This is a genomic window from Blautia fusiformis (assembly GCF_020686995.1).
Classification (GTDB): domain Bacteria; phylum Bacillota; class Clostridia; order Lachnospirales; family Lachnospiraceae; genus Blautia_A; species Blautia_A fusiformis.
Genome location: NZ_JAJEPT010000023.1, coordinates 1 through 45,497, shown reverse-complemented (window position 1 = coordinate 45,497; position 45,497 = coordinate 1). Strand labels below are relative to the sequence as shown.

General features: G+C 44.3%; 41 protein-coding genes and 2 tRNA genes. 35 read left to right on the top strand and 8 right to left on the bottom strand.

Annotated features, from left to right (window positions below):
- From LKD46_RS15430 to LKD46_RS15420, 3 genes are all read left to right on the top strand, one after another.
- Window positions 1–70, top strand: a tRNA-Asn gene (locus tag LKD46_RS15430).
- 208 nt (window positions 71–278) lie between these two features.
- Window positions 279–848, top strand: a complete 570-nt coding sequence (locus tag LKD46_RS15425; protein WP_022426119.1) for an NUDIX hydrolase — start codon at window positions 279–281, stop codon at window positions 846–848.
- A 6-nt stretch (window positions 849–854) separates the two neighbouring features.
- A complete protein-coding gene (locus tag LKD46_RS15420; RefSeq protein ID WP_015526817.1) occupies window positions 855–1,415 on the top strand; it encodes a flavin reductase family protein in 561 nt (186 codons plus the stop codon).
- Window positions 1,416–1,507: 92 nt separating this feature from the next.
- On the opposite strand, the gene LKD46_RS15415 is transcribed toward LKD46_RS15420, so the two are convergent.
- Window positions 1,508–2,329 carry a Cof-type HAD-IIB family hydrolase gene (locus LKD46_RS15415; protein ID WP_015526816.1) on the bottom strand — a complete coding sequence of 274 codons (822 nt, stop codon included), beginning with the start codon at window positions 2,327–2,329 and terminating at the stop codon, window positions 1,508–1,510.
- A gap of 77 nt (window positions 2,330–2,406) precedes the next feature.
- On the opposite strand from LKD46_RS15415, the gene LKD46_RS15410 reads away from it, so the two are divergent.
- The 4 genes from LKD46_RS15410 (at window position 2,407) to LKD46_RS15395 (ending at window position 5,219) form a co-directional block, all read left to right on the top strand.
- The gene (locus tag LKD46_RS15410; protein ID WP_092070922.1) at window positions 2,407–2,685 is read left to right on the top strand and encodes a DeoR/GlpR family DNA-binding transcription regulator; all 279 of its coding nucleotides are present in this window, start codon (window positions 2,407–2,409) and stop codon (window positions 2,683–2,685) included.
- 191 nt (window positions 2,686–2,876) lie between these two features.
- Window positions 2,877–3,020: a maltose acetyltransferase domain-containing protein gene (locus tag LKD46_RS15405; protein WP_110103615.1), complete on the top strand. Its 144-nt coding sequence runs from the start codon at window positions 2,877–2,879 to the stop codon at window positions 3,018–3,020.
- A 109-nt stretch (window positions 3,021–3,129) separates the two neighbouring features.
- The gene (gene hydF, locus LKD46_RS15400; RefSeq protein ID WP_110103616.1) at window positions 3,130–4,428 is read left to right on the top strand and encodes a [FeFe] hydrogenase H-cluster maturation GTPase HydF; all 1,299 of its coding nucleotides are present in this window, start codon (window positions 3,130–3,132) and stop codon (window positions 4,426–4,428) included.
- A gap of 98 nt (window positions 4,429–4,526) precedes the next feature.
- Window positions 4,527–5,219: a hypothetical protein gene (locus tag LKD46_RS15395; protein ID WP_021652967.1), complete on the top strand. Its 693-nt coding sequence runs from the start codon at window positions 4,527–4,529 to the stop codon at window positions 5,217–5,219.
- A 199-nt stretch (window positions 5,220–5,418) separates the two neighbouring features.
- Here LKD46_RS15395 and LKD46_RS15390 read toward each other — a convergent pair whose 3' ends face one another.
- Both LKD46_RS15390 and LKD46_RS15385 read right to left on the bottom strand, forming a co-directional pair.
- Window positions 5,419–7,182 carry an ABC transporter ATP-binding protein gene (locus tag LKD46_RS15390; RefSeq protein ID WP_110103617.1) on the bottom strand — a complete coding sequence of 588 codons (1,764 nt, stop codon included), beginning with the start codon at window positions 7,180–7,182 and terminating at the stop codon, window positions 5,419–5,421.
- Window positions 7,179–8,945: an ABC transporter ATP-binding protein gene (locus tag LKD46_RS15385; protein WP_110103618.1), complete on the bottom strand. Its 1,767-nt coding sequence runs from the start codon at window positions 8,943–8,945 to the stop codon at window positions 7,179–7,181. Before LKD46_RS15385 ends, LKD46_RS15390 begins: the two co-directional genes overlap by 4 nt.
- 320 nt (window positions 8,946–9,265) lie before the next feature.
- Here LKD46_RS15385 and LKD46_RS15380 point away from each other — a divergent pair, with 320 nt between their 5' ends.
- Window positions 9,266–10,141: a LysR family transcriptional regulator gene (locus LKD46_RS15380; RefSeq protein ID WP_110103619.1), complete on the top strand. Its 876-nt coding sequence runs from the start codon at window positions 9,266–9,268 to the stop codon at window positions 10,139–10,141.
- Between the two features lie 32 nt (window positions 10,142–10,173).
- Here LKD46_RS15380 and LKD46_RS15375 read toward each other — a convergent pair whose 3' ends face one another.
- The gene (locus LKD46_RS15375) at window positions 10,174–12,333 is read right to left on the bottom strand and encodes a SulP family inorganic anion transporter (protein ID WP_110103620.1); all 2,160 of its coding nucleotides are present in this window, start codon (window positions 12,331–12,333) and stop codon (window positions 10,174–10,176) included.
- 205 nt (window positions 12,334–12,538) lie between these two features.
- Between LKD46_RS15375 and mnmA the strand changes: the two genes are divergently transcribed.
- Window positions 12,539–13,627, top strand: coding sequence for a tRNA 2-thiouridine(34) synthase MnmA (mnmA, locus tag LKD46_RS15370; RefSeq protein ID WP_110103621.1), 1,089 nt, complete (start codon window positions 12,539–12,541; stop codon window positions 13,625–13,627).
- 261 nt (window positions 13,628–13,888) lie between these two features.
- The gene (locus LKD46_RS15365) at window positions 13,889–15,196 is read left to right on the top strand and encodes an O-acetylhomoserine aminocarboxypropyltransferase/cysteine synthase family protein (protein ID WP_059086385.1); all 1,308 of its coding nucleotides are present in this window, start codon (window positions 13,889–13,891) and stop codon (window positions 15,194–15,196) included.
- A 177-nt stretch (window positions 15,197–15,373) separates the two neighbouring features.
- Here LKD46_RS15365 and LKD46_RS15360 read toward each other — a convergent pair whose 3' ends face one another.
- On the bottom strand, window positions 15,374–16,231 hold the full coding sequence (locus tag LKD46_RS15360; protein ID WP_110103622.1) for a polysaccharide deacetylase family protein: 858 nt from the start codon (window positions 16,229–16,231) through the stop codon (window positions 15,374–15,376).
- Window positions 16,232–16,863: 632 nt separating this feature from the next.
- Between LKD46_RS15360 and eno the strand changes: the two genes are divergently transcribed.
- The 22 genes from eno to LKD46_RS15250 all read left to right on the top strand — a co-directional run bounded on the left by eno (window position 16,864) and on the right by LKD46_RS15250 (window position 40,009).
- Window positions 16,864–18,213 carry a phosphopyruvate hydratase gene (gene eno, locus LKD46_RS15355; RefSeq protein WP_110103623.1) on the top strand — a complete coding sequence of 450 codons (1,350 nt, stop codon included), beginning with the start codon at window positions 16,864–16,866 and terminating at the stop codon, window positions 18,211–18,213.
- 70 nt (window positions 18,214–18,283) lie between these two features.
- On the top strand, window positions 18,284–18,517 hold the full coding sequence (gene secG, locus LKD46_RS15350; protein ID WP_021652956.1) for a preprotein translocase subunit SecG: 234 nt from the start codon (window positions 18,284–18,286) through the stop codon (window positions 18,515–18,517).
- Window positions 18,518–18,672: 155 nt separating this feature from the next.
- The gene (gene rnr, locus LKD46_RS15345; protein ID WP_227574326.1) at window positions 18,673–20,964 is read left to right on the top strand and encodes a ribonuclease R; all 2,292 of its coding nucleotides are present in this window, start codon (window positions 18,673–18,675) and stop codon (window positions 20,962–20,964) included.
- A gap of 11 nt (window positions 20,965–20,975) precedes the next feature.
- The gene (gene smpB / locus LKD46_RS15340) at window positions 20,976–21,446 is read left to right on the top strand and encodes an SsrA-binding protein SmpB (RefSeq protein WP_021652954.1); all 471 of its coding nucleotides are present in this window, start codon (window positions 20,976–20,978) and stop codon (window positions 21,444–21,446) included.
- A gap of 54 nt (window positions 21,447–21,500) precedes the next feature.
- Window positions 21,501–21,992, top strand: a complete 492-nt coding sequence (locus LKD46_RS15335) for an acyl-CoA thioesterase (protein WP_021652953.1) — start codon at window positions 21,501–21,503, stop codon at window positions 21,990–21,992.
- 150 nt (window positions 21,993–22,142) lie between these two features.
- Window positions 22,143–23,168 (top strand): hypothetical protein, encoded by a 1,026-nt coding sequence (locus tag LKD46_RS15330; protein ID WP_110103625.1) that lies wholly within the window; start codon window positions 22,143–22,145, stop codon window positions 23,166–23,168.
- Window positions 23,169–23,182: 14 nt separating this feature from the next.
- The gene (gene pyrH / locus LKD46_RS15325) at window positions 23,183–23,878 is read left to right on the top strand and encodes a UMP kinase (RefSeq protein ID WP_021976283.1); all 696 of its coding nucleotides are present in this window, start codon (window positions 23,183–23,185) and stop codon (window positions 23,876–23,878) included.
- Window positions 23,879–23,922: 44 nt separating this feature from the next.
- The gene (gene frr, locus LKD46_RS15320; RefSeq protein WP_015526785.1) at window positions 23,923–24,474 is read left to right on the top strand and encodes a ribosome recycling factor; all 552 of its coding nucleotides are present in this window, start codon (window positions 23,923–23,925) and stop codon (window positions 24,472–24,474) included.
- A gap of 66 nt (window positions 24,475–24,540) precedes the next feature.
- A complete protein-coding gene (locus tag LKD46_RS15315; RefSeq protein ID WP_015526784.1) occupies window positions 24,541–25,248 on the top strand; it encodes an undecaprenyl pyrophosphate synthase in 708 nt (235 codons plus the stop codon).
- 3 nt (window positions 25,249–25,251) lie between these two features.
- A complete protein-coding gene (locus LKD46_RS15310) occupies window positions 25,252–26,046 on the top strand; it encodes a phosphatidate cytidylyltransferase (RefSeq protein WP_015526783.1) in 795 nt (264 codons plus the stop codon).
- An 11-nt stretch (window positions 26,047–26,057) separates the two neighbouring features.
- Complete coding sequence (gene dxr, locus LKD46_RS15305) at window positions 26,058–27,200, top strand: 1-deoxy-D-xylulose-5-phosphate reductoisomerase (protein ID WP_015526782.1); 1,143 nt, start codon at window positions 26,058–26,060, stop codon at window positions 27,198–27,200.
- Window positions 27,201–27,210: 10 nt separating this feature from the next.
- Window positions 27,211–28,488: an RIP metalloprotease RseP gene (gene rseP / locus LKD46_RS15300; RefSeq protein ID WP_286188030.1), complete on the top strand. Its 1,278-nt coding sequence runs from the start codon at window positions 27,211–27,213 to the stop codon at window positions 28,486–28,488.
- 241 nt (window positions 28,489–28,729) lie between these two features.
- On the top strand, window positions 28,730–29,719 hold the full coding sequence (locus tag LKD46_RS15295) for a LacI family DNA-binding transcriptional regulator (RefSeq protein ID WP_021652946.1): 990 nt from the start codon (window positions 28,730–28,732) through the stop codon (window positions 29,717–29,719).
- A 1-nt stretch (window position 29,720) separates the two neighbouring features.
- On the top strand, window positions 29,721–30,560 hold the full coding sequence (locus LKD46_RS15290) for a carbohydrate ABC transporter permease (protein WP_021652945.1): 840 nt from the start codon (window positions 29,721–29,723) through the stop codon (window positions 30,558–30,560).
- A gap of 40 nt (window positions 30,561–30,600) precedes the next feature.
- Window positions 30,601–31,863, top strand: coding sequence for an ABC transporter substrate-binding protein (locus LKD46_RS15285; protein WP_021652944.1), 1,263 nt, complete (start codon window positions 30,601–30,603; stop codon window positions 31,861–31,863).
- A gap of 90 nt (window positions 31,864–31,953) precedes the next feature.
- Window positions 31,954–32,826: a carbohydrate ABC transporter permease gene (locus LKD46_RS15280; protein WP_110103627.1), complete on the top strand. Its 873-nt coding sequence runs from the start codon at window positions 31,954–31,956 to the stop codon at window positions 32,824–32,826.
- A gap of 26 nt (window positions 32,827–32,852) precedes the next feature.
- The gene (locus tag LKD46_RS15275; protein WP_021652942.1) at window positions 32,853–34,220 is read left to right on the top strand and encodes a family 4 glycosyl hydrolase; all 1,368 of its coding nucleotides are present in this window, start codon (window positions 32,853–32,855) and stop codon (window positions 34,218–34,220) included.
- 1 nt (window position 34,221) lies between these two features.
- Window positions 34,222–35,133, top strand: coding sequence for a carbohydrate kinase family protein (locus LKD46_RS15270; RefSeq protein ID WP_021652941.1), 912 nt, complete (start codon window positions 34,222–34,224; stop codon window positions 35,131–35,133).
- Window positions 35,134–35,271: 138 nt separating this feature from the next.
- Window positions 35,272–36,546 (top strand): peptidoglycan-binding protein, encoded by a 1,275-nt coding sequence (locus LKD46_RS15265; RefSeq protein ID WP_044962381.1) that lies wholly within the window; start codon window positions 35,272–35,274, stop codon window positions 36,544–36,546.
- Between the two features lie 224 nt (window positions 36,547–36,770).
- Complete coding sequence (locus LKD46_RS15260) at window positions 36,771–37,829, top strand: FUSC family protein (protein WP_044962378.1); 1,059 nt, start codon at window positions 36,771–36,773, stop codon at window positions 37,827–37,829.
- Window positions 37,830–37,913: 84 nt separating this feature from the next.
- Window positions 37,914–39,182 carry a M18 family aminopeptidase gene (locus LKD46_RS15255; protein WP_021652938.1) on the top strand — a complete coding sequence of 423 codons (1,269 nt, stop codon included), beginning with the start codon at window positions 37,914–37,916 and terminating at the stop codon, window positions 39,180–39,182.
- A 17-nt stretch (window positions 39,183–39,199) separates the two neighbouring features.
- Window positions 39,200–40,009 carry a Cof-type HAD-IIB family hydrolase gene (locus LKD46_RS15250; protein WP_227574325.1) on the top strand — a complete coding sequence of 270 codons (810 nt, stop codon included), beginning with the start codon at window positions 39,200–39,202 and terminating at the stop codon, window positions 40,007–40,009.
- A gap of 181 nt (window positions 40,010–40,190) precedes the next feature.
- Here LKD46_RS15250 and LKD46_RS15245 read toward each other — a convergent pair whose 3' ends face one another.
- On the bottom strand, window positions 40,191–41,135 hold the full coding sequence (locus tag LKD46_RS15245) for an AEC family transporter (RefSeq protein ID WP_227574324.1): 945 nt from the start codon (window positions 41,133–41,135) through the stop codon (window positions 40,191–40,193).
- A gap of 153 nt (window positions 41,136–41,288) precedes the next feature.
- Between LKD46_RS15245 and LKD46_RS15240 the strand changes: the two genes are divergently transcribed.
- The 3 genes from LKD46_RS15240 (at window position 41,289) to ilvC (ending at window position 44,108) form a co-directional block, all read left to right on the top strand.
- Window positions 41,289–42,329 carry a tyrosine-protein phosphatase gene (locus LKD46_RS15240; protein WP_227574323.1) on the top strand — a complete coding sequence of 347 codons (1,041 nt, stop codon included), beginning with the start codon at window positions 41,289–41,291 and terminating at the stop codon, window positions 42,327–42,329.
- Window positions 42,330–42,493: 164 nt separating this feature from the next.
- The gene (gene ilvN / locus LKD46_RS15235) at window positions 42,494–42,991 is read left to right on the top strand and encodes an acetolactate synthase small subunit (RefSeq protein ID WP_015526774.1); all 498 of its coding nucleotides are present in this window, start codon (window positions 42,494–42,496) and stop codon (window positions 42,989–42,991) included.
- A gap of 97 nt (window positions 42,992–43,088) precedes the next feature.
- Window positions 43,089–44,108 (top strand): ketol-acid reductoisomerase, encoded by a 1,020-nt coding sequence (ilvC, locus tag LKD46_RS15230; protein WP_118515940.1) that lies wholly within the window; start codon window positions 43,089–43,091, stop codon window positions 44,106–44,108.
- Between the two features lie 159 nt (window positions 44,109–44,267).
- On the opposite strand, the gene LKD46_RS15225 is transcribed toward ilvC, so the two are convergent.
- Together LKD46_RS15225 and LKD46_RS15220 are read right to left on the bottom strand one after the other, a co-directional pair.
- Window positions 44,268–45,164 carry a LysR family transcriptional regulator gene (locus LKD46_RS15225; protein WP_118625543.1) on the bottom strand — a complete coding sequence of 299 codons (897 nt, stop codon included), beginning with the start codon at window positions 45,162–45,164 and terminating at the stop codon, window positions 44,268–44,270.
- A gap of 105 nt (window positions 45,165–45,269) precedes the next feature.
- Window positions 45,270–45,343 (bottom strand) — tRNA-Pro (locus LKD46_RS15220).
- Between the last annotated feature and the right edge of the window lie 154 nt (window positions 45,344–45,497).

Genomic DNA, 45,497 nt, shown 5'->3' with positions numbered 1-45,497 from the left:
TCCTTAGCTCAGTCGGTAGAGCATGCGGCTGTTAACCGCAGTGTCGTTGGTTCGAGTCCAACAGGGGGAGTTTTTTTATGCCTGTAAACAAGGAATTGTTTACAGGCACTTTTTATATGTTTGTATAAATATCCGTTATATATATCGTAATATTTGACCGAATCAAGTAATCCCCTATAGAATGTTTTCTGATAACAGACTGGAAACTATTTCGAAATCATGCTAGAATGAAATTGGTTTGGTTAAGAAAGAATAATTTATGAGAAAGAAGCAGAAAAATGGAATTATTTGATATCATAGATGAAAACGGAAATCCCACTGGAAAGATCGTAGAACGGAGTATTGCTCACGCAGAAGGAATCCCTCATCGTACTGCTCATATCTGGATCATCCGTCGGAGGAATGAAAAAACAGAGATCCTTCTTCAGAAAAGATCCAGAAACAAGGACTCCTTTCCTGGAAAATTTGATACTTCATCTGCAGGTCACATACAGGCGGGAGATGAACCAATGGAATCGGCATTACGGGAACTGAAAGAAGAACTGGGAATCCATGCGGAATCAGCTGATCTGCAGTTTGCAGGAAAATTCCCCATATCTTTTGCCAGAGAATTTCATGGAAAAATATTCCGGGATGAAGAAATCGCTTTTGTTTATATCTACGATCACCCGGTAGAGATCAATCATCTTACACTTCAAAAGGAAGAAGTAGAAGAGGTACAGTGGTTTGATCTGGAAGAAACGTATCAGCAATGCAGTCAGCACAGAGATAAATTCTGTGTTCCGCTGGGAGGTCTGCAGCTTGTACGTCAATTTATAAAAAGTAACGGCAATACAATAAAGGAGTGAAAGATCATGAGAAAAGATTTCGGAGCAAAGCCTTACACTTATCCACAGCCGGTATTAATGATCGCTACATATGGTGAGGATGGAAAACCGGATGTTATGAATGCAGCCTGGGGAGGAATCAGCGATGATAAGGAAATTTCCATCTGTGTCAGTGAAAATCATAAAACAACTGAAAACATCCTGAAAAAAGGCGCTTTTACAGTAAGTATGGCAGATGTGGAGCATATGACAGCCTGCGACTATGTAGGAATTGTTTCCGGAAACAAAGAGCCGGATAAATTTGTAAAAGCCGGATTTACAGCAGAAAAATCTGAAAAAGTAGATGCACCTATTATCAAAGAGCTTCCAATCTGTATAGAATGTAAGCTGAAAAGCTATGACAAAGACACCTGCCGGCTGATCGGTGAGATCGTAAATGTCAGCGTGGATGAGAGCGTTCTGGATGAAAATGGAAACGTAGATGTTGCAAAAGCAGCACCGATCACTTTTGATCCGTTCAACAATGCATATATCCGTCTTGGCGAAAAAGTCGGCGATGCTTTTAAAGCCGGAACGGCACTGAAATAAATAATATCTACTGAAATACAGAAAGTCTCTTTCACAGGTACAGATAAAAAATTATCTTCTGGAAGAGACTTTCTATTTGTTATAAATATTCTTTAATTCAGAACTCCCAATTCTTTAAAGGCCTGAAAAATCCCGTCCTGATCATTACTCTTTGTTACAAAAGAGAAATGTTTTTGCAGCTCAGAAGGTGCATTTCCCATCAAAACTCCACATCCTACTGCCTCCAGCATTTCCAGATCATTATAATTATCTCCGAATGCAATAGTACTGGTAAGAGGGATTTTTCGAAGATCACAAAGATATTTTACAGCTTCCGCTTTGTTTATGCCGCCAGCCATGATCTCCAGAAGAGAATCGGAAGATCTTGCAATAGATAATTCCGGAAAATATTTGCGAAGAAGTGTTTCTGACGGTGACATATATTCAGAATCGCACATACACAGGATTTTATCTACCATAAGCGTATCTGAGAGAGACTGAAGGGATCCCTCTATAGAGGTAGTTTCCACAACCGTTTCTTCATGGATCACATGAGGGTCTGTCCGGTCTTTTACGATCCAGTCTTCTGAGGTAAAAACATTCCAGGTCACGTGAGGACATTTTTTTTCGATCACATCAATGATTTTGGAAGCGTCAGAAATGCTTATTCCTTTTTCGTAAAGGATATTTTGATCTTCATCCAGGATTAGTGCACCACTGAATGCAATGGTACAACAATGGAAATCATTTTTTTTAATAATAGGACGGATGCCGGAAGGGCTTCGTGCTGAAGAAATAGTAAATAGAACGCCCTGATCTGTCAAAGTATGAATGGCGGAACTAGTCAGCGGAGATACCACATGTTCTGAGGTTAGTAAAGTGCCGTCAATATCGCTGAAAACAGCCTGTGGCTTAAATGAAGATAATGGTTTCATATTCGAGATCCTTTCTGTAAAAGATGAGTATAGGTGTTTCTGTATATAAAATAGCACATAAATAACAAAATAAAAATATATCCAGATTTCATTATGACAAAGCTTTTTTTGGAGCCAGTGCAGTAGATGCCTCTTTTGGAGCATCGGCCACTAGAGAGATCGAAGCAGCTGTGAAACGCTGCGTGTATGCCAATGCAGAGGAAAGCTATCTTCTGGCGGACCATACCAAGTTTGGCAAAAAAAATCTCATAAAATATAATGATGTCAGTGAGTACCAGTTGATCTTTACCGACGAAGAATTGGAAACGGAGCAGAAAAATAAAGTGATCCGACAGGGTGGAAGATTTTGTGAATAGCAAAAATACAGAAATCTGTTGACAGAAGATAAATCTGCAGATTATATATAAATATAACAGATTCACGAAAAAACCTCGGATTATTCAGAAAATTCATGCTTGTAGGTGAATATAGGATATGATAACATAAAAAATATCATTTTTGTAAAAACGCAAAAAAGGAGGTGCTGACATGCGCTCAATGAGAAAAAATGCATATAGGAGAGCTATATCTTCCTAATGATGATGAGATCATCCAGGATCAGATCAAAAAGCTGGATCGACTTTATGATTTCAATATGACACGTCCCACACAGTTGGATAAAAGAAATGCTGAAAGAGATACTACACTATGATATAAGAGTGGAAGGAATGTCCGGCTTTTGAAAAATCAAAAAGAAGCAGGTTGATAGGAACAGGAATGGATGAGGACCTGTCTGATGCTGAAAGAAAAGAGGATAAATTATGGGAATGAATGAAACACCGTCAGCAGACCGTGTACATATCGGTTTTTTTGGCAGAAGAAATGCAGGAAAATCCAGTATCGTAAATAAGGTGACAGGCCAGGAGCTGGCTGTGGTATCCGATGTAAAGGGAACTACTACAGATCCGGTAAGTAAGGCCATGGAACTACTCCCTATGGGCCCGGTGGTGATCATAGATACACCAGGTATTGATGATGAAGGACATCTTGGAGAACTTCGCGTCCGCAAGGCGAAACAGGTGCTGAACAGAGTGGATGTAGCAGTTCTTGTAGTAGATGCCACTGTGGGAAAAACCAGTGTGGATGAAGAATTGATCCATATTTTTAAAGAGAAGGAGATTCCATATCTGGTTGTTTATAACAAGGCAGATCTGCTGAAAACAAAAGATGGGAACCGGCTTTCTTCAGATAATAACTTAAACCGGAATACCCATGGTGCGGTCAAAGAGAGCAATGTCAGCCAGAAACAGGATCATGAAAACCAGAACACAGAGCAATCTATTTATGCCAGCGCCGCCACCGGTCAGAATATCTACGAATTGAAAGAAAAGATCGCTTCTCTGGCAGTAACGGATGAACTGAAATTGCGTCTGGTAGGGGATCTCCTTGAACCATCAGATTTTGCGATTCTTGTAGTTCCCATAGATAAAGCTGCACCAAAAGGGCGTCTGATCCTTCCGCAGCAGCAGACGATCCGTGATGTGCTGGAAGCCGGAGCAGCAGCCATCGTGATCAAAGAGGATGAGCTTTCCAATACACTGGAAACCCTGGGGAAAAAACCAAAGCTTGTGATCACAGACAGCCAGGTCTTTGCCAGAGTCAGTGAAGAAACTCCAGAAGACATCTGGCTTACTTCATTCTCTATTCTGTTTGCCAGATTTAAAGGAAATCTAAAGACAGCGGCAGCTGGGGCAGCAGCACTGGACCGGCTGAAAGACGGTGACAAGATCCTGATCTCAGAGGGATGTACCCACCACAGGCAGTGTGATGATATCGGAACAGTCAAGCTTCCACGCTGGATCCGTAATTATACGGGGAAAGAGCTGGAATTTGAGTATTCCTCCGGAAGAGATTTCCCGGAGGATGTGACGAAGTACAGTCTGATCGTGCATTGTGGCGGATGTATGCTTAATGAGAGAGAAATGCGTTACCGTCAGAAATGTGCATTGGATCAGGAGATTCCTATCACCAATTACGGAATTGCCATTGCCTACATGCAGGGAATCCTGAAACGTTGTGTGGAAATGTTCCCGGATGTGAGGAAAGAACTGGAACAGTAATTTTTTTCAGGTGTTTACATTTTTTCCGAAAAATGATATAGTAGCGATTGTTCATTTTATAAATTTGCAAAAGGTGACGATAAGGAGTTGCAGATACAATGATCGATCAGACACTTTCACAGGCCCTGCAGAAAGAAATTCCAATACTTACAGCTCAGATCCGAAGTCTCTATGCAGAATTCGATAAAAAATTTCATCTTAACGGAGCAAAGATCCCTATAACTTTTGGCATGGAGCCGGATCTGCTGGGATCTTATACAAGAGGCAGCTGCCACGAAAAAGAGCATTTCCATTTTTCTCTGCTGTTTATTGGCTATGCGGTAAAAAATCCTCTGAAAAAAGAAGACCGACTGGATCTTTACAAACATGAATATGCCCACTATATGCAGTATAATTTTCACATTCCCTCAGAGTATCAGTGGCAGCACGGAACCCACGGAAGCGCCTGGAAATACTGCTGTTCCCTGACTGGTGCGGCACCAACGCCATATTATAAGGCAGGGGAAGCTCTGATGAAACACAACTATGAGAAAAAACTCCGAAGCCCGATCCATGACCGTACTGTAACGGTGCGGGATACTTACAGAAGAGAGCAGCAGCACAGGAATACTCAGAACAGTATTGTACGCTATGAGATCGGAGAGGATGTCAGTCATCCGAAATTCGGAACCGGAAATATTGAGCATGTAGAGCAGCTTCCGGGTTCTGTAAGGCTTCACATCCGTTTTGGAGAAGAACTGAAAGTGATCGATCAGAAATGGCTTCTTCGGACAAAATATAAAAAGAGCTGAATATAGTTTTATAAAAATAGACATCATCCTGGATATCAAAATAGATATCATATGGAGATGTTTATTTTTTTTATATCATTGATACAGTATAAAAAAATTCTCCGGTACAGAAAATCTGTGTTCCGGAGAATTTTAAGTCAGGCGGATATTTGCGATCCGCATTTAGCCAGTTGCCTGATTCGGTTAAAATCAGCTTATATTACTCAGAAACCTTCACAAACTGGCTGTTATAAAGCTTCTGATAGAATCCGCCTTTTGCCATAAGCTCTTCATGGCCTCCCTGCTCGATGATGCTTCCGTCTTTCATGACAAGAATCTCATCTGCATTGCGGATGGTAGAAAGACGGTGTGCAACGATAAAGCTTGTTCGCCCCTGCATCATCCGGTCAAATGCCTCCTGGATCAGCATTTCTGTTCGGGTATCAATACTGGAGGTTGCCTCGTCAAGGATCAGCATTGGCGGCAGACACAGCATGACACGGGTGATGCAGAGAAGCTGCTTTTGTCCTTGACTTAAGCTGTCTTCATAAAGAATGGTATCCAGGCCATTTGGAAGACGGCGGATAAATTCCCAGCTGTGGGACATTTTAGCTGCCTGGATCACGTCCTCATCAGAAGAATCCGGCTTTCCGATACAGATGTTGTCACGGACAGTTCCATGCTTGATCCAGGTATCCTGGAGAACCATGCCATAGCTTCCGCGGAGGGCATGTCTGGAAACATCGGTGATGGGGGTTCCGTCCACGGAAATACTTCCACCGGTGACGTCATAGAACCGCATCAGCAAGTTGATAAAAGTTGTCTTGCCACAACCGGTAGGGCCTACGATGGCAATACGTCTGCCTGGTTCTGTATGAAGATTAAAGTTTTTAATGAGAGGTTTGTCCGCTTCGTAGCGGAAGGAAACATTCTGGATATCCACTGCACCTTTTACATCGACAAGAGTTCCGGACGGATCCGGGCTTTCTGGCTCTTCCTCCAGAAGATCAAAGATCCTGGTAGCGCATGCCAGAGCGTTCTGAAGCTCTGTGATCACGGAGCTGATATCGTTGAAGGGCTTCATATACTGGTTTGCATAAGCCAGCAGTACGGAAAGTCCACCGACAGTCAGATGACCGCCCGGGATCAGAAAGGCACCTGCAAGAGCTACACCTGCGTAAATGATGTTGTTGACACATCGTGTGGACGGGTTGGTGAGGCTGCTGTAAAAAACAGCCTTCTGGCTGGCATCACGGAGTTCTTCATTGATCGCAGCAAAACGTTCGGAAGAACGATTTTCGTAACCAAAGGCCTGAACCACTTTCTGATTTCCGATCATTTCCTCGATCAGTGCAGTCTGACGTCCACGGGCATCACTCTGCGCACGGAACATCTGGAAGGAATGGGAGGAGATGAATTTCGCCACAAAAAAGCTTACAGGTGTCAGGACAATGATCATCAGAGTGATCCACACATTTTTGGAGAACATGAAGAGCAGGGTTCCGATGATGGTGATGACACCGGAAAACAGCTGTGTAAATCCAAGGAGCATACCATCGGAAAGAATATCCGTATCTGCGATGACACGGCTGATGATATCACCGGTGCTGTGTCCGTCCAGGTAGGACAGAGGAAGCTTCTGGATATGGCGGATGGATCTTGCACGGATATCCTGTACTGTGCGGTAGGTCATACGGTTGTTGATGACACTCATGATCCAGGTGGCAATGCCGGAAAATACGATCATGACAAGAATACGGGAAAGATAGAATCCCATTCTTGTAAAATTAACTTCGTGGGCAGCAACGACCTCATCAATGGCATAACCAAAAAGTACGGGGACATACAGCTGCAAAATTACAGTGACTGCTGCCAGGATCACACTTAATACGAGAAGAAAACGGTATTTTCCAATGAAACGTAGTACCTTGAAAAAGGTTGCCATGCTGTTTTTGTTTTTGGCGGTTGTATCTGTTTTACTCATGACAGGACCTCCTTTCCAGTCGCTTTTTCATATTTGGTACGCTCTTCCGGGAACTGTGAGAAAAAGATCTCACGGTAGGTTTTACAAGTAGAGATCAGCTCCTGATGGGTTCCTTTTCCGGCAAGCTGACCGTCATCCAGTACCAGGATCAGATCGGCCTGGCGGATGCTGGCGGCTCTCTGGGATACCAGGAAGGTGGTGGTGTTTCCACCAAGCTGGTGAAGGGATTTCCGAAGTGCCGCATCTGTGGCAAAGTCAAGAGCACTGGCACTGTCATCCAGGATCAGGATCTCTGGTTTTTTCACAAGGGCGCGGGCAATGGTAAGTCTCTGACGCTGGCCACCGGAAAGATTCCGGCCGTTCTGTTCCAGACGGAAATCCAGCTGACCGTCCTTTTTCTCTACGATTTCACGAGCCTGAGCGGTGGTAAGTGCTTCCCACATTTCTTCGTCCGTGGCATCTTCCCGTCCCCAGCTTAAGTTATCGCGGATGGTTCCCTGGAAAAGTGCTGCTTTTTGAGGAACTACGCCGATTTTTTCCCTGAGTTCCTGCCTGGAATAGGTCTGTATATTCTGACCATCGAGGGTAATGACTCCGGAGGTTGCGTCGTAGAAACGGGCGATCAGATCCACAAGAGTGGATTTACCGCTTCCGGTACCGCCGATGATTCCGATCGTAGAGCCTTTTTTTGCGGAAAAAGTGATATCAGAAAGGCTAGGTGCGCCAGTTCCTGCATAGGAGAAACTCACATGGTCAAAGGCAACTGCATAGTCACTGTTTTCCGCAGTCGGTAAGGAAGCTTTGTCCGGGTAAGTCATGGTGGAATCGACTTTCAGGATTCCGGCAACGCGATCCGCACAGGCCATGGATTTGTTCAGGGTGATGATCAGGGACGCAAGCTTGATCAGTTCTACGATCATCTGTGCCATATAGTTGTAAAGAGCAACTATTTCACCCTGCTGCATGTTTCCGAGGTTTACCTGTACACCTGCAGTCCGGATCAGGATTACTGTTGCGATATTGATCAGTACATAAGTTGCAGGATTTAAAAGTGCAGAGATTTTTCCGACAAATTCGTTCAGTCTGGTAAGTGCAAGATTGCTTTCGTCAAACTCCGCAACGGCATCAGCTTCACGGCAAAATGCACGGATCACACGGACACCGGTCAGGTTTTCTCTGGTAAGACGGGTGACGGAATCCAGACGTCCCTGTACTTTTTTGAAAAGCGGGATACTTAAAAACATGATCACAAAGACAACCAGGAACAGTACCGGAATGGCAACTGCGAAGATCAGTGCACAGCGCACATTGATGGTAAAAGCCATTACCATAGAGCCTAGAACAATAAACGGGCTTCGAAGAAGAAGACGGAGTCCCATGTTTACTCCGTTCTGTACCTGATTGACATCGTCTGTAAGACGGGTGATCAGCGTGTCAGTGCCAAGGGTGTCCAGCTCCGTATAGGAAAGCTTCTGGATATGGTCAAATACAGCCTGACGCACTTCTGTGGCAAAGCCTACGCTGGCTTTTGCAGCAAAAAACTGTGCAGTAATGCTGACTGCAAGTCCTGCAGCAGCCATCAGTATCAGGATAAAAAACTTCTGAACGATATAGCCGTGGTCATTATTTGCAATTCCCACATCGATGATCTGGGCGATGACGACAGGCACCAGCAGATCAAATACAACTTCCAGAAACTTGAAAAAAGGAGCCAGAACGCTTTCTTTTTTGTAGTTTTGAAGATATTTTGCAAGTGTTCGCATTTCTTTTTCTTCCTCCGTTTCCTTATTTTTCTATAATAAACCTCTGTTATTATACTCCTATGGAGATAATACGTATAATATTGTTTTTAATGTATGATAATATAATTTTGCTATTGCCTGGGACGGAAATCTGTGGGATGATAGAAGTATGGTTTTTCGGATAATTGCGTGGGAAAGATATTCATAGTATTTACAAAGTATTGCAGATATAGTATTTCTTAACCGAATTAAGAAAGTACTCTGTGGGACAGCGAAAAGCAATAAGCAGTAGATGGGTTTTGCCTGTGTTATATATCAGATAAAGAAAGAAGGATTTATATATGGAAATCAGACAGCTGGAATATTTTCATGAGATCGCAGCAACAGGAAGCATCAATGAAGCCGCAAGGAGACTGAACATGTCCCAGCCGCCGCTGAGCTATCAGATCAAGCAGCTGGAAGCAGAGCTGAAGGTGAAGCTTTTTGAGCGGACCAGGGCAGGCGTGACACTGACAGAAGCCGGAAAGCTTCTTTATGACAGGACAGAGAACATTTTGAGCTACGTTCGTTCCACAGAACTGGAAGTATCCAAAGCAGGGAAAAAACAGGTTTTACGTATCGGGATCACGCCAACCACAGTGACCACCATTATGCCTTATATTTCCAGATTTTCCAGGGAAAATTGTGATGTAAACTTTGAGGTAAGGGATGCGATCACCTTTACACTTCTGAATTATCTGATGGATGGGATCATTGATGTTTCGGTAGTGCGTACACCTATCAAGCTGGAAGGTTTAAATTATCTGGAACTGGATGAGGAACCCATGATCGCGGTCCTTCCTCCGGAGATCCCGGAAAATGAGACAAAAAAAGAGGGCATCAGCCTTAAAGAGCTGACCGGACGCCCTCTCATTATTTACCGGCGGTACGAAGAATTTCTGATGAAAGCTTTTGGAGAAAAAAATCTTCAGCCGGATATTTTCTGTGTCTGCGATGATCCCAGAGACGCCATGCTCTGGGTGCAGGAAGGTCTTGCAACCGCCGTTTTTCCAAGATCCATGGAAGATCTCTGTACAGATCTTCCGATCCGGATCATTGAAGAAGAGAAGCTGAAGACCAGGATCCTTCTTGCCTGGAAAAAGGATCGCAGGCCTTCTGCCGTGATGCAGGATTTTATCAATATCTGTGAGAAATATGCAGGAAACCCTGCAATCTGATCATGGACCTGGAAAGGGGATGTACGCAGAAATCAGTCTTTGAGATGCTCTTCCTTCCAGTGCTTCCATTTCTGAACAGCTTCCGGATTCTGCTTTTCCAGCCGTTCTTCCAGCTTTTTCCGGCGCTGTTCCAGCCGTTCTAGGACTTCCGGATGCTCGGCAAGGATTTTTTCTTTCAGCTTGCCACGGCGCTTTTCCAGAAGATGAAGGATCAGTTTCCGGTCGGAAGTTAATTCCTCAGGCAGCTCATCCATATGTAATTCAATTCTTCGAAGCAGTTCATCCTCATCCAGAACACCCAGCCCATGCCAGTTATCCAGAAGCTCTTCCAGACCTTCTTCGGAGAGACGTTGGATATCCGGGATCTGATGCAGCTGTTCAATAATGTGATGGACAGATTCTTCGATCTCTTTTACTGCATCATCACCAAAAGCCCAGGCGAACTCTTCCAGGGTATTTTCTTCCTCTGCCGGAAGAAAAGCGATACTGCGGCGCAGAAGCTTTGTCTCGTCTTCCTTTGGAACATCCAGTTCATAAGGGGCTTCGATCCCTGCGTCATGCAGAGCAGCAAGAATGGTACGGCGGACCATACCGTCCTTGATCATATGACCGATGCCGAACTGACGCAGCTGGTCATTGATCTGGGTGGAATGCTCTGTGAGGTAAAAACGGATCCCACGTTTTTTCAGGCTTGCGGAGATGGCATCCAGACGGTCTGCTGCTGTGACATCAATGCTGTTGATAGCACTGGCATCTACGATCACTACCCTGGTGTCTTTTCGGATGCTGTTCTCAATATCTTCCTGAAAAATCTTTATATTTGCAAAAAACAGGTTTTCACTGAAACGGTAGATCACAACGCCCTTAATAGGGTAGGCGAAACGGTTTTTGGACAGATCAAAATAAGCATCTCTTCCAGGGATCATACCACGGAAGGAGCGCGGCGGGTTGGTGGCCTTCAGGATCACAGCTACGAAAGAGAGCAGGATACCAATGATAACCCCATAAATGGTTCCAAGACAGAGCACACTGAAACCGGCAGCCATGAAGATGTAGAATTCTGTACGGCTTACTTTGAAAAGACGTACAGCCAGATGGGTTTCCACCACATCCATCAGAGCAGAGATCACAATGGCTGTCAGTACAGGAACCGGAAGATATCCGATAAAACCGGTGCCGAAAAGAAGGATCAGAGCCATGGTGATCCCGGCAGTGATGGAAACCGCCTGAGATTTTCCACCGTACTGTTCATTGAGGGAGGTGCGGGAGATACTGCCGTTTACCGGGCAGCAGCCTACTGCGGCGGCAGCAATATTTCCGGCGGCACAGGCCAGGATTTCCTGACGGTCGTTCAGCTTATAATCATTGCGGAACGCAAAGGTATTCTCTGCAAGAAGAGTTTCTGCCATAATGACAACAGCAACCATAAGACCGCGGCCTGCCGCCTGGGTCAGATCAACATTTCCGAAATCCGGGATCACCAGGGAGGGAAGTCCACGTTCTACAGACTGCAGGAGGACTACGCCTTTTTCGTCCACATGAAAAACAACGGTGGAAAGAACACCCAGAGCCATAATAACGATAGCCATGGGGAATTTCGGCGCCAGCTTTTTAAATGTGCGGATCAGCACCAGAGCACCAAGCCCCATGAAGAGGGAAAGCCAGCTGATATTTTTGGCAGCAGCAAAGATATGCTCTGCCAGTTCCAGGAGCTCTCCGGATCCTGCAGGACTTCCCATAAGTTTCGGGATCTGCATCAGGATGATGGTAACTGCGATACCGCTGATAAAACCGCCCATAACAGGTGTGGAGATAAAGTCCACGATCTTATCTGCGTGAAGCAGAAAGAAGATAAACAGCCACAGACCTGCAAAAAGTGCGATGGCAGGAACATAATCCATGGCAGCTTCTGACTCTGCAGCAATGCCAAGAGTAGACAGTGCACCACCTACAATGGCAGCAGGTGCCGCATCAACTCCAAAGATAAACTGTCTTGAAGTGGAAAATAGAGCAAACAAAAGGATCGGCAGAACAGAACCGTACAGTCCGTATACCGCCGGGATCCCGGAAATCTGGGCATATCCCATGGAGATAGGGATGGAAACAGCTGCTATGATGATGCCGGAGAAAATATCTTTGGGAAGGTATTCCTTCCGATATCCTCGCAGCGTGGAAAACAGGGAAAGCTTCATATAGTCACATCCTTTTCTGAAAAATATTTTCTATTATATACCAAAGAGAGCCTGCAGGAAAGAAGCAAAGCAAAGGTTCCGGGTGAAAAATCGTGGACAAAGAATAACTGCCATATTATAATAAATGCGAAATTGCAGTAACCGTAAGAGAATACAGGCTGCAAAGCTGAGAAATCATCAATCATCAGGAAAGGTTAAGATATAAATGAAAAAAGCGATCATAGCAATGAGCGGCGGTGTAGACAGCTCCGTGGCAGCTCTTTTGACAAAGGAATCCGGTGACGAGTGCATCGGCGCTACCATGAAACTTTACAACAACGAAGATATCGGTGTCCACAGGGAAAAGACCTGCTGTTCCCTGGACGATGTTGAGGATGCCAGAAGCGTAGCCTATCAGATGGATATGCCTTACTACGTGTTTAATTTTACCGCAGATTTCCATACAGAGGTTATGGACAGGTTTGTAGATGCCTACGAAAACGGCTGCACCCCTAATCCATGTATCGACTGTAACCGATATCTGAAATTTGATAAAATGTTTCACCGCATGCAGGAGATCGGCTACGATTATATTGTAACCGGACATTATGCAAGAGTGGAGTACGATGAGAAACGGGACCGCTACCTTCTGAAAAAAGCAGCGGACGATACAAAGGATCAGTCATACGTTCTCTATATGCTGACCCAGGAACAGCTGGCACATGTAAAGCTTCCGCTTGGAGGTCTCCGGAAGGACCAGGTTCGTGTCATTGCCGAAAAACATGGCTTTATCAATGCCAGAAAGCATGACAGTCAGGATATCTGCTTTGTGCCGGACGGCGACTATGCGAAATTTATTGAGAAGTACACAGGCAAAAAAACACCGGAGGGTGATTTTGTAGATAAAGAGGGAAACTATATCGGACGCCATAAGGGGATCATCCATTACACGATCGGCCAGCGCCGCGGCCTTGGCATTCCGGCGGCCAGCCGTCTTTATGTCTGTGAGATCTCTCCGAAGACCAATACGGTAGTTCTCGGGGACAACGCAGATCTTTTCAGTAGTGAACTGGAGGCAGACAGTGTAAATCTGATCTCTGTGGACTGCTTAGCTGAGCCGAAAAGAGTGACTGCCAAGATCCGTTACCGTCACAAAGAGCAGCCTGCCACTGCATGGCAGACACCGGATGGCATCCTTCATGTGAAATTTGATGAACCGCAGAGAGCTATCACAAAAGGTCAGGCTGTGGTGATGTATGACGGAGATGAGGTTGTAGGCGGTGGCGTTATAAATAAAATCTATAGCCAGTCATAAATAAAGGTGAGAACCTAAATAGATAAACCCCATTGACATACTAGGAAAAGGGTGATATGATTGCATCATCAAAAAACGGAGCACACAAAACAAGGTGAGCAACGTGATGATTAGGAGGAAATCATGAAGGTTTTACAGAAGTCAACAAGGGTGTTTATCGAAGAAAAGCGAATGTGTTGTTGTCGCTGATAAGCAGATGATTATAAGATAAGCAATTACTATTTTACCGAATATAAGAATAAAAGAAAAGAGGACAAACACATGAGCAAAATTACAAGAGATCAGAGAAAATTCAAATTTGAGACATTACAGCTTCACGTAGGACAGGAACAGCCGGATCCGGTTACAGATGCAAGAGCAGTACCAATCTACCAGACATCTTCCTATGTATTCCGCAACTGCGATCATGCAGCAGCACGTTTCGGACTTGCAGATGCCGGTAACATTTACGGACGTCTTACAAACCCGACAGAGGACGTATTTGAGAAGAGGATCGCAGCACTTGAGGGTGGCTCCGCAGCACTTGCAGTAGCATCCGGTGCAGCAGCTATCACATACACGATCGAGAACCTTGCACAGCAGGGAGATCACATTGTAGCAGCCAAAAATATTTACGGCGGTACAACAAACCTTCTGGAGCATACGCTTCCGGCATACGGAATCACAACAACATTTGTTGATGTATTCAATCTCGAGGAAGTGGAGAATGCGATCCGGGAGAACACAAAAGCTGTTTATATTGAGACTCTTGGAAATCCAAATTCTGATGTTGTAGATATTGAGGCTCTTGCAAAAATCGCTCACAAACATAAAATTCCGCTTGTTGTAGATAATACATTTGCAACACCATACCTCGTAAGACCAATTGAGTACGGCGCAGATATCGTTGTTCATTCCGCAACAAAATTCATCGGTGGCCACGGAACTACTATCGGTGGTGTGATCGTAGAGAGTGGTAAGTTCGACTGGGAGGCATCCGGCAAATTTGCATCTCTTACAGAGCCAAACCCAAGCTATCATGGCGTAAGCTTCACAAAAGCATGCGGACCGGCTGCATTTGTTACAAAGATCCGTGCGATCCTTCTTCGTGACACAGGAGCAACAATTTCTCCGGTGAGCTCCTTTATTTTCCTTCAGGGACTTGAGACACTGTCTCTCCGTGTAGAGCGTCATGTTGAGAACGCACTGAAGGTTGTACAGTATCTGAATGATCATCCGCAGGTAGAGAAGGTTCATCATCCGTCTGTATCCACAGATCCAAGCCAGCAGGAGCTTTATAAGAAATATTTCCCTAACGGCGGCGGTTCCATCTTTACATTCGAGATCAAGGGAGATGCACAGAAGGCAAAAGATTTCATTGATAACCTTGAGCTGTTCTCACTTCTTGCAAACGTTGCAGATGTGAAATCCCTTGTTATCCATCCGGCTACTACAACACACAGCCAGTGCACAGAGGAAGAGCTTCTTGATCAGGGAATCAAGCCAAATACGATCCGTCTTTCCATCGGAACTGAGAATATCGATGATATCATCCAGGATCTTGATGAGGCATTCAAGGCTGTCCAGTAAATAAGACAATTAAATAAGAAGAACACTTTCTGAAATCAATAGCACAGAAAAATCTGCTCCGGAACATATGAGAACATAGTCCCGGGGCAGATTTTTTGTGTGCTTATCTGGAGAATTCAAAAGTGGGAAGATCCGTGTCGATGGCACTGAGGATGCATGGATCATGTGCGATTTTTTTCAGGCGGATTCCGATGCCACAAGTTCTTCTAATGTTCCGAAGGTATATCCCATCTCTTCCCATTTTGTCAGTAGCTCATCCAGAATGGAAGCATTGGTGGAAGAGGTGCTATGCAGCAGCACGATGGCACCCGGATGGATCCGTCCCAGAAGCTTTTCAAAAGCTTCTTTTTTCGAAGGCTGCTTATCCTGATACCAGTCCACATAAGCCAGACTCCAGAAAAAGGTGTGGTATCCCATCTCTTTTGCCATCTCTAAATTTTCCACGCTGTAAATGCCCTGGGGCGGGCGATAAAATTTTGTCATTTCTTTTCCGGTGGTTTCCTTATAAAGAACCTCCACATCTTCAAGCTGCTTTTGAAAGGCTTCCTTTGTGGAGATGCCGGACATATCCGGGTGTGTCATGGTGTGGTTGCCTATGGTATGGCCTGCATCTACGATCTCACGGATCAGTTCCGGTTTTTCACGGATCAGAGTCCCCACAACAAAAAATGTGGCATGTACCTGATGCTTATGTAAGGCATTCAGAATGGCAGGCATATTTCCATTGTCATAGCCTGCGTCAAAGGTAAGATAGATTTTTTTCTCATCGCTATCGGCTGCATACCAGGCATTGTATTTTTTTAATTCTTCCATAGAAGCATTTCCTGTGGGCCGTTTGCCTTCTTCCTGAAAACCGAGCCCCCAGTTTTCATTTTGGAATGTCATAGAAGCAGAAGAGGTCTGGCTGTTTTTGGTAGAATTCGGATCGGATCGTGGGTCGGAAGTAAAATGAGAATAGATCTTTCCTACAAGACTGCCAAGAGCAAAAGCCATGACAAAGAAAAAAATAAGACGGTAGATGTGTTTTTGTTTCATGGGAACCTCAGAGAAAATGGAGTTATTAATATGTTTATGAACACGAAGCAGAAGATATGAAAGCAGAAGATCATGAGATCATGTCTGTGAGACAGAGGTCAAAATAAGCAAAAAATAAGAGTCATCAGCGATTGATTTCTTCTGCCGATGACTCTTTTAATTTTCATTATCCAATGGAATATACCTCTCATTTCTTAGATTTAAAACTTATACGGAATTAAAATTTACGTTCTCGGTGGTCCGTACCTCCTTGTTTTAATTATAATGGAAAATCGTTAAATCTTCTGGTGGACTGTACCTCTCTTTCTTAGATTATGGGAAGTAAGTTATGTTTTCGGTGGGTTCACGCTCCTTTTTGATTTAGTTTTTTGTTTTCCGTTTGTTTTATTTGATGGTTAAACTATAACAGATAAAATGGAAAATGTCAACACTAAATTTTAAAAATAATAAAAATATATTTAAAAAGAAAAATAATAAAAATAAAACAACAAAAAAATCAGATAATATCGAAACCAGATAAAAGGTATAGACCAAAACCTTTTCGGACAAGATACCTTTATGAACATAAGAAGAGAATCACAAAGTGCAGGAGATCATAAACAGTATTATTATTTTCAAGGAGGGAAAAACTTATGCTACGTTATCTGCCTGTTCGAAAAGTTCATGCAAGACAGGTCCTTGATTCCAGGGGGAATCCTACAGTGGAAGCGGAAGTGACGGTAGGTGAAGGAATTGTGGGGATTAATGGATACACAGGAAGAGCCATGGTGCCGTCCGGAGCATCCACAGGTAAATTTGAGGCTGTGGAGCTACGGGACGGAAACCGGGAGGAATATCTGGGACAGAGTGTGAAAAAAGCAGTGGAAAATATCAATACACGTCTGGCAGATGCCATTATCGGAGAGAATGCCCTGAACCAGGCATGGATCGATCATCTTTTGATCGAAACCGACGGAACGGAGAACAAAAGCAGTGCAGGAGCCAATGCCACGCTGGCAGTATCTCTGGCAGCAGCCCGCGCAGCAGCCGGGGCCCTTCGGCTTCCTCTTTATCAGTATCTGGGCGGCTGCCATACCATGCAGCTTCCGGTACCGATGATGAATATTTTAAACGGGGGAAAGCATGCGGACAATACGGTAGATCTTCAGGAGTTTATGATCATGCCAACAGGAGCTTGCTGTCTGGAAAAGGGTATCCGTATGTGTGCGGAAGTCTACCAGCACTTAAAGCTTCTTCTCCGGGAAAAAGGACTCTCCACAGCGGTTGGAGATGAAGGCGGCTTTGCTCCGGATCTTTCAGATTCGGAGGAAGTGCTTACCCTGATCGTTCATGCCATAGAAAAAGCAGGATATAAGCCAGGAGAAGAGATCACCATTGCCATTGATGCAGCCTCCAGCGAGCTTTATGATGAGGAAAAGGGCGTATACTTTTTCCCTGGGGAGAGCCGCATGAAAGGAGAAAAGATCTACCGGGATGCCGGTGAGATGACAGAGTATTATGAAAAACTGGTGGAAAAATTTCCCATTGTTTCCATTGAAGATGGTCTCTGGGAGGACGACTGGGAAGGCTGGAAATATCTGACGGAACACCTGGGAAAAAAGATCCAGCTGGTAGGCGACGATCTGTTTGTCACCAATATCAAACGGCTGCACTGTGGCATCGGACTTGATGTTGCCAATGCTATCCTTATTAAAGTAAACCAGATTGGAACTCTCACGGAAACTCTGGATGCGGTGGAGATGGCTCAGCATGCCGGGTATCGTGCAGTGATCTCTCACAGGTCCGGGGAAACAGAGGATTCCTTTATCGCAGATCTTGCAGTTGCCTGTGGGGCGGGACAGATCAAAACAGGCGCACCCTGCCGTTCGGACCGGAACGCCAAGTATAACCAGCTTCTGCGGATCCACGAACAGCTCGGAGCTCTTGGAAGATATAAAGATCCTTTTGCAAAAAAATCTCAGAAAAAGCCCTGCATAAAATAAACGGAAAATGGTTGAAATCCCGGTTTAGCTATGGTAAAATAACCTCTAGTTGATTAGGAGGTGTAACCGCGTGAACATTTTGAAGATTATTCTGACTGTAATTTATGCAATAGATTGTATCGCTCTGACTGTTGTCGTACTGATGCAGGAGGGCAAGCAGCAGGGTCTTGGCTCTATCGCCGGAGTAGCTGATACTTACTGGGGTAAGAATAAGGGCCGTTCCATGGAAGGTGGTCTTGTAAGAGGTACCATTATCATGGGAGTTATTTTCTTTGTACTGTCAATCGTACTGAACATTATCTGATCTGCCAGGGGCAGAACAGAAGTTGGTAACACTCTTGCTGCGTTAGCATGCAGAAGAAACTCGGATGGGGACTTCTTTTGTTAATCAGCAGGAGTGTTTTTGCGTTGATACAGGGGCACGGGTGAGCCTTCCTCCGGAATGATAACAGGCTAAAAATGAAATATAAATATGAAACAGGAGAAAATGTGAAAAAATCGAAAAATTTTGAAAAAAGAAAAAAGTTTATAATGGAGCTTCTGGGAGATCCGCTGTATAAGCCCATGCGCCTGCGTGAGATCGCATCTCTTCTTCAGCTGGATAAGAGTGAGAAAAAAGAGCTTTTTGACGTGCTGGACGAGCTTTGCGCCCAGGGCAAGGCTGAAGTAGATAATAAAGGAAGATACAGCAAGGTTTCCGGCAAGCGCAGAGACAGACGAAAGAATAAAGAAGCTCTGAAGGCAGAAAAGCCGGAGCGTGGCCGTAAGGGAAGAGAACGCAGAGAGAAGAATCATGAGGAATATCGTTTCTCCGAGAAGGACGGAACCCTCATGGAGGGAACTTTTATTGGCCATTACAAGGGCTTTGGCTTTGTGGAAGTGGAGGGTCAGGAACAGGATATTTTTATTCCGGAAAATGACACGGGAAGCGCCATGCATCAGGATAAGGTGCAGATCCTTGTACGGAACGGACATAAAGAGGGAAAACGTCAGGAAGGCGTTGTGCTGAAGATTCTGGAAAGGGGAATGCCTTCAATCGTGGGAACATACCAGAGCAGCCGTGATTATGGCTTTGTGATCAGTGATAACCCCAAATTTTCCAAAGATATCTTTATTTCCAGAAAAAACTCCATGGGAGCAAAGGACGGAGACAAGGTAGTTGCAGAGATCACAGATTACGGCTCCAGAAACCGGAAGCCGGAAGGAAAGATCACGGAGGTGCTGGGAAACTTACGTTCACCTGGAACAGATATCCTTGCTATTGTGAAGAGCTTTAACATACCAAGTGTATTTCCTGACAAAGTACTTCGTCAGGCTGACCGTGTGCCGGATCATGTACAGGAAGCGGATCTGGATGGAAGACTGGATCTCAGAAATCTTGTTACAGTTACCATTGACGGTGAGGATGCAAAGGATCTGGATGATGCCATTTCCCTGACAAAGGAGGATGGAATCTACCATCTGGGTGTGCACATCGCAGACGTGAGCAACTATGTTCAGGGCGGCAGTGCCCTTGACAGAGAGGCACTGAAGCGCGGAACCTCCGTCTATCTTGCAGACCGTGTCATTCCCATGCTCCCGGAGCGGCTTTCCAACGGTATCTGTTCTCTGAACCAGGGACAGGACCGTCTGACCTTAAGCTGTCTGATGGATGTTAATGAAAAAGGAAAGGTGATTTCCCATAAGATTGCAGAAACCGTGATCCGTGTAGATGAGCGTATGTGTTACACAGATGTGAAAAATATTCTGGAGGATACCGACGAGGTGGCGAAGAAACGCTATGAAGCTCTGATCCCCATGTTTTTCCTGATGAAAGAGCTTTCCGGGATCCTGCGCAGCCGTCGTCATACAAGAGGTTCCATTGATTTTGATTTTCCGGAGAGTAAGATCATCCTGAATGCGGCAGGAAGAGCTATTGATGTGCAGCCCTATGAGGCCAATGTGGCAACCAGGATCATTGAGGATTTTATGCTTCTTGCCAATGAAACTGTGGCACAGGAATACTGCACCGGAGATTATCCCTTTGTATACAGAACACATGAAAATCCGGATCCGGAAAAGATTGAAAGTCTTTTGATGCTTCTTCATAATGAAGGAGTCAACATACAGAAATCCGGACAGGAGATCACGCCTGGTGAGATCCAGGAGATCCTGGAAAGTATTGAGGGAATGCCCAATGAGGCACAGATCAGCCGACTGACCTTGCGTACCATGAAACAGGCAAAATATACTACGGAATGCAGCGGACATTTCGGACTTGCAGCGAAGTATTACTGCCACTTTACTTCTCCGATCCGAAGATATCCGGATCTTCAGATCCACAGGATCATCCATGACCGTCTGAGAGGCAGACTGGTAAGGGAAGGACGTACCGAGCATTACAAGGAGATCCTGGATGAAGTGGCGCGTCAGTCCAGTGTGTGCGAACGGCGTGTAGACGAAGCGGAAAGAGAATCCGATAAGCTGAAGAAAGCAGAGTATATGTCCTATCATCTCGGAGAGGAGTATGAGGGGATCATCTCCGGCGTTACAGGATGGGGACTTTATGTGGAGCTTCCGAATACCGTAGAAGGACTGATCCATATCAATACATTACGAGATGACTATTATGTATTTGACCAGGATGCATATGAACTGCGGGGAGACATGACAGGAAAGATCTTCCGTCTTGGGCAGAAGGTCCGTGTCCGTGTGGCAGATGCGGATAAAATGCTGAAAACCGTGGATTTTGTCCTGGCTGAGGAAGACTGAGGGAGCGCGAAATGGCAAAAAAAACAGGAATGAAACTGATCGCAAATAATAAAAAGGCTTTTCATGATTATTTTATCGAGGATACTTATGAGGCCGGGATCGCACTTGCAGGAACCGAGGTGAAATCCTTACGTTCCGGTAAATGCAGCATCAAGGAGGCCTTTGTCCGTGTAGAAAACGGAGAAGTTTATGTATATGGAATGCATATCACTCCTTATGAGAAAGGAAACATTTTTAACAAAGATCCTCTTCGTGTGCGTAAGCTTTTGCTGCATCGTTACGAGATCAATAAGATCGAAGCTAAATTAAAGGAAAAAGGATTGACTTTGGTACCACTGAAGGTTTATTTCAAGGACAGCCTGGTAAAAATAGAGATTGGCATGGCACGTGGTAAAAAGCTTTATGACAAGCGCCAGGATATTGCAAAGAAGGATCAGAGAAGAGAAGCGGAGCGAGACTTTAAAGTAAAAAATCTTTATTGATCGACTGGTTTCAATTGAAAAAGTAAAAGTATGATAAAATGCGGGGAATGAGAAATGACAGAGGTACAGGAAAGACGTAAAAAAACGGTAGAAGCATCGATGACGGAGCAGGTTCATCTGATCATGCAGCAGCATCTGAACGGAGGCGGAAGACTTTTTGGCGGAGCACTGATGCAGTGGCTGGATGAGGTTGCCGGAGTGGTAGCTATGCGTCATGCGGAGACATATCGGGTGGTAACTGCGGCAGTGGACAATCTTCAGTTCAAGCATGCGATCTATGAGGGAGAGATCGTAGTACTTAAGGGATATGTGACTTATGTGGGAAGAACTTCCATGGAGGTCGAGATCGATACGTATGTGGAACAGCCGGATGGCATGCGTCATACTGTAAACCGGGCATTTTTTGTGATGGTGGCTGTAGATGAAGACCAGAAACCGATCCAGGTGCCGGAACTGATCATTACCACAGAAGCGGAAAAAGCCCGGAATGAAGCTGCGAAAATGCGCCGTGATATGCGCAGACAGCGAAGGGAAAACGGGTTCTGACCTCAGCTGTTCCAATTTTTGACATAGTTTAAAATATCTAAAGATTCTGTGAAATTCAGAACGGTCAGGTTGACAAGAAAGTGATACTCTGTAATAATAGAAAAGGAAAACCTGACAGCGAATAGGACCATTTTATATGGAGGAGATATAATGAAAAAACGTTATTTGATTCTTGCCGGAATTCTTGCAGCGAGCATGCTTGCAGCCGGTTGCGGAAAGAAGAACTCTGTGGCACCGGAGCAGAAGGTGGAGGCAACGGCAACCCCGACGGTAACGGAAGCTGCGAAAACGGATGTGGTGGAGATGCAGACCTCTACGGATGAAACAGCAAATATCAAGAACGTAATGGGAACCAAGAGTGAGACCACTACCAGTATTGTATTTACCAATAAGATGAACTCCACGATTTCTGCAATTTATGTCCGTCCTACCAGAGATGATGGCGATGACAGTGATGAGACCTGGGGAAGCGATCTTGTAAATAGTAAATTCACACTGGCTTCCAACGACAAGGCTGTTTATTATATGGAGAAGAGTCAGAAGGACGATAACGGAGATACAGCAACAAGCTTTGATGTAAAGATCACATTTACTGACGAAGAGCAGAATGAATGTTTCTTCCGCCAGCTGCCGCTTCTGACGATCTCACAGCTGAGCCTGTGCATGGATGGTGAGGGTGAAGACGGAATTCCATATGCTACATATCTGGCGAGCGGAAGCACCAAGGAGGTGTCTACCCTGAAGGATGTAAAGGCAAGGCTTGGCATTGAGGATGACAGTGAAAGTGACAGTGACAGTACAGATTCTTCAGACAGTACGGCTGTGACTCCGACTCCGGAGAGTTCTGATGATAATGGAGACAGTACAGACAGCAGTTCGTCCGGCAGTTCGGACTCCACATCCACACCGGATCCAACATCTGCACCAGCTTCCTCTGATTCTTCCGATGCGGATCCTACGGAAGCACCATCCGGCGAGGATGATCCGGCATCTGTAGCAGCAAGATATATCGGTCAGTCCATGTCTGAGCTTGAGAATGCATGTGGCAGCCCAAATGGCAGTGATTATGAGGACGAGCCGGAGTCCGGTAAGACAGGTTATTATTATTATGATACGTTTACGGTATCCACAACTTTTGACAATGACGGCAATGAAGTTGTATCCGGCGTATGGTAAAGGAGAATAAACATATGAAAAGAGTGTTACTGAAATTAAGCGGAGAGGCTCTTGCAGGAGAGCAGAAGAGAGGCTTTGATGAAGCAACTGTTACAGAGGTTGCCAAACAGATCAAGACGATCGTGGATGAAGGACTTCAGGTTGGTATCGTGATCGGAGGTGGAAACTTCTGGAGAGGACGTACCAGCGGAGCCATGGACAGAAGCAAGGCGGATCAGATCGGCATGCTTGCTACTATCATGAACTGTATCTATGTGTCTGACATCTGCAGATATGTGGGACTTAAGACAGAGGTGTTTACCCCGTTTGTATGTGGTGCATTTACCACACTTTATTCCAAGGATGCTGTAGAAGAGAGCTTCGCAGAAGGAAAGGTTGTATTCTTTGCAGGTGGTACCGGCCATCCGTATTTCTCTACAGATACAGCTACTGTACTTCGTGCTGTTGAGATCGGCGCAGATGCCATTCTTCTTGCCAAGGCTGTTGACGGAATCTATGACAGTGATCCGAAGGTAAATCCGGATGCCAAGAAGTATGATGAGATTTCCATCGATGAAGTAGTTGCAAAGAAGCTGGCAGCTATGGATCTTACCGCTTCCATCATGTGTATGGAGCAGAAGATGCCGATGCTGGTATTCGGTCTTGATGAAAAGGATAGCATCGTCAATACCGTACATGGCAAGTTCTCCGGAACAAAGGTAACCGTGTGATCAAAAGGGAATAATAAAAAAAACCATACAGGGAGATATGTGAAATGGATGAGAGAATTCAGGTATACGAAACAAAAATGGGAAAAACACTGAATGCTTTGGAGAGTGAGCTGACAACCATCAGAGCCGGCCGTGCAAACCCGCATATTCTTGACAAACTTACCGTAGATTATTATGGAGCACCGACTCCGCTCCAGCAGGTTGCAAACATTTCTGTACCGGAGGCACGTATGATCCAGATCCAGCCGTGGGAATCCAGCATGATCAAAGCGATCGAGAAAGCGATCCTTTGCTCTGATCTGGGATTAAACCCGAGCAACGATGGAAAAATGATCCGTCTTGTTTTCCCGGAGCTTACCGAGGAGCGTCGTAAAGAGCTGGTGAAGGACGTTAAGAAAAAAGGCGAGGGTGCCAAGGTTGCAGTAAGAAATATCCGTCGTGATGCCAACGATGCATTTAAGAAACTTGCAAAACAGGATGTTTCTGAGGATGAGATCAAAGAGCTTGAGGATCAGATCCAGAAACTTACAGATAAGTACATCAAGGAAGTTGACAAGGCGATCGAGAACAAGTCTAAAGAGATTCTGACTGTATAATTGTAAGAAATACGAGGATAGAGAGGGCTTCTTTGAAGAAGCTCTCTTTCTGTATGGAGGAGATTTATGAACGTACCAAATCATATCGCGATCATTCTGGACGGAAACGGACGTTGGGCAAAGGAACGAGGAATGCCGAGAACCTACGGACATGTAAAGGGATGCGCCAATCTTGAAAACATTTGTTATGATATCAAAGACCTTGGGGTGAAATATCTTACGGTTTACGCTTTTTCCACAGAAAACTGGAAACGCTCCAGAGAAGAAGTGGAAGCACTGATGAAACTGTTCCGCGGTTATCTTAAGAAATGTATCAAGATTTCCAAGAAAAATAATATGAAGATGAAAGTCATCGGAGATGTTACTGCCTTTGCACCGGATATCCAGCAGAGTGTCCGGGAACTGGAGGAATATTCCAAAGATTTTGACGGTATTTATTTTCAGCTGGCATTAAATTACGGAAGCCGTGATGAGATCCGCCGTGGAATGCAGAAGATGGCACAGGATGTAAAAGACGGAAAAGTTGAGCCGGATGGCATTACAGAAGATACGATTGAGAGCTATCTGGATACTGCAGGTGTACCGGATCCGGATCTTTTGATCCGCACAAGCGGTGAGCAGCGGCTTTCCAATTTCCTGCTTTGGCAGCTTGCCTATTCCGAGTTTTATTTTACACCGGTTGCATGGCCGGATTTCAATAAAGAAGAGCTGATCAAAGCCATCGAGAAATACAATCAGAGAGACAGACGCTACGGTGGCGTCAAGGAGGAGTAGATCATGTTTAAGACAAGACTGATAAGTGGTATCGTCCTTGTCATTATTGCCCTGGCAACTATCATTTCCGGAAGCTGGATCTTATTTTTTACACTTCTGGCTGTTTCACTGATCGGAATGAGAGAGCTTTACAAGGTAATGAAGGTAAGCGATGAGCATGTTACTGTGCTGGAACTTGTAGGATATCTTGGAGCAGTGCTTTATTATATTGCCATGAAAGCTGATTTTGGAAATTACGGAACAATGGCGATCATCATCAGTATGATCCTGATCCTGTTTGTTTATGTATTCGGTTATCCGAAATACCATGCAGAACAGGTGATGGCAGCATTTTTTGGAGTTGTATATGTTGCTGTGATGCTTTCCTTTATCTATCTTACCAGAAGCCTTCCGGACGGAAAATTCCTGGTATGGCTGATATTCCTGTGCTCCTGGGGATGTGACACCTGTGCTTACTGTGTGGGAATGCTTATCGGAAAGCATAAAATGGCGCCGGTTTTAAGCCCGAAGAAATCCATCGAGGGAGCTGTAGGAGGCGTTGCGGGAGCGGCGCTTCTTGGAGTGATTTATGCAGCAGCAACACAGGGAAAAATGGCTGAGTATGCCTTGATCTGCGCAGTTGGAGCTCTGATCTCCATGGTGGGTGATCTGGCTGCATCTGCGATCAAAAGAAACCAGAACATCAAGGACTATGGAAAGCTGATCCCGGGCCATGGAGGAATCCTGGACCGTTTTGACAGTGTGATCATCACAGCCCCTGTTATTTACTATCTTGCAAAAATGATTCTTGGAATTTAGGAGACATTAAAATGAAGAATATTGCAATCTTAGGTTCTACCGGCTCCATCGGGACCCAGACACTGGATGTGGCAAGAAAAAACGAAGACCTTCGTGTTGTTGCAGTCAGTGCAGGCAAAAGTGTGGAGAAGCTGGAAGAGCAGATCCGTGAGTTTCATCCGCTTCTGGCAGCAGTCTGGGATGAAGAAGCAGCCCGGGATCTGAAAACGCGTATTGCGGACACGGATACAAAGGTAGTCAGCGGAATGGAAGGACTTCTGGAGCTTGCGTCCATGCCGGAATCAGAAATTCTTGTCACCGCGATCGTGGGAATGATCGGGATCCGTCCTACCATGGAGGGAATCCGTGCCGGAAAGGACATTGCCCTGGCAAATAAGGAAACCCTTGTCACAGCCGGTCATCTGATCATGCCCATGGCAAAGAAATATGGCGTATCTATCCTTCCGGTGGACAGTGAACACAGCGCTATTTTCCAGGCTATCCACGGAGAAGAAAACAAAGAGATCCACAAGCTTCTGATCACGGCATCCGGTGGTCCCTTCCGCGGACGTACCACAGAAGAGCTGCGAAGGGTCACTGTTGCAGATACTCTGAAGCATCCAAACTGGGTAATGGGACGAAAGATCACCGTAGATTCCGCAACCCTGGTAAACAAAGGGCTGGAAGTTATGGAAGCCAAATGGCTGTTTGACATGGATCTGGATCATATTCAGGTGGTGGTGCAGCCGCAGAGTATCATCCATTCCATGGTGGAGTTTAAGGATGGTGCGATCATGGCACAGCTTGGAACTCCGGATATGAGACTTCCGATCCAGTACGCTCTGTACTATCCGCACAGACGATATCTGGATGGAGACCGCCTTGATTTCACGAAGCTTCATGAGATCACATTTGAGGTTCCGGATATGGAGACATTCCGGGGACTTCCTATGGCGATCCAGGCATCCCGGGAGGGCGGAAGTATGCCGACTGTCTTTAATGCAGCCAATGAGCTTGCAGTAAAGAAATTCCTGGAGGAAAAGATCGGCTTTCTGGATATTTATGAGATTATTGCACAGTCTATGGAAAGACATAAAAAAATCGCACATCCGGATCTGGATGAGATCCTTTCTGTAGAGCAGGATACTTATCAGTGGATCGAAAGCAGGTGGTAAATTGAGATTTGTGATTGCTGTAATTATTTTCAGTGTTGTGATACTGATCCATGAGCTGGGACATTTTCTTCTGGCAAAAAAGAACCATATCGAGGTATTGGAATTTTCTCTTGGTATGGGACCCAGGATCATAAGTACGGTAAAGGGCGGCACACGTTATTCCGTGAAACTGTTTCCTCTTGGAGGTTCCTGCGCCATGGCCGGAGAGGATGCGGAAGATGACAGTCCGGGAACCTTTAATTCGGCTCCTGTGTGGGGCAGGATCGCAGTGGTTGCTGCCGGTCCGATATTTAATTTTCTGCTGGCATTTGTTTTGTCTGTGATCATTGTAGGCTGTATGGGCTATGATCCGGCAACCGTATTAGAAGTAACCCAAAATTCTGCTGCGGAAAAGGCCGGATTGAAAAAGGGCGATGTGATCACGGAATATCAGGGCTACCATATTGATCTGGGGAAAGATCTTTATGTATATTCGTATCTCAACGAACTGAAAGAGGGAGATACCATCCGGCTGAAAGTAAAACGTGATGGAAAGGAACAGGAGATTTCCTATAAACCAGATGTAAATGTGCGGTATCTTCTTGGCTTTAACCGTTCCGATGTAAATTCCATGACAGTGGAATCACTGATCAAGGGAATGCCACTGGAAGAGGCAGGTCTGGAAGCAGGCGATGTGATCACGAAGATCAACGGTGTGGAGGTTCCGGATGGAAATGCATATGAAAAATACATCGAGGAGCATCCGTTATCCAAGAAACCTGTGACGATCACCTATGAGCGTAACGGACTGGAATATGAGGCAGAGATAACACCAAGGGAATACAGAACACCGGTTTCCGGTTTCGGATATAACACATACAGTGAAAAAACTTCCGGCTTTAATGTTCTGAAATATGGTGCTGTGGAAGTGAAATACATGATCCGTACTACGATCTTAAGCCTGAAAGAGCTTGTGACCGGTCACCTTGGAATGAAAGACTTAAGTGGTCCTGTGGGTATTGCGGATGCCATTGGCGACACTTACGAACAGTCCAAGAGTGAGGGAACGCTGATGATCTGGATGAATTTGCTGAATATGGCAGTTCTTCTTTCTGCAAACCTGGGAGTGATGAACCTTCTTCCTCTTCCTGCGCTGGATGGAGGAAGGCTGGTATTTCTGGTGGCAGAAGCGATCCGGAGAAAACCGGTAAACCGTCAGGTAGAAGGCATGATCCATTTTGCAGGGCTGATGCTTTTGATGGCGTTGATGGTTATCGTTATGTATAATGATATTCTGAAGATATTCTGATGAGGATTATGAAGTAAAGATATATAAAAGATGGAATGGTCAGGAAGATGTCCGGATTGTTCCATCTTTTTTTAATGAAACATATGAAACCAAGATGAAACACATGAAACAAGATTGACATTCTATTTGTAACTTTGTACAATCAAAAATGTAGATAGCGATATTAAATCGTGCAAAATACTAAAAGAAATAAGGAATAAATCTCAAATAATAAGAAAAAATCACATAAGGAGATGAGACAATGGCAGGTACAATCAGAAAGGTTGCACAAATGGCACATGTGTCTCCAGCAACTGTTTCAAGATATTTTTCAGGACAGAATGTAGTGAGTGATGAATTATCCAGAAGAATTGAGGAGGCAGCTAATACGGTTGGTTATGTGCCAAATCATCCAACACGTAAGTCAGATGGTGTGATCGTAGTTCTGATTCCTAATCTGGAATTTGGATATTTCAGTGAATCTATAAAGGAGATTATCCGGCAGATGCCAAAATACAAATGTAGAGTGATATTTCTTCCTACATTTCCGGGAGATGATAGTTATAAGAGTATCCTGAAGGAATTGTATGTGATGGGAGTTATTTATCTGGAGGAGGAGATTGACCGTGAGGTGATACGATATATCCGGGCAAAGAATATCAAAGTGGTTATGCTGGGAGGCGCAGCTTTTGACAGCAGATGCGATATGGTACACATTAACGATATGATGGCTGCTTACGAGGGAATGAAATATCTTCTTGAAATGGGACACAGGGAGATACTGATTCTGACTGATCTTTCTACAAGCATCAGTTCAGGATTCCAGCGGTTAGTTGGCTGTAAGAAGGCAATGGAGGAATATGGACTTATGTTCAGTGATGACATGGCAGAATACGGTCAGCTTACCTTCGAAAAAGGCTATCGATCTATGAACAGTGCATTGCGAAAGAAAAAGAAGTTCACTGCAGTGTTTGCTTTTTCCGATGAGACTGCGGTAGGAGCAATTACAGCGCTAAATGAACATGGTTTGAAGGTTCCGGAAGATGTATCCGTTTTGGGATTTGATGGATTAAGTATATCAGAGCGGGTGGTTCCTAAACTTACTACGATTTATCAGCCACTGGATAAGATGGTGGAATGGACTCTTGAGATTTTGTGTAACAAAAGTAGAAACAGAGAAGAAAATATAGAGTATACACTACCCTATAAATTATTGGAAAGAGGAACTGTACTCAGAAGGGAGGAAATATAAAATGGGGGGGAAGAGCTTTAAAGATATTCTTTGGAAAATATTTAGATTTGTTTTCCTGGGATTTATGGCACTGATTTCAGTAGGACCATTAGTATGGATCGTGATGTCATCCTTTAAATCCAATAAGGAGATCCTATCATCTGCATTTGCACTGCCTACATCATTAAGCTTTAATGGGTATAAGGCTGCATTGGATTTGGCTCCAATTTTTAAGTTTTATGGAAACAGTGTTGTGATTTCTTTCACAAGTACCCTGCTAAATATCCTGATTGTTTCCATGGCTGCCTATGTGTTGGCCAGATATACGTTTAAGGGAAGTACCTTTATCACATTGCTTTTATCTGCGTCTCTTCTTGTACCTACTTCAGCACTTCTGATGCCAATCTATAAGATCATGATGGGAATCGGAATGTTTGATACAAGGTCAGGGCTTGTACTTGTGTATGCGGCACTGGGACTTCCTACTTCACTTTTCGTATTCAAAAGCTATTTTCAGGGTATCCCCAAGGAACTGGAAGAAGCTGCCTATATTGACGGAGCCGGGTTTTATCGGACATTCTTTGTAATTGTATTTCCATTGGCTAAATCAGGACTTGCAACAGGGGCAATTTTACAGTTCCTGACGTCATGGAATGAGTTCATGTTCGGACTCGTTCTTACCAAAAGCACAGAAGTAAGGACCCTTCCTCTTGCTCTGAATTATTTTACATCTCAGTTTTCGTTTAACTATACAGCGATGTTTGCGGCATTGACTATGGTAATTCTACCAAGTATCGTAATCTATGTATTGCTGCAGGAACAGGTTACTACCAGTATGGTAGCAGGATCTGTCAAAGGTTGAAGATGAAAATTTATAAATTATATAAAAGGAGGCAATTAATATGAAAACAAAAAAGGTGATGGCCACAGTATTGTCAGCAGTGACAGCATTATCCATGGCAGGAGGCATGGCCACAACAGTAAAAGCGGATGATGTGACAGAAATCACATTTCCTACATCCTGGGTTGGTGTCAGTGTTAATACAGAATGGTTCCAGGATCGTCTGGAAGCTTTTAATGAGGAGTACGGTGACAGTATCAAGGTCAATGTGGAAGAAATCGCAGGTGATCAGAACTATGTGGATAAGCTGAAAGTTCTGTATTCTTCCAATTCTCTTCCGGATACATTCAGTACAGGTGGATATAATCTGATTGATTCAATGAAGGATCAACTTGTCGACCTTACTGATTATGTAGATGATGACTGGAAAAAACTTGCAACTGATGCATGCTGGGATGTAAACTCCCGCGATGGTAAGATTTATGGAATTCCTTATACCAGACAGGTAATAGGATACTTCTACAACAAAGATCTCTTTGCTCAGGCAGGAATTGAGAAACCGGCAAAGACATGGGACGAGTTCTTTGAGCAGTGTGACAAGCTTCTGGATGCAGGCATTACACCGCTTTCCATGGATACTGCAGATTCCGGTTGGGTAACTTCACTGATGCTTGGTGCTATGATTGGTGAGAGCGATGAGGGAGAACAGTTTATGAATACCATGCTCCCGACAGATTATAATACAAAAGAATTTATCGATGCAGCAACCAGGATTCAGACCATGTTTCAGAAATATACAACTCCGGATGCAGTTGGTGGAAAATATGAGAATGCTGCAAGCAACTTCTTTATGGGACAGACAGCTATCATTGCAAATGGTCCTTGGATGATTAGCGATTTCTATGATACTTCTATGGTTGAAGATGGATTTGCAGATAAAGTCGGTACTGCAATGTATCCTGGTGATGTTATGTATAACAGTGGAAAAATTGGCTTTAATGTTGCTTCCAAGGATGAGAAAACACTGGATGCAACTCTTACATTTGTAAAATTCCTCACAAATGAGGAGAGCCAGCTTAAAATGCTTGAAATTACAGGCGATATTCCGGCTATGGAGGGTCTTACATCTGATAATGTAAAGCCACTTGTAAATGAAGTCATCGCAAACGGCGATAAAGCAGCGCACAGTATTAATGATTTCCAGAGCCTTTGGTATGCAAATGTAGTGGATGAGATCAGTATTCAGTATCCGCTTCTTGCGCAGGGTGAAATTACTCCGGAAGAGTTCGCACAGGCTCTTACAGACGCTGCACAGAAAAACTGATAATTATATGATTTCCGCGGCTTCGGCAGGACATACCTTCTTCTGAAGTCGCCGGAGGCTAAGAACAGACTGAAACAGGAGAGATGAGAAATGAAAGTTAAAAAATGGAAACTGGCAAGCTTTCTTTTGCCGTGTCTGCTCCTTTTTGCATTGATTTACCTGGCTCCGATGTGTATGGTGTTTGGAAGTTCATTTTTTGAATGGAAAGCAGGCGGTGTATTTAAATTTATTGGACTGGATAATTATATCAATGCTTTCCGGAACGACGCACGAATGCTTACAGCACTGAAGAATACGGGAATCTGGGTTGTGCTTCAGTCTGTTGTGCATGTGATGCTAGGAACTGTGATCGCGTTTATGCTTTCAAAAAGAAAAAAAGGTTGGAAAGTCCTCAGAACTATCTATATGATCCCGAATGTGGTATCTGCAGCGGCACTGGCTGTTATTTTCCTGAATGTATTTAATGCGCAGTATGGTATTATCAATTCTTTTGTAAAAACAGTAACCGGGAAACCATTTATGAAAAACTGGTTCTTTGATCAGAACAGTGCCTTTATCACAGTTACATGGAGCTGGCTTCTGTATACAGGAATGATCATCATTCTTGTGCTTGCAGGTGTTCTGTCCATTCCCGAGGATGTTGTGGAAGCGGCCAAGATCGATGGTGCTACAGACATGCAGATCAATATGAAGATTCGTCTCCCACTGATCCGTACTATTATTGGAACCTGTGAGATTCTGGCGGCAACCAGTATGCTGAGAGAATTTGAACTCATTTATCTGACAACCAACGGAGGGCCGGGAGATACAACACTGAATCTTCCACTATACCTGTACAAAACATCTATGACAGATAATAATTATGGTTATGCCAACATGATGGGAGTAATTCTTATTATTGCAGGGGTAATTGTAGTAAGTGCCATTAATCGGTTGTTTAAGATGAATGAGGCAGACTACTAAAAAGACAGAAAGAGGAGGAATTACAGATGAAAATAGCAGTAATCGGCGGTGGTGGAGTACGTTCCATGTTTTTGGCAAAAAGCCTTGCTCAGAGCAGTTTGGAATTGGGGATCAACCAAGTGATTTTTATGGATAATGATCCAAAGAAGCTTAATATCTATGGTAAAATGGCACAGCAGGTTGCAAAACGTCTGCAGCCAGACTTGCAGCTGGAACTTACCGGCGACCCTGTAGAAGCCATTAAAGATGCAGATTATATCATAACAACGATTCGTGTTGGAGAGGATGATATGCGTATCCAGGATGAACGAGTAGCTCTGAATCTGGGGGTTCTGGGGCAGGAAACTACCGGTGCGGCAGGGTTTTCTTTTGCTATGCGTTCTGTGCCGGCTCTGGTAAAATATTGTGAGCTTGCAAAAAAATACGCTTCTCCGGATGTAAAGATCTTTAACTTTACCAACCCAGCGGGAGTAGTATCTCAGACTCTGCGTGATATGGGATATGATTTTACCTATGGTATCTGCGATGCTCCAAGTAGTCTTCTCCATTCCTTTGCAAAAATGTATAAGGTTCCGCAAAATTCTGTGACGGGAGACTGCTATGGATTGAATCATCTTTCTTTTTTTGACAGTATTAAGCTGGATGGAAAAGAGATTTTGCCGGAGCTTTTAAAAGATGAAAGATTGTATACGGATACAGATATGCGTTTCTTTAAAAAAGATCTGGTAGAGCATATGGGATGTATTCTTAATGAATATTTGTATTATTTTTATTACAGAGAAGAAGCAGTTCAGCATATTTTGGATGCGGGTATCACCAGGGGAGAAGTGATCCGTGATGTGAATATCCATATGACGGAGGAACTGTCACACATGGATGTCGAAAATGATTTTGAAAACTGCCTGAAGGTTTATGATAAGTGGTATGGCAAACGTGAAGATGCTTATATGGCAAATGAGACCGGCGTATCCAGAGCAAAAGAACCCTATCATTTTGATGTTTATGCAAAGGATGATGGAGGCTATGCAGGTGTTGCCCTGAAATATATCCGTTCCAAATTAAGTGGAAAAGACAGTGAGATGATCCTTTGTGTACCGAATAACGGAGCAATTCCGGGACTCCTTAATACAGACATTGTGGAAGTTACATGTGATCTTAAAGATGGTGAGATGATTCCGCATAAAGTCCCAAATCCCGGGGAATTGCAGATGGAACTTATTCGCAGGGTGAAGATTTACGAAAGGCTGGCTTCTGAAGCAATCCGTACAAGAAGCATTAGTAAAGCAATTGACTGCCTTATGGTGCATCCTCTTGTCAATTCCTACTCACTGGCCAAGAAACTGGTGGAAACATATTTAGCCACAAATAAAGACTATATGGAGGAATGGAACTGATATGAGTTTTGTAGGTGGCGTAGGCTATTCCAATATTGATCTGATCTATTCTGGTCTTGATAGACTGCCTGATAAGGGAGAGGAGATTTTCGCCAGAGGATTTTCCATGCAGTTTGGTGGTGGGATTCCGGCTACCATGATCAATCTTTCAAGGCTTGGAGTTGAGTCCAGAATTATTACTTTTGCAGGGCATGATCTTTTTTCGGAATTTGTGAAAAAAACACTGAATAGCTATCCGGTAAAAACTGTGAATCTTTATAAAGGAAACAAGATGCCGGTGGTGCTGTCTTCCACCTTGCTATATTGTGGTGACAGAAGTTTTATTTCATATACAGACGGAATGGATCTTAATGATGCTGTTATGGATGAAGTTTATGAAAATCTGAAAGGTGCATATGTGGTAGATATGCATGTTGGATTTTTAGATGTGTATAAAAGACTGAAAAAAGATGGTTGTATCCAGATTTTTGATACGGGATGGGAAGATGATCTGACATTGGAAAAATACAAGGATTATCTGGAAATTGCAGATTATTATATTCCCAACCAGAAAGAGGCCATGAAGATTACAGGAACGTCCAGTGTGGAAGAGGCTGCTGACATTCTGTCGGAATTTTTTTCTGACGTGACGATCAAAATGGACAAGGAAGGGTGCCTGCTTAAAAATAAGGATGGAATAAAAATCATATCTTCTGTACAAAATGTAAAAGCTATTGATGCAACAGGAGCAGGAGATGCATTTATGAGTGGCTTTATTTATGGACTTTATCATCATTATCCAATTGAACAGTGCATTAAGTTTGGAAATGTAACAGGAAGTGCGTGTGTTCAGGGAATGGGCTGTATCAGCAATTTTGTCAATGAAGAACAGCTCTTGGAAATTGCGGGAACGCTAGAAGTCAGAGAACTTTGAAGAGGTGGAAAAAATTTATAATCTGTAACTGAAAAAGGTGTCTCTTATTTGTATATCAGGTAAGAGACATTTTTTTTATGCAAACATATACTAGCAGAGAACCAGTGTGCTTTCAGGCACAAAAAGGAGCCTCTGTTTATGAAAAATCATTCTTATATTTCCATGCAGCAGGATATGCCGGATCAGGGACAGCTGCAGGTGACGGTGCTGGACAGTGCCAGTAACCGTCCTGTGGAAAATGCTACAGTGCGGATCTCGTACACAGGAGTCCCGGATAATGTGATCGAAGAAATCCGTACGGATTCCTCCGGAAAAACGCCCATGCTGGAGCTGGCAGCTCCTCCACTGGAATACAGCATGAAACCGGTGGAGCAGCAGCCTTATGCAGAATATACAGTTCGGATCAGTGCAGAGGGTTTTACACCAAAAGAAGTTGCCGGGACAGAAGTTCTTCCCCATTCCATTGCCAGGCAGGGAGCATCCCTTAGCAGACAGCAGGGTAGTGGAGAGGACTATCAGCGGATCGTCATCGGACCCCATACGCTTTTTGGGGAATATCCTCCCAAAAATCCGGAAGCAGAGATCAAGCCGATAAATGAAACCGGAGAGATCGTATTAAACAAAGTGGTGATCCCGGAGTATATCGTAGTCCACGACGGGCCAATAGGGGATACCTCTGCACAGGATTATTATGTAAGATATAAGGATTATATCAAAAACGTGGCCAGCAGTGAGATCTACGCAACTTGGCCGGAGGACACGATACGTGCCAATGTTCTGGCAATCATGTCGTTTACTCTGAACAGAGTTTATACAGAGTGGTACCGGAATAAGGGTTATGATTTCACCATTACATCCTCCACAGCATACGACCACAAATGGATCCATGGCAGGAATATTTTTGAGAGTATAGACCGGATCGTGGATGAACTTTTTGAAAACTACCTTTCCAGACCGGATGTACGTCAGCCGATCCTGACCCAGTACTGTGACGGACACCAGGTGCAGTGCAGGAATCGGGGATGGATGACCCAGTGGGGAAGCAAAGCTCTGGGAGATCAGGGATATTCCGCCATTGAGATCCTGCGGAGCTTCTATGGAAACGATATGTATATCAATGTGGCGGAAGCAGTTTCCGGGATTCCCGCATCCTGGCCGGGATATGACCTGACTATCGGTGTTACTGGAGAAAAGGTACAGCAGATCCAGGAACAGCTTAATGCCATAGCAAAAGCCTATCCTGCCATCCCGTCAGTGATCGTGGATGGTATTTATGGTCCGGCTACTGCTGCATCTGTAAAAAAATTCCAGAATATATTCGGGCTTCCTGCATCCGGAGTGGTGGATTATCCAACCTGGTATAAGATACAGGACATTTATGTAGCAGTGACCAGGATAGCGGAGCTGCAGTAAATATAAAAATAATAAAAATGTTCCTGGCCATTTTCGGAGTGATCTGATCGGGGCTGGGAGTGTAATGTGTGAATATGATTTCAGAAAAAAATATTTGACGTTTCAGAATAAACCAAGTATAATGGCTGTTTGTATCTTTGAACGTAAATTGTAAAGAGATTGCGTTTATGAGCATGTGAAAAAAGCGAAATGAGAATGTCTGCTTTACAAAAGGAGTGATGAAAATGACATTTTATCAGGAACTGCAGTTAAGCTCAACCGGATCAAAACAGCTGATCAGAAATACCACAGACAAAAAGGAGAAAAGAAGGCATATTCTGATCTATAATTTTAAAGTGTATCTTGTCATGGCATTTTGTGTGGCGGTTGTGACATTGTACAGTAAGATAACCGGCAATGACAACAGTGTTGTAGGAGTAACCGTACTGCTGGCAGTGCTGGTTTTAAGACAGGCGGATTTCGGGATCCGGACGTCCCACGGATTGTTGTCCATTGCCGGGATTTTCTGTATTCTGATCGCAGGACCGAGATTGTCCAATATGGTTTCACCGGTACCGGCATTTTTTGTTAATGCGATAAGCATCCTGTTACTGATGATCCTGGGATGCCATAATGTAATTATGTATAACCATTCCACATTTGTTCTCGGATATCTGCTTCTGATGGGATATGACGTAACCGGAAAGGCGTATCTGCTTCGTGTAGAGGGGCTTTTGGCCGGAATGGTTCTCTGCATGGTAGTTTTTTATAAGAACCAGAAAAACCGCCCGTATCGCAGGACGTTTCTGGACCTGTTCCGGGAATTTGACCTGCATTCCGCAAGAGGCAGGTGGTATTTAAGACTGACGCTGATCGTTTCCAGCGCTATGCTGATCATGTCTCTTCTAGGACTCCCAAGAGCAATGTGGGCCGGAATTGCTTGTATGTCCGTGTGCTTGCCGTTTACCGAGGACTGCAAGGAAAGAGCCGGAAAAAGGGGGATGTTCAATATCGTTGGCTGTATTTTGTTTGCAGTGCTTTATCTGATACTTCCGGAATCTATGTATCCCTATATTGGAATGATCGGAGGAATCGGTGTGGGATATTCCGCAGGTTATGCGTGGCAGACTGCATTTAATACATTTGGAGCACTGTCCATTGCATCAGGACTGTTTGGAATGCCTGCAGCAGTGCTGCTCCGTATTGGAGCCAATGTATTTAGTTCAATTTATACTATGCTCGCAAATAAGCTTGGGGATAAGCTTGTGCAGCATATGTGGGTACGAAAGAGTGCAGAAATCTGAGATATTGCCCTGAAAAAAGTTTTGCCGTATAATGGGTAATAGCATAACAGCCTGGATATTACCGGGCCGACAGAGGAGAAGATTATGTACGAAGAAACAACAGAAAAACTGCTGGAATTTATCAGTAAAAGTCCTACAGCCTTTCAGGCGGCAGAGGAAACAAGAAGACGTTTTTTGGAGGAAGGCTTTACAGAATTGAAGGAAGAGGAGCGCTGGGAGCTGGAAAAGGGCGGAAAATATTTTGTCATGAGAAATCATTCCGCGATCATCGGATTTTCCATTCCTGTCAATGACTGCAGGAGATATCATATCATTGCAAGTCACAGTGACTCTCCGTCTTTTAAAATAAAAGAAAATCCGGAGATGTCTGTAAACGGAGCTTATGTGAAACTGAATGTGGAGCGGTACGGAGGAATGATCCTTTCTACCTGGTTTGACCGTCCCCTTTCTGTGGCAGGCCGCATGATCGTCCACAAAAACGGAAAAATTCTGGAAAAGCTTGTAGATATTGATAGAGATCTGGTCATGATCCCGAGCCTTGCGATCCATATGAACCGAGATATTAACGGAGGCTATCATTATAATGTCCAGAAGGATATGCTTCCATTGTACAGTGGCAGTGGCGAAAAAGGAAACTTCATGCGGATGCTGGCAGAAGAGGCAGAGATCCGTCCGGAGGATATCCTGGGCCATGATCTGTTTCTCTATAACCGGATGCCCGGAACGATCTGGGGGTCCAGGAATGAGTTTGTTTCCAGTCCAAGATTAGATGATCTGCAGTGTGCTTTCGCTTCACTGGAAGGCTTTCTCCAGGCAGATAAGAAGAAGGTCATTGCAGTCCACTGTGTACTGGATAATGAAGAAGTGGGAAGCACTACCAGGCAGGGAGCTGCATCCACATTTCTTAAAGATGTACTGTTTCGTATCAATCTGGCCCTTGGCGGAGACCAGGAAAGTTATCTGATGGCCCTTGCAGAGAGCTTTATGATCTCTGCGGACAATGCACATGCATTACATCCGAATTATACAGACAAGGCAGATCCTGTAAACCGTCCGGTGATGAATGGTGGAATTGTGATCAAATATAATGCCAATCAGAAATATTGTACTGATGGGATTTCTACAGCAATCTTTAAGGAACTCTGCAGAGAAGCAGATGTGCCATATCAGACATTTGTGAACCGTTCCGATATTGCCGGTGGTTCCACTCTGGGAAATATTTCCAATACCCAGGCGGCCATGAATACGGTCGACATCGGTCTGCCGCAGCTGGCGATGCATTCCGCTTATGAAACAGCCGGAGTGAAAGATACGGAAAGCCTGATCCGTGCGGCAAAGGTATTTTACAGGTGATATCGGAGGACAGGAAAATGAGCAGAAAAGCAGTATTTTTTGATGCGGACGGAACAGTCTGTGATATGAAAAAAGGAGTGCCGGACAGTGCCATAGAAGCCATCCGTGCGCTGGTAGATAACGGACATGAAGCGTGGCTCTGCACAGGAAGAAGTCGTGCGTTTGTATCCTGGTATCTGGAGCAGATCCCTTTTACGGGAATGATCAGTGCCTGCGGATCCACCATTGAGAAGGACGGGAAGAGACTTTTTAATAAAGAGATGACGCCGGAGGTTGCAAAGCTTTCTGTGGAGGTTCTCAGAAAATACGGACTGATCCCGGTAATGGAAGGCGCGGATTTTATGTATTATGACAAAGAGGAGTATACCGATGAAGTGAACTGGTATGCCAGTCTGATCACAGAATCCCTGGGTGATAAATGGAGGCCTATCCGCGGAAATGAGGACTGTATGCGGATTAATAAGATCAGCGCAAAAATGACTGAGGGATGTGATGCAGAGGCAGCGTTATCTATTTTATCAGAATACTATGATATCATTCGTCATGAAGGCAGCAGTTCGTTTGTGGGGAATACCATTGAACTGGTGCCAAAGGGCTTTAACAAGGCTGTGGGGATCGCGGCTGTGATCCGCCTGTTTGATATTCCGTGGGAGGATACCGTTGTTTTTGGAGACAGCAATAATGATCTTGCCATGTTTGAATACGCTGCAACAAAGGTTGCTATGGGAAATGCTTCTCCGAAGATCAAAGAACTGGCAGATTATGTTACGTCTGATATGTTCCACTACGGAATACGGGATGGATTGAAATATCTGAAGCTGATCTGAGAGGATATTTCATTTGCTTTGCAGGGTATGTGACTGTAAGAACAGGAACATCCACATCAGGAATGATAGCTTTATGTGAATATGCTTTTATAAAAAATGCTGTAAGAACCAGAAATCATAGTTCTTACAGCATTTTATGTTACAGATTTTTCCGGGTAGATAATATGCAGAAGCTGCAATATCAGATCAGTCCCAGACCTTTGCAGATAAACAGCCAGAGTGTCAGGGTAAAGGCACTGAATAATGTGGTAAGAAGCACGACTCCCGAAGAAAAAGAGCCCTCATGTCCCATGTTTTTTGCCATGACAAAGCAGGTAACGGTGCTGGCGGACCCCAACATGATAATGATGGAAACCAGCTTGTCCTTTGTAAAACCGCAGCGGATGGCAAGAGGAAGAAAAAGTGCTTCATAACCGACAAGTTTCATAAATGTACAGGCAACAGATGCTTTCAGCCGGGAAAAGGCTTTTCCGAAGTGCAGAGATCCGCCCATGGCCATGAGGCCAAGAGGAGTGGCGGTTTTTGCAAGATTGCCTGCCGTAGAGTCCAGGATCTTCGGAAATGGAAGACGAAGAAGGGACCAGAGTGTACCGGCTGCAATGCCAAGAATGATGGGATTGGTGACAATTCCCTTTAAAGTACGCTTCAGAACGGTACCATCTATTTTTCTCTGACCTGGTTTAAAGACAGAGAGAATTACAACAGCCATTACATTGTAAAGAGGGACGCTGGCAATGATCATCAGTGGTGCCATACCTGCATTTCCGTAAAGGTTCTGGATAATGGCGATACCAAGGATCGCCGCGCTGCTGCGGTAGGATGCCTGGATAAACTCGCCCCGGATATCGGAAGGATGGAGAAAATGGGACAGGAGCACGGAGATCATAATACTGAGCGATGTGATCGCAAAACAGAAAAGAACCATTTGGGGATCCCAGGCCTCATAGATATCAATTTTAGCGATGTCCTGAAACAGAAGCACAGGCAGGGGGATGACAAACACAAATTTGTTCATACGGTTGACAAATGCCTCATCAAATAGCCCGATCCTCCGGAAAAAATATCCCAGGAGAAGTGTAAGAAAGATGGGCACGGTAACATTCAGACAGAAAATAAGATTGTCCATAAAAGAAAGCCTCCCTGTGGTGAAAATTCTCTGTTTATTATATCCAAACTACGAAAATTGTCAAACGAGGTATACGGGACTGGAGATTTCTGGTATGATAAAAAGTGTTGCGAAGAAAGCAGCACAGGGGTTGAGAAGGAGAAAGGAAAGAAAATGAGATACGGAAAAATACGGATCGAAGATGGCTTTTTTGTGTTTACCAGACATATGATGCTCAACAGTCTTCCGTGTAAAGATATTCTCTGGGCGTACATGCGCCGTGAGGGAACCGATAAAACCGGTGAAAAGCAGCTGATCATCAATTATCTGGTAATCATAACCAGACGTCAGAAGCGTTATAAATTTGATATGACAGAGCAGGAGGTACAGGATTGTCTTCAGCTTCTTAAAGTACTGAATCCGGATCTTGCGGTTGGCTTTCCAAAAGGAAGCAGGCTTCCGCTTCAGAATCTTCCGAATACAAGAGATCTGGGTGCATTGATGACAGTAGACGGTTCGCATATTCTTCCCAGAAAGCTTTTGCGCAGCGGAGAAATCTATCATGCTTCTGCTGCAGACAACCGGATCCTTTCAGAAGAATATAATGTAAAAACAGTGATCGATTTCCGGTCAGCCGCAGAAGTAAAGAAAAAACCAGATGATATCATGGCAGGAGTGGAATATTATCATATTCCGATTCGGGATGAAGACAGCAGTGGAAACAGTTTTTTTGAACATGTGATGTCCTGTTATGGTGATGTAGACCGATATATGCAGGATTGGTACCGGAATTATATTACGGATGAATATTCTTTGAAGCAGTATGCACGTTTTCTGGATGTCCTGCTTCACGTAAAGAACGGAGCTGTTGTTTTTCACAGTGCCACAGGAGAAGACCGGACAGGAGTTGGAACGGCACTTTTGCTCTTTGCTTTGGGTGTACCTAAGGAAACGATAAGAAGGGATTATATGCGGTCGAATCTATGTCTGGAAGATGAACTGAAGTATATGCGCAGGCTTTACCGGGCAGACCGGCCGGAAAATAGCCGGAAGCTTGCAGATCTGAATGCCTTCTATCAGGTGAAGGAGTCTTATATCAATACAGTTTTTGATGTCATCGAAAAAGAAAACGGAGGAATTGAAAGATTCCTTCGAAAAAAACTCTACCTAACATCAAAGGCATCCGAGGAGCTTAAGAAAAAATATCTGATCTGAGGATAAAAACATTTCTTATCATCCTGAAGGGATTTTGCAGGAAATTTTGATTGACAAAATTTTCGAAGTTGTTATAATGGTAAGAAAGCAAGGGTTTATTAGATTAAAGCGTTAACTGACGAAGTCGGTTTTCTATACATAAAAGTGTTGAAAGCAGGTGTATTATGGAAAAGAGAATACTATCCATCCTTGTGGATAATACCTCCGGAGTCCTTAGCCGTGTGGCTGGCCTTTTCAGTCGCCGTGGTTATAATATTGACAGCATTACCGCAGGAGTGACTGCAGATCAGAGATATTCCCGTATGACAGTTGTTTGTGAGGGAGATGACCAGATGCTCCAGCAGATTACTAAGCAGCTGGCGAAGCAGGAAGATGTACGGGATGTTAAGGTCCTTGAACAGGACGACAGCGTTGCCCGTGAGCTGATGCTTGTCAAAGTTGCTGTGAAGCCGGAACAGAGACAGGGAGCTCTTTCAGTTGCAGATATCTTCCGTGCCAAGGTGGTGGATGTAAGTAAGGATTCACTTATTATGGAGATGACCGGAAGTCAGAACAAGCTGAAAGCGTTTGTGGAGCTGATGGCTGACTATGAGATCCTTGAGCTTGCAAGAACAGGAATCACAGGTCTGTCACGAGGCAGTGACGATGTCCGGTACCTGTAAAAATTTTTACATATGTTTGCTAGGAGAGCAGATACTCTCTTAACGATAAATAATTTTTATGAAGAAGATGTTGTAAACATCAGAGGAGGAAAGTAAAATGGCAAATAAGATTTTTTACCAGGAAGACTGTAATCTCGGATTATTAGATGGTAAGACAATTGCGATTATTGGATACGGAAGCCAGGGACATGCACATGCATTGAACCTTAAAGAGTCCGGATGTAATGTAATCATCGGCCTTTACAAAGGAAGCAAATCCTGGAAAAAAGCTGAGGAGCAGGGCTTCGAGGTATATACAGCTGCTGAAGCAGCTAAGAAAGCAGATATCATCATGATCCTGATCAACGATGAGAAACAGGCTGCACTTTACAAGAACGATATCGAGCCGAACCTTGAGGAAGGCAACATGCTTATGTTCGCTCATGGTTTCAACATTCATTTCGGATGTATCAAACCACCGGCATATGTTGATGTTACAATGATCGCTCCGAAAGGACCTGGACACACAGTAAGAAGCGAGTATCAGGCTGGCAAAGGTGTTCCTTGTCTGATCGCTGTAGAGCAGGATGCTACAGGTAAAGCTCAGGATATCGCACTTGCATATGCACTTGGAATCGGCGGAGCAAGAGCTGGAGTTCTTGAGACAACATTCCGTACAGAGACAGAGACAGACCTCTTCGGTGAGCAGGCTGTACTTTGCGGTGGTGTTTGCGCACTTATGCAGGCTGGTTTCGAGACACTTGTTGAAGCTGGTTATGACCCAAGAAACGCATACTTCGAGTGTATCCATGAGATGAAACTGATCGTTGACCTGATCTATCAGTCAGGATTCGCCGGAATGAGATATTCTATCTCCAATACAGCTGAGTATGGTGATTACATCACAGGACCGAAGATCATCACAGAGGATACAAAGAAAGCAATGAAGAAAGTTCTTTCCGATATCCAGGACGGTACATTCGCAAAAGAGTTCTTACTCGACATGTCCGATGCAGGTGCACAGGTACACTTCAAGGCTATGAGAAAATTAGCTTCTGAGCATCAGTCTGAGAAAGTCGGCGAGGAGATCCGTAAACTCTACAGCTGGAACGGCGAGGATAAGCTTATTAATAACTAAGCAAAATTTATTGCAGGTGCAATAAATTTTGCGCTACTCGAACGAAGCGTAGCGAAGTTTGAGTCAAAAAAGTTACATATGTAATACAGTGGCAGGAAACTTTTTTGAAATCTAAAACCCCCATCTGATCACAATGGTCAGATGGGGGTTTTTCATACTTTATCTATCCGGATGCCCTGTTTCATCATCAAAAAACGGCGCGATTAAAGCCGAATCAGCATCTTTCTGTCTGCATACAAACCCGATCTCACGCAGCGGAAAAGAAAATCCTACCGGTACTTCCACCAGAGTCCCTTCTTCCAGCTCTTTTTTTACAAAATCGCGGATCACACAGGCAATCCCAAGACCAATTTCCGCAAACTGGATCAGAAGATCCATAGTTGTTACTTCCAGAATGTGGCTTAATTCCACATGATGTTCTTTCAGCTGAGAGTTCACAGTCTGACGTGTAATATTGTCCTCATCCAGCATCATGAAAGTTGCTGCCTGAATCAGAGGTTCATCAGGATAGAGCTGTTTCTGGTTTTCCAGATACTGTTGTGTACAGACAAAGGTATCCTGGATTTTCAAAAGAGGTTGAAAATAATATCCCCGAAGCTTCTGCGGCCGTCCGATGAGTCCCAGATCGATTTTTTCCTCATCCAGAAGCTGCAGAGTCTGATAAGTAGACTGGCAGGAAATTGTGATACGTACATGAGGAAAACGAGCGATATAGTTTTTCAGGTGGGAGAGTAGTACATATCTGGTAAGAGTAGAACTGGCACCCAGACGAAGCTTTGGAATGTCCCGGGAACGGTTATGGCGAATGGAATTTTCTCCTTCATCCAGAAGTGAAAGAGCTTCTTTTACTTTTTCAAAAAGAAGCTCACCGTCCGGGGTCAGAGTGACACCCCGGGAACTTCGTTTAAAAAGAACGGTATCCAGATTCTGCTCCAGCTTCTGGATCGCTTTGCTGATAGCAGGCTGACTGATATAAAGGTCCCTGGAACTGTGGGATATACTGCCGGTACGTGCTACCGTATAAAAAATATGATAAAGAGACAGATTATCCTGCATGTAAAACCTTCCTTTCGAAAAATAGTAAGGGAATAAAGGTAATAAAAAAATCCGAAGTCATCAGACCTCGGAAACCTTAGTTGTTATAATATCTATAATGTTCAATCGGGGCAACAGGATTTGAACCTGCGACCTCACGGCCCCCAGCCGTGCGCGCTACCAAGCTACGCCATACCCCGCAACGCATATAACTATAACATAAACGAATTGTAAATGCAACCATTTTTTGAGGAGAAAGAGTGTGATCCCTTGATACTTGTTACTGTTCACTCCGTTCTCAGTAACACGCTTCGCGATGCACAGAATTTATGCTGATCGCATAAATTCGCGCGG

Bases quoted from the DNA above. Each gene is read 5' to 3' on its own strand.
- hydF (WP_110103616.1), top strand. From the start codon at position 3,130: ATGGGAATGAATGAAACACCGTCAGCAGACCGTGTACATATCGGTTTT.
- LKD46_RS15315 (WP_015526784.1), top strand. From the start codon at position 24,541: ATGAACGTACCAAATCATATCGCGATCATTCTGGACGGAAACGGACGT.
- LKD46_RS15225 (WP_118625543.1), bottom strand. From the start codon at position 45,164: ATGCAGGATAATCTGTCTCTTTATCATATTTTTTATACGGTAGCACGT.
- LKD46_RS15395 (WP_021652967.1), top strand. From the start codon at position 4,527: ATGATCGATCAGACACTTTCACAGGCCCTGCAGAAAGAAATTCCAATA.
- LKD46_RS15250 (WP_227574325.1), top strand. From the start codon at position 39,200: ATGAGCAGAAAAGCAGTATTTTTTGATGCGGACGGAACAGTCTGTGAT.
- LKD46_RS15245 (WP_227574324.1), bottom strand. From the start codon at position 41,135: ATGGACAATCTTATTTTCTGTCTGAATGTTACCGTGCCCATCTTTCTT.
- LKD46_RS15335 (WP_021652953.1), top strand. From the start codon at position 21,501: ATGACAGAGGTACAGGAAAGACGTAAAAAAACGGTAGAAGCATCGATG.
- ilvC (WP_118515940.1), top strand. From the start codon at position 43,089: ATGGCAAATAAGATTTTTTACCAGGAAGACTGTAATCTCGGATTATTA.
- LKD46_RS15255 (WP_021652938.1), top strand. From the start codon at position 37,914: ATGTACGAAGAAACAACAGAAAAACTGCTGGAATTTATCAGTAAAAGT.
- frr (WP_015526785.1), top strand. From the start codon at position 23,923: ATGGATGAGAGAATTCAGGTATACGAAACAAAAATGGGAAAAACACTG.
- LKD46_RS15240 (WP_227574323.1), top strand. From the start codon at position 41,289: ATGAGATACGGAAAAATACGGATCGAAGATGGCTTTTTTGTGTTTACC.
- LKD46_RS15385 (WP_110103618.1), bottom strand. From the start codon at position 8,945: ATGCGAACACTTGCAAAATATCTTCAAAACTACAAAAAAGAAAGCGTT.
- dxr (WP_015526782.1), top strand. From the start codon at position 26,058: ATGAAGAATATTGCAATCTTAGGTTCTACCGGCTCCATCGGGACCCAG.
- LKD46_RS15265 (WP_044962381.1), top strand. From the start codon at position 35,272: ATGAAAAATCATTCTTATATTTCCATGCAGCAGGATATGCCGGATCAG.
- eno (WP_110103623.1), top strand. From the start codon at position 16,864: ATGCTACGTTATCTGCCTGTTCGAAAAGTTCATGCAAGACAGGTCCTT.
- LKD46_RS15390 (WP_110103617.1), bottom strand. From the start codon at position 7,182: ATGAGTAAAACAGATACAACCGCCAAAAACAAAAACAGCATGGCAACC.
- LKD46_RS15380 (WP_110103619.1), top strand. From the start codon at position 9,266: ATGGAAATCAGACAGCTGGAATATTTTCATGAGATCGCAGCAACAGGA.
- LKD46_RS15285 (WP_021652944.1), top strand. From the start codon at position 30,601: ATGAAAACAAAAAAGGTGATGGCCACAGTATTGTCAGCAGTGACAGCA.
- LKD46_RS15275 (WP_021652942.1), top strand. From the start codon at position 32,853: ATGAAAATAGCAGTAATCGGCGGTGGTGGAGTACGTTCCATGTTTTTG.
- LKD46_RS15260 (WP_044962378.1), top strand. From the start codon at position 36,771: ATGACATTTTATCAGGAACTGCAGTTAAGCTCAACCGGATCAAAACAG.
- LKD46_RS15360 (WP_110103622.1), bottom strand. From the start codon at position 16,231: ATGAAACAAAAACACATCTACCGTCTTATTTTTTTCTTTGTCATGGCT.
- smpB (WP_021652954.1), top strand. From the start codon at position 20,976: ATGGCAAAAAAAACAGGAATGAAACTGATCGCAAATAATAAAAAGGCT.
- LKD46_RS15270 (WP_021652941.1), top strand. From the start codon at position 34,222: ATGAGTTTTGTAGGTGGCGTAGGCTATTCCAATATTGATCTGATCTAT.
- LKD46_RS15295 (WP_021652946.1), top strand. From the start codon at position 28,730: ATGGCAGGTACAATCAGAAAGGTTGCACAAATGGCACATGTGTCTCCA.
- LKD46_RS15375 (WP_110103620.1), bottom strand. From the start codon at position 12,333: ATGAAGCTTTCCCTGTTTTCCACGCTGCGAGGATATCGGAAGGAATAC.
- LKD46_RS15280 (WP_110103627.1), top strand. From the start codon at position 31,954: ATGAAAGTTAAAAAATGGAAACTGGCAAGCTTTCTTTTGCCGTGTCTG.
- LKD46_RS15425 (WP_022426119.1), top strand. From the start codon at position 279: ATGGAATTATTTGATATCATAGATGAAAACGGAAATCCCACTGGAAAG.
- mnmA (WP_110103621.1), top strand. From the start codon at position 12,539: ATGAAAAAAGCGATCATAGCAATGAGCGGCGGTGTAGACAGCTCCGTG.
- LKD46_RS15330 (WP_110103625.1), top strand. From the start codon at position 22,143: ATGAAAAAACGTTATTTGATTCTTGCCGGAATTCTTGCAGCGAGCATG.
- LKD46_RS15290 (WP_021652945.1), top strand. From the start codon at position 29,721: ATGGGGGGGAAGAGCTTTAAAGATATTCTTTGGAAAATATTTAGATTT.
- LKD46_RS15365 (WP_059086385.1), top strand. From the start codon at position 13,889: ATGAGCAAAATTACAAGAGATCAGAGAAAATTCAAATTTGAGACATTA.
- LKD46_RS15415 (WP_015526816.1), bottom strand. From the start codon at position 2,329: ATGAAACCATTATCTTCATTTAAGCCACAGGCTGTTTTCAGCGATATT.
- LKD46_RS15420 (WP_015526817.1), top strand. From the start codon at position 855: ATGAGAAAAGATTTCGGAGCAAAGCCTTACACTTATCCACAGCCGGTA.
- rnr (WP_227574326.1), top strand. From the start codon at position 18,673: ATGAAATATAAATATGAAACAGGAGAAAATGTGAAAAAATCGAAAAAT.
- LKD46_RS15405 (WP_110103615.1), top strand. From the start codon at position 2,877: ATGCATATAGGAGAGCTATATCTTCCTAATGATGATGAGATCATCCAG.
- LKD46_RS15310 (WP_015526783.1), top strand. From the start codon at position 25,252: ATGTTTAAGACAAGACTGATAAGTGGTATCGTCCTTGTCATTATTGCC.
- ilvN (WP_015526774.1), top strand. From the start codon at position 42,494: ATGGAAAAGAGAATACTATCCATCCTTGTGGATAATACCTCCGGAGTC.
- pyrH (WP_021976283.1), top strand. From the start codon at position 23,183: ATGAAAAGAGTGTTACTGAAATTAAGCGGAGAGGCTCTTGCAGGAGAG.